This window comes from Pontimicrobium sp. MEBiC06410 (assembly GCF_053601615.1).
Window position 1 is genome coordinate 173,015 of the sequence record NZ_JBSHNT010000155.1, and the last position, 51,284, is coordinate 224,298.

A 51,284-nucleotide genomic window follows, 5' to 3' on the forward strand; every position below is an offset into this window, starting at 1 on the left:
GTTAAACAATATTTAGTAAACCAAAGACAGGGAACTCACAAATCGAAAGAAAGAGCTGAGATTACTGGTAGTACACGTAAGATTAAGAAGCAAAAAGGAACTGGTACAGCCAGAGCAGGTAGTATCAAGTCTGGAGTATTTAGAGGTGGAGGACGTATGTTCGGACCAAGACCAAGAAATTACTCTATAAAACTTAATAAGAACTTAAAGCGTTTAGCGCGTAGATCTGCATTAAGTATAAAAGCAAACGAGAAGTCATTAGTTGTTTTAGAAGACTTTAATTTTGAGTCGCCAAAGACTAAAAATTTCACTAATATTTTGAAAGCTTTAGACTTACAAAACAAAAAATCTCTGTTTGTGTTGGGTGCGTCAAATAATAATGTATATTTGTCGTCACGCAATTTAAAAGGCTCTGAAGTGATAACTGCTTCAGAATTAAGTACTTATAAGATTTTAAATGCAAATCAAGTAGTGCTTTTAGAAGGAGCTTTAGAAGGAATTGTAACGAATTTAAGTAAATAAAGAGACGATGAATATCTTAATTAAACCGATAATCACAGAAAAAGCGACTGCAAATAGTGAGTTAAACAACTGTTTCAGTTTCTTCGTGAATACAAAGGCGAACAAGGTAGAAATTAAAAAAGCAGTTGAAGCTGCTTATGGAGTTTCTGTTGAAAAAGTTCGTACTATAAATGTCCGTCCAGATAGAAAAACTAAGTTTACTAAAACTGGTATTCAACATGGTAAAACAAATGCAATGAAAAAAGCAATTGTACAACTGGCGGAAGGTGAGATAATTGATTTATACACTAACATGTAATTAAAGACAAATGTCAGTAAGAAAATTAAAACCAATCACACCAGGACAGCGATTTAGAGTTGTTAATGGATTTGACGCCATTACAACTGATAAGCCGGAGAAGAGTTTATTAGCTCCGAAAAAACGTTCAGGTGGTAGAAACAGTCAAGGTCGTATGACTATGCGCTACAAAGGTGGTGGTCATAAGAAAAGGTACCGTATTATTGATTTCAAAAGAGCTAAAACAGGAATTCCTGCTGAAGTAGCTTCAATTCAATACGATCCAAACAGAACAGCGTTTATCGCATTATTAAATTACCAAGATGGTGAGAAAGCTTATATCATTGCTCAAAATGGTTTAAAAGTTGGACAAACTATTGTTTCAGGTGAAAAAGTTGCTCCAGAAATTGGAAATGCAATGCCTTTAGCAAACATTCCATTAGGTACAATTATTTCTTGTGTAGAGTTACGTCCAGGGCAAGGAGCAGTTATGGCTCGTAGTGCTGGTGCTTTTGCTCAATTAATGGCAAGAGATGGTAAATTCGCAACTATCAAATTACCTTCAGGAGAAACGAGATTAATCTTAGTAACTTGTATGGCTACAATTGGAGTAGTATCTAACTCAGATCACCAATTATTAGTTTCAGGTAAAGCAGGTAGAAGTAGATGGTTAGGTAGAAGACCAAGAACTAGACCAGTAGTAATGAATCCAGTTGATCACCCAATGGGTGGTGGTGAAGGTAAATCTTCAGGAGGACACCCACGTTCTAGAAACGGTATACCAGCTAAAGGATTTAGAACACGTTCTAAGACTAAAGCAAGTAATAAATATATTGTAGAACGTAGAAAGAAATAAGACATGGCAAGATCATTAAAAAAAGGACCTTACGTTCATTATAAATTAGAAAGAAAAGTGGCTGCTAATGTAGAAGCTAACAAGAAAACTGTAATTAAAACTTGGTCTAGAGCAAGTATGATTACTCCAGATTTTGTTGGTCAGACTATAGCTGTACACAATGGCCGTCAATTTGTACCAGTTTACGTTACTGAAAACATGGTAGGTCATAAATTAGGAGAATTTTCACCAACAAGATCTTTTAGAGGTCATGCAGGTGCTAAAAATAAAGGTAAAAAGTAGTAAGCTATGGGAAGTCGTAAAAAACAAATGGCAGACGCTATTAAGGAAGCAAAAAAACAAGTTGCTTTTGCTAAACTTAATAACTGTCCTACATCACCGAGAAAAATGCGTTTAGTAGCCGATTTAGTAAGAGGTGAAAAAGTAGAAAAAGCACTTAACATTTTAAAGTTTAGTCAAAAAGAAGCTTCAAATCGTTTAGAGAAATTGTTAGTATCAGCTATCGCTAACTGGCAAGCTAAAAACGAAGATGCAAGCATCGAAGAAGCAGAACTTTTTGTTAAAGAAATTAGAGTTGACGGAGGATCTATGTTAAAAAGATTACGTCCAGCACCTCAAGGTCGTGCACACAGAATAAGAAAACGTTCTAACCACGTAACAATAGTAGTTGGAGCTAACAATAATACACAAAGCTAAGATAGATATGGGACAAAAGACAAATCCAATCGGAAATCGCTTAGGAATTATCAGAGGATGGGAATCTAACTGGTACGGAGGAAACGATTATGGTGATAAACTTGCCGAAGACGATAAGATTAGAAAATACGTTCACGCGCGTTTATCTAAAGCTAGTGTAAGTAGAGTAATAATAGAGAGAACTTTAAAACTTGTAACCGTTACTATCACTACGGCTCGTCCAGGTATCATTATTGGTAAAGGAGGTCAAGAGGTAGACAAGTTAAAAGAAGAACTTAAGAAAATTACTGGAAAAGAAGTTCAGATTAACATCTTTGAAATTAAAAGACCTGAACTTGATGCGTTTTTAGTAGCATCTAGTATTGCTCGTCAAATTGAAAATAGAATTTCATACAGACGTGCAATAAAAATGGCTATAGCTGCTACAATGCGTATGAATGCAGAAGGAATTAAAGTTCAAATTAGTGGGCGTTTAAATGGTGCAGAAATGGCACGTTCTGAACACTACAAAGAAGGACGCATTCCTTTATCAACTTTTAGAGCCGATATTGATTACGCACTTGTTGAGTCGCATACTACTTATGGTAGATTAGGTGTGAAAGTGTGGATTATGAAAGGTGAAGTATATGGTAAAAGAGAACTTTCTCCTCTTGTTGGATTATCTAAGAAGCAAGGAAAAGGTGGACGAGGACAAGGTGGAAATAATAAGAACCAATCTCGTCGTAGAAAGTAATTTTTTAAAGAAAAGAAAAAATGTTACAGCCTAAAAGAACAAAATTTCGTAAACAGCAAAAAGGACGTATGAAAGGAAATGCCGGAAGAGGGCACCAACTTTCTAACGGTACTTTTGGAATAAAATCACTAGACTCGAACTTTTTAACTTCGCGTCAAATAGAAGCAGCACGTATTGCCGCTACACGTTACATGAAAAGAGAAGGGCAACTTTGGATTAAAATATTTCCAGATAAGCCTATTACAAAGAAACCTCTAGAAGTACGTATGGGTAAAGGTAAAGGTGCCGTAGAATATTGGGCAGCAGTAGTTAAACCAGGTAGAATGCTTTTTGAAGTAGGAGGTGTACCATTAGACGTAGCTAAAGAAGCTTTACGTTTAGCAGCTCAAAAATTACCTGTAAAAACTAAGTTTGTAATTGCTAGAGATTACGAAGCATAATTTATTGATATTATGAAACAATCAGAAATTAAAGAATTATCTGTAGCTGAGTTACAAGATAAACTTAGTGAAACAAAGAAGAGTTATTCAGACCTAAAAATGGCACATGCAATATCTCCTTTAGAGAACCCAATCCAATTACGTTCAGTAAGACGTGATGTAGCTAGATTGGCAACAGAAATAACTAAAAGAGAATTACAATAATTCTGCTTAATGATGGAAAAAAGAAACTTAAGAAAAGAACGTATAGGAATTGTTACAAGTAACAAAATGCAGAAATCTATTGTGGTTTCTGAGGTGAAAAAAGTAAAACACCCTATGTACGGAAAGTTCGTGTTAAAAACGAAAAAATACGTTGCACACGACGAGACAAACGATTGTAATATTGGAGATACTGTAAAGATCATGGAAACAAGACCTATGAGTAAATCTAAATGTTGGAGATTAGTTGAAATAATTGAAAGAGCGAAGTAATTATGGTACAACAAGAATCAAGACTAAAAGTAGCAGATAACACTGGAGCAAAAGAAGTATTAACAATACGTGTTCTAGGTGGTACTAAGAGAAGATACGCTTCTGTAGGTGACAAAATAGTTGTTACAGTAAAAGATGCAACTCCTAATGGAAACATTAAAAAAGGAGCAGTATCTACAGCAGTAGTTGTACGTACTAAAAAAGAAGTAAGACGTCCAGATGGATCTTATATTAGATTCGATGATAATGCTTGTGTACTTTTAAACCCAACAGGGGAAATGAGAGGAACACGTGTTTTTGGACCTGTTGCTAGAGAACTTCGTGATAAACAATTCATGAAAATTGTATCATTAGCACCAGAGGTGCTTTAATTGATAAAGTAAGATGACAAAGCTTAAAATAAAATCGGGAGATACAGTAAGAGTAATTGCTGGAGATCATAAAGGATCAGAAGGAGTTGTTCAAAAAGTATTTACAGATAAGAACAAAGTGATCGTTGAGGGTGTAAACATGGTTAAGAAACATACTAAACCAAGTGCACAAAACCCACAAGGAGGAATCGTAGAAAAAGAAGCTCCAATTCAAGTATCTAACTTATCTTTGTTAACTTCTAAAGGAGAAGCAACAAGAGTAGGATACAGAATGGAAGGAGACAAGAAAGTAAGATTTTCTAAAAAATCTAATGAAGTAATATAGTTATGGCATATTCACCTAGACTTAAAGAAGAGTATAAAAGCAAAGTAATTGCAGCTCTTACAGAAGAATTTGGTTATAAAAATGTAATGCAAGTACCAAAACTTACTAAGATAGTTTTATCTAAAGGAGTTGGTGCAGCAGTTTCAGACAAAAAGTTAGTAGACCACGCTGTGGAAGAATTAACAACTATAACTGGACAGAGAGCCATATCTACATTATCTAAAAAGGATGTTGCATCTTTCAAATTACGTAAGGGTATGCCAATTGGTGCCAAAGTTACGTTAAGAGGCGAAAGAATGTACGAATTTTTAGATCGTTTAGTAACTTCAGCATTACCACGTGTAAGAGATTTTGGAGGAATTAAAGCAACTGGATTTGATGGTAGAGGTAATTACAATTTAGGAATTACTGAGCAAATTATCTTTCCAGAGATAGATATCGATAAGATAAACAAAATCTCAGGTATGGATATTACATTTGTAACTACTGCTGATACAGATAAAGAAGCAAAATCATTATTAACTGAATTAGGATTACCTTTTCAAAAAAACTAAGTTATGGCTAAAGAATCAATGAAAGCCCGCGAGGTGAAAAGAGCTAAAACAGTAGCTAAATATGCTGAGAAACGTAAAGCTTTAAAAGAAGCTGGAGATTACGAAGCATTACAAAAGTTACCTAAAAATGCTTCTCCAGTTCGTCAACACAATAGATGTAAATTAACAGGAAGACCAAAAGGTTACATGCGTACATTTGGTATCTCTCGTGTTACATTTAGAGAAATGGCTAACCAAGGTTTAATACCAGGTGTTAGAAAAGCAAGTTGGTAAAATTATAAACTGGTCTAAGGTTCATAAAAAATGAAAACCAAGGCCGCAATTAAATACATATGTATACAGATCCAATTGCAGATTACTTAACTAGAATTAGAAACGCAGTGCGTGCTAATCACAGAGTTGTAGAAATTCCTGCATCAAATTTAAAAAAGAACATCACTAAAATATTATTCGATCAAGGATATATTTTAAGTTATAAGTTCGAAGACACTACAGTACAAGGTACTATTAAAATAGCACTTAAGTACAACAAAGAAACTAAAGAACCAGTTATCAGAAAGATAGAAAGAATGAGTAAACCTGGTTTACGTAAATATTCTGGTTCTACTGAGTTACCTAGAATTCTTAATGGTCTTGGTATAGCAATCGTATCTACTTCTCATGGAGTAATGACTGCTAAACAAGCTCAAAGAGAAAATGTAGGTGGTGAAGTTTTATGTTATGTTTACTAATCTATAAAGGGAGAAAGAAATGTCAAGAATAGGAAATAACCCAGTTGCAATTCCAGAAGGAGTTACAGTAGAAGTAAAAGATAACGTAATCACAGTAAAAGGAAAGCTTGGAGAATTAACTCAAGCATACGATACTGTAGAGGTTAAAGTTGAAGATGGTAATGTGTTAGTAACACGTTCATCAGACAATAAAGAACAGAAAGCAAAGCACGGTTTATACAGATCACTTGTTAACAACATGATTGACGGAGTATCTAAAGGATGGACTAAAGAGCTTGAGCTAGTAGGAGTAGGGTATAGAGCAAGTAACCAAGGTAACAAATTAGAGTTAGCTTTAGGTTTCTCTCACAATATTATTATGAGTATTGCACCAGAAATTAAGGTGGAAACAGTATCAGATAAAGGTAAGAACCCTCTTATTAAGTTAACATCACACGATAAACAACTTGTTGGACAAGTAGCTGCGAAAATTCGCGGATTCAGACCACCAGAGCCTTATAAAGGAAAAGGTGTGAAGTTTGTAGGTGAAGAACTAAGAAGAAAAGCAGGTAAATCAGCTTAATAATTAAGTTATGGCGTTAACAAAGAACGAAAGAAGAATAAGAATTAAAAGCAGAATCCGTAAGGTTGTTTCTGGTACAGAAGCAAGACCTAGATTAGCTGTTTTTAGAAGTAATAAAGAAATTTATGCTCAACTTGTTGATGATGTTACAGGTAAAACCTTAGTAGCAGCATCTTCACGAGATAAAGACATTAGTTCAGCAAAAGGTAATAAATCTGAAATTGCTACTTTAGTAGGAAAGTCTGTTGCCGAAAAAGCATTAAAAGCTGGTGTAAGTACTATCACTTTTGATAGAGGTGGATATTTATATCACGGTAGAATCAAATCGTTAGCTGAAGGAGCTAGAGAAGCAGGACTTAAATTCTAAGAAATTATGTATCAAAAATACAAAAGCGCAGAGTTAGTAAAACCAAGTGGATTAGATCTTAAAGATCGTTTAGTTGGTGTACAGAGAGTTACAAAAGTAACTAAAGGTGGTAGAGCATTCGGTTTTTCAGCAATAGTAGTTGTTGGAGATGAAGCAGGAGTAGTAGGACATGGTTTAGGAAAATCTAAAGATGTTGCTAGTGCAATTGCTAAAGCAATTGAAGATGCTAAGAAAAACCTAGTACGTATTCCTATTATTAAAGGAACGTTACCACACGAACAAAAAGGTAAATTTGGAGGAGCAAGAGTAAATATCATTCCTGCAGCTCCTGGTACAGGAGTTATTGCTGGTGGAGCTGTAAGAACAGTTCTTGAAGCAGTTGGAGTACATGATGTATTATCAAAATCTCAAGGTTCATCAAACCCACACAATGTTGTAAAGGCAACTTTTGATGCTTTATTACAATTAAGAAGTGCACATACTATTGCTCGTGAGAGAGGAATTTCATTAGAGAAAGTTTTTAACGGTTAATAATCACAGAAATGGGAAAGATAAAAGTAACGAAAGTTAAAAGCGCAATCAATCGTACAAAAAGACAAAAGCTTACATTATTAGCATTAGGTCTTAAAAAGATTGGGCAAACAGTAGAGCACGAGGCGACTCCTAATATTTTAGGGATGGTTAATAAAGTAAATCACTTAGTTTCTGTAGAAGAAACTAAATAATATAATACTGAAAAATGGATTTAAGTAATTTAAAACCTGCAGAAGGTTCAGTTAAAAACCAAGGAAAAAGAATAGGTAGAGGACAAGGTTCTGGTAAAGGTGGTACTGCTACACGTGGTCACAAAGGAGCTAAATCTCGTTCTGGTTATTCTAAAAAACTAGGTTTTGAAGGAGGTCAAATGCCACTTCAAAGACGTGTTCCTAAGTTTGGTTTTACAAACATCAACCGTAAAGAGTACCAAGGTATCAACCTTGATACATTACAACAATTAGTTGATGATAAGAAAATAACAGACACTATAGATTTTGATACAATCATCACTTTAGGATTAGCTGGTAAAAATGAATCAGTTAAAATTTTAGGAAGAGGAGAATTAAAAGCTAAATTAAGTGTAACAGCTCATAAATTTACTGCTTCAGCTAAAGCTGCTATTGAAGCTGCAGGAGGAGAAGCCGTAACTTTATAAGACCGATATAAGAGTATGAAATTTATAGAGACTTTAAAAAATGTTTGGAAAATAGAGGAGCTAAGAAATAGAATCATAGTAACACTAGGTCTATTATTAGTTTATCGTTTTGGAGCACAGGTTGTATTACCTGGAGTAGATGCCAATCAATTAGCGAGCCTTCAAGGGCAAGCTCAAAATGGTATATTAGGTATAATTAATGCATTTACTGGAGGTGCTTTTGCTAATGCTTCTGTCTTTGCACTAGGTATTATGCCCTACATTTCTGCTTCTATTGTAGTACAGTTAATGGGAATTGCAATTCCTTATTTACAAAAATTACAAAAAGAAGGAGCAAGTGGTCAAAAGAAGATTACTCAAATAACACGTTGGTTAACTATAGGTATTTGTTTAGTGCAAGCACCTGGTTATTTAGCTAGTTTACCAACAATGTTTGGTATCCCTGAATCAGCATTTTTATTGCCTACAGGTCAATTCTATTTCTCATCTGTAATTATTTTAGTAACAGGTTGTATTTTTGCAATGTGGTTAGGAGAAAAGATTACTGATAAAGGAATTGGTAATGGTATTTCATTATTAATTATGGTAGGTATTATTGCTACATTACCTAAAGCATTTTTACAAAACTTTGCTTCTAGATGGGATGCTAGTCAAAACATGATGATTCTTTTCGAAATTGTTATATGGTTTGTTATAATAGCAGCATCAATATTACTTGTAATGGCTGTTAGAAAAATTGCTGTGCAGTATGCTAGACGTTCTGCAACTGGTGGTTATGAAAAAAATGTATTCGGATCAAGACAATATATTCCATTAAAGTTAAATGCTTCTGGAGTTATGCCAATTATATTTGCACAAGCAATTATGTTTGTACCAGGTTTAATTGGTGGAGCAGAGTTTTTAAAAGATACAGACACAGGATTATGGTTACAAAATAATTTTGGTAATGGAGATAGTATCTTTGGATTTTGGTATAACTTAGTATTTGCTTTTTTAATTATAATATTTACATATTTTTATACTGCAATAACAGTACCTACTAATAAAATGGCAGACGACCTAAAACGTAGTGGAGGTTTTATTCCTGGAATTCGCCCAGGTTCTGAAACTTCTGAGTATTTAGACAAAATTATGTCTCAAATAACGTTACCAGGATCTATCTTTTTAGCGCTTATAGCTGTGTTCCCAGCTGTAGTGTTTAAACTAATGGGAGTACAGTCTGGTTGGGCTTTATTCTTTGGAGGTACATCTTTATTAATTATGGTTGGAGTTGCAATAGACACTATGCAACAAGTTAATTCTTACTTGTTAAATAGGCACTATGACGGCTTAATGAAAACTGGTAAAAATAGAAAAGCAGTAGCTTAATTTATTATACTATATGGCAAAACAAGCAGCAATAGAGCAAGACGGTACGATAATAGAAGCATTATCTAATGCTATGTTTCGTGTTGAATTAGAAAATGGTCACATTGTGACTGCACACATATCTGGTAAAATGCGTATGCATTATATTAAGTTATTACCAGGAGATAAAGTAAAATTAGAAATGAGTCCTTACGATTTAACTAAGGCTCGTATAACTTATAGATATTAATTAGGACGAAACCGAAAGGTACTATCTTATATTAATATGTAATTAATAAGACAAGATGAAAGTAAGAGCATCAGTTAAAAAGAGAAGTGCAGATTGCAAAATCGTGCGCAGAAAAGGTAGACTTTACGTCATTAACAAAAAGAATCCTAGATTCAAACAAAGACAAGGGTAATTATGGCAAGAATTGCAGGTGTAGACATACCAAAAAACAAAAGAGGAGTTATTTCATTAACTTATATCTACGGAGTAGGTAGAAGTAGAGCTCAAGAAATTTTATCTACTGCAAAAGTAGACGAAAGCATCAAAGTACAAGATTGGACAGATGACCAAATTGGAGCAATCCGTGAAGCTGTTGGAACTTATACTATTGAAGGAGAATTACGTTCTGAAACACAATTAAACATTAAGCGATTAATGGATATTGGGTGCTACAGAGGTATTCGTCATAGAGCAAGTCTTCCTTTAAGAGGGCAACGTACTAAAAACAACTCTAGAACCAGAAAAGGTAGAAGAAAAACTGTTGCTAACAAGAAAAAAGCAACTAAATAATAATTAGAAATTTAGTCTTTAGTGTTTAGACGTTGGAAAGAATCTGTTTGAAATTATTTAGGTTTAGGATTCTAGCGACTATCAACTAATAAACTAAGAACTAGAAAGACATGGCAAAGACAAGTACTAAAAAACGTAAAGTTATAGTAGATTCTGTTGGAGAAGCTCATATCACTGCTTCATTTAACAACATTATCATCTCTCTTACCAACAAAAAAGGTGACGTAATTTCATGGTCATCAGCTGGTAAAATGGGATTTAGAGGTTCTAAAAAGAATACTCCTTACGCAGCACAATTAGCAGCAGAAGATGCATCGGAAGTAGCTAAAGAAGCTGGATTAAAAAAAGTAAAAGTATATGTTAAAGGACCAGGAAATGGTAGAGAATCTGCTATCCGTTCTATCCATAATGCAGGTATAGAAGTAACAGAAATTATTGATGTTACTCCATTACCACACAATGGATGTCGTCCTCCAAAGCGTAGAAGAGTATAATTTATACAACATCTAAAATTAATATCAGCTATATAACATAGCTGATATTAATTTTTTTGTGTAAATTTGCAAACTGAAAAAATAATTAACACAAGTATCAACTGAGAGGTTAACGATTATCGAAGGATAAGATTAAGACCTTAATTCATAATCACTCTCAAAACAAATTTAAAATGGCAAGATATACTGGTCCTAAAACTAAAATAGCTCGTAAATTTGGCGAAGCTATTTTCGGAGATGACAAAGCCTTCGAAAAAAGAAATTACCCTCCAGGTCAACACGGAAATAACAGAAGACGTGGAAAAAAATCTGAATATGCAATCCAATTAATGGAAAAGCAAAAAGCTAAATACACTTATGGTGTATTAGAAAAGCAATTCAGAAACATGTTTAAAAGAGCAACTGCTGCTCCTGGAATTACAGGTGAAGTTTTATTACAATTATGTGAGTCTCGTTTAGACAACGTTGTATTTAGAATGGGAATTGCTCCAACAAGAAGTGCAGCAAGACAATTAGTATCTCACAGACACATTACTGTTAATGGAGAGTTGGTAAATGTACCATCTTACCAGTTAAAAGCAGGAGATGTTGTTGCTGTAAGAGAGAAGTCTAAATCACTTGAAGCTATTGAGAGATCTTTATCAAATTCAAGTACAGTATTCGAATGGATTACTTGGAACAATGACAAAAAGGAAGGAACTTATGTTTCTATTCCAGCAAGAATACAAATTCCTGAAAACATCAATGAGCAATTCATAGTCGAATTATACTCTAAATAATAAATTAACTACATTGGTATTTAGCCAAAGGGTTTATTTGTACTTCTTCAAACTTATAAACCGCGCAACTAAATAACAATTAAAACGAAGAAACAACAATATGGCAGTATTTAATTTTCAGAAGCCCGACAAAGTAATCATGATCGATTCAACCGATTTTGAAGGTAAATTTGAATTTAGACCTTTAGAACCTGGTTACGGATTAACAGTAGGAAACGCACTTAGAAGAGTTTTATTATCTTCTTTAGAAGGCTTTGCTATTACATCTGTTAGAATTGAAGGTGTAGATCATGAATTCTCAACAATTGCTGGTGTCGTAGAAGATGTAACTGAAATTATTCTGAATTTAAAACAAATGTGTTTTAAAAGACAAATAGAAGACGTAGACAATGAGTCAGTTTCTATTTCTATTTCAGGACAAGATCAAATTACAGCAGGAGATTTCCAAAAGTTTATTTCAGGATTTCAAGTATTAAATTCGGATTTAGTTATCTGTAATTTAGATCCTAAAGTAAATATTAACATGGAAATTACAATTGAAAAAGGAAGAGGTTATGTTCCTGCAGAAGAAAATAAAAAAGCTTCAGCACCAATAGGAACAATCTTTACAGATTCAATTTACACACCTATAAAAAATGTTAAGTATAGCATTGAGAATTATCGTGTAGAACAAAAGACAGATTACGAAAAATTAGTTTTCGAAATCATTTCAGATGGTTCAATAACACCTCAAGATGCTTTAACAGAGGCTGCAAAAACATTAATTCACCACTTCATGTTATTCTCAGATGAGCGTATAACATTAGAAGCTGATGAAATTGCACAAACTGAAACTTATGATGAAGAATCACTTCACATGAGACAGTTACTTAAAACTAAGTTAGTAGATATGGATTTATCTGTACGTGCACTTAATTGTTTAAAAGCTGCTGAAGTAGATACTTTAGGAGACCTAGTATCATTCAACAAAAATGATTTAATGAAGTTCCGTAACTTCGGTAAAAAATCTTTAACAGAGCTAGAAGAACTAGTAAACGTGAAAGGATTAAATTTCGGAATGGATTTATCAAAATATAAACTAGATAAAGACTAATACATCATATTTTGCTCCTCATTAAGAGTAGAAGCAAGATGGTGATTAAAACAAAATGTCATGAGACACGGAAAAAAAGTAAACCACTTAGGTAGACAAACTGCTCACAGAAAAGCAATGTTAGCAAATATGGCTTGTTCTTTAATTCAGCACAAGCGTATTAACACTACAGTAGCAAAAGCAAAAGCTTTAAAGCAATTTGTAGAGCCAATGATTACTAAATCTAAATCAGATACAACTCACAACAGACGTATCGTATTTAGTCGTTTAAGACAAAAAGAAGCTGTTACAGAATTATTTAGAGATGTAGCTGCTAAAATTGGTGATAGACCAGGAGGTTATACAAGAATAATTAAGCTTGGTAATCGTTTAGGAGATAACGCTGATATGGCAATGATTGAGTTAGTAGATTACAACGAAATCTATAATGCTGATAAAGCTGCTAAGAAAACAACAAGAAGAAGTAGAAGAGGAGGAAGTAAGCCTGCTGCTGCTCCAGTTGAAACAAAAGCAACTAACGAAGAAGAATAAATGTTAATAAGCATTTTAAATATAAAGGATAAACTATTTTAGTTTATCCTTTTTTTTATGCAATTTTGCGAAACTTTTGTTATCGCGAAAACGAAAACATAACACAACTACTACAATGAAATATCAAAAACTAAAAAAAGCACTCATTCTACTTGCAGACGGAACAATTTTTCACGGTAAAGCAGTAGGTAGAGAAGGAAGCGCCTTTGGAGAAGTCTGTTTTAATACAGGTATGACTGGTTATCAAGAGATTTTTACAGACCCATCTTATTATGGGCAATTAATGGTCACAACAAATGCACACATTGGAAATTACGGTGTTAATGACAATGAAATGGAATCTGATTCTGTTAAAATAGCTGGGTTAATTTGTAAAAACTTTAGTTATGAATATTCTCGTGATGATTCTAATGGCTCTTTAGAAGATTTTTTAAATGACAATAATCTCTTAGCAATCTCTGATGTAGATACTAGAGCATTGGTAAGATATATTAGAGATAATGGTGCTATGAATGCTGTTATATCTACAGAAGTAGATAACATAGAAGGTTTAAAGAAGCAACTAGCAGAAACACCAGATATGAATGGTTTAGAGTTAGCTTCTAAAGTCTCTACAAAAGAACCTTACTATGTTGGGGATGAAAATGCAGCTATTAAAATAGCAGCTTTAGACATAGGAATTAAAAAGAATATTCTTAGAAACCTTGTAAAGAGAGATGCTTATGTAAAAGTATTTCCATATAATTCTACTTTCGAAGAATTAAGTGCATGGAATCCTGATGGTTACTTTTTGTCTAATGGGCCAGGAGATCCAGAACCTTTAGTAGAAGCACAAAATTTAGCTAAAGAGATTATAAAAAGAGATTTACCATTATTTGGTATTTGTTTAGGGCATCAGGTGATCGCTTTGGCTAATGGCATTTCTACCTATAAAATGCATAATGGACATAGAGGAATAAACCACCCTGTAAAAAACATGTTAACAGGTAAAGGAGAAATAACCTCTCAAAACCATGGCTTTGCTATAAATAGAGAAGAAACAGAAGCTCATAACGATTTAGAAATAACCCACGTACACTTAAATGATAATACAGTTGCTGGAATAAAAATGAAATCTAAAAACTGTTTTTCTGTACAATATCACCCAGAAGCAAGTCCTGGACCACACGATTCATCGTACTTATTTGATGAATTTATAAACAATATTAAATCTAACTAATACATAAAAGGCAATAAAACAGACAATTTATTGCCTTTTCAATTTTACTAAAACGTTTTAGCAATTATTTTATTTAATTCTGAAACAAATACTATTTACAACCCAGAATTTAACTGTAAATTTGAAGGGTATTAAAAATTTAAATTACTATTTATGAGTATTATTATCAATGTTCACGCAAGACAAATTTTCGATTCAAGAGGAAATCCAACAGTAGAAGTAGATGTAGAAACAGAAAACGGATACTTAGGTAGAGCAGCTGTACCATCTGGTGCATCTACAGGAGAACATGAAGCGGTAGAGTTACGAGATGGAGGAGACAAATTCATGGGAAAAGGCGTAACTAAAGCTGTAGATAATGTAAATTCTATTTTAGCAGAAGAACTTTTAGGCATTAATGTATTCGAGCAAAACTACATAGATACTTTAATGTGTAAAATAGATGGAACACCAAACAAATCTAAATTAGGAGCTAATGCTATTTTAGGAGTGTCTTTAGCTGTTGCAAAAGCAGCAGCAGCAGAATTAGGTATGCCATTATATCGTTATGTAGGTGGGGTAAGTGCAAATACACTACCTGTACCAATGATGAATATTATAAATGGAGGATCTCATAGCGATGCACCAATTGCATTTCAAGAGTTTATGGTAATGCCTGTAAAGGCAGAAAATTTTTCTCATGCTTTACAAATGGGAACAGAAATATTTCACAACCTAAAAAAGGTATTACACGATAGAAACTTAAGTACAGCTGTTGGAGACGAAGGTGGATTTGCACCAACATTAGATGGAACAGAAGATGCTTTAGATACTATAGCTACTGCTGTGAAAAATGCAGGGTATACATTAGGAGATGATGTTATGATTGCTTTAGATTGTGCCGCAGCAGAATTTTATGTAGATGGTAAGTATGACTATTCTAAATTTGAAGGAGAAACAGGAAAAGTAAGAACGAGTATAGAACAAGCAGACTATTTAGCAGAATTATCCGAAAAGTATCCTATTATTTCTATTGAAGATGGTATGGATGAAAACGACTGGGAAGGTTGGAAATATTTAACAGAGAAAATTGGAGATAAAGTACAATTAGTAGGAGACGATTTATATGTAACCAACGTAGAACGTTTATCTAAAGGTATTCAGCAAAACATAGCTAACTCTATTTTAATAAAAGTTAACCAAATAGGAACGTTAACAGAAACAATAGCAGCTGTAAATATGGCTCATAATTCAGGATATACTTCTGTGATGTCTCATCGTTCTGGAGAAACAGAAGATAACACTATTGCAGATTTAGCCGTAGCTTTAAATTGTGGGCAAATTAAAACGGGTTCAGCATCACGTAGCGATCGTATGGCTAAGTATAACCAGTTACTTAGAATTGAAGAAGAATTAGGAGATGTAGCTTATTATCCAAAAGAAAAAGCATTTAAAATTAATTAATAATAAGTTTAAAGTTGAACGAACTTAAAGCCATTAACTACTAGTTAATGGCTTTTTTTGTAAAGAGAACTCTCATACTGTTTACTTTTTGTAGCGCTTAAAAATTTAATAACAATATCTTAACTAAAAAACTTGTAATTAAAGAGTAATTTTGTCGACAATTATTAGGTAAATAACCACTTTTTTTTGTGATAAGTTTTAACAATATTTTAATTGTTAAAACCTTTGCTAATGAGTTTCATAAATCGCTACATATTTTGTAAATTAGCAATCCGCAAAAACAAGTAAAAATTCAATAGAACATATGTCAAAAACTGCTACGTTAGAAATTAATGGACAAAAGCATGAGTTCCCTTTAATAACAGGGACAGAAAATGAAGTTGCAATAGATATAAAAACACTTAGAGGTGCAACAGGAGGAGTTACTACAATAGATCCAGGATATAAAAATACAGGATCTTGTGAGAGTGCAATAACCTTTTTAAATGGAGAGGAAGGAATTTTAAGATATAGAGGTTACGCTATAGAAGATTTAGCAGAAAAAGCAGATTTTTTAGAAGTAGCTTACCTTTTAATTTTTGGAGAGTTACCAACTAAGGAGCAGTTAGATAAATTTCATACAGATGTTAAAAACGAATCTGTAGTAGATGACGATATTAAAAAAATATTAGACGCTTTTCCAAAGTCTGCCCATCCAATGGGAGTGTTATCGTCTTTAACAAGTGCTTTAACAGCATTTAATCCATCTTCAGTTAATGTAGATTCTGAAGAAGATATGTACAAGACGGTAGTTAAAATAATGGGTAAATTCCCAGTATTAGTAGCTTGGACTATGCGTAAAAAGAGTGGCTTACCATTAAACTACGGAGATGATTCATTAGGTTATGTAGAAAATATCTTAAAAATGATGTTTGGAAAGCCTAATGGGGAATACACTCAAAATAAAATTTTAGTTAATGCATTAGATAAATTATTAATATTACATGCAGATCATGAGCAAAACTGCTCTACATCTACAGTAAGAATGGTTGGGTCTTCCCACGCTGGTTTATTTGCTTCACTGTCATCAGGAATTTCTGCACTATGGGGGCCACTTCACGGAGGGGCTAATCAAGCTGTTTTAGAAATGTTAGAAGCTATTAAAGAAGATGGAGGCGATACTAAAAAATTCATGGCTAAAGCTAAGGATAAAGCAGATCCTTTCCGTTTAATGGGATTTGGTCATAGAGTATATAAAAACTTTGACCCAAGAGCTAAAATAATTAAAGTAGCTGCAGATGAAGTATTAGCAGATTTAGGAATTGAAGATCCAGTATTAGATATCGCTAAAGGACTAGCTTCTGAAGCATTAAATGATGAATATTTTGTAAAACGTAAATTGTATCCAAATGTAGATTTCTATTCAGGAATTATATATAGAGCAATGGGAATACCAGTAGAGATGTTTACAGTAATGTTTGCATTAGGGCGTCTACCAGGTTGGATTGCACAATGGAAAGAAATGAGAACTCGTAAAGAACCTATAGGCCGTCCAAGACAAGTTTACATAGGTGAAAACCACAGAGAATTCAAAACAATAGATAATAGATAATATTTCGAATATTTATATACAAAGCTTCATAAAATTTTATGAAGCTTTTTTTATATTTACCTTATGTTAAAACTAAATGTAAAAAACGAAACAGCAAGATTACGAGCTGTTGTTTTAGGAACTGCAAAAAGTAATGGTCCAACTCCTAAAGCAGAGGATTGTTACGACCCAAAAAGTAAATTACATGTCTTAGCAGGTACGTACCCTGTAGAGGAAGATATGGTTAAAGAAATGGAAGCTGTAGCTGATGTTTTTAAAAAATATGATGTAAAAGTATTTAGACCAGAGGTTATAAAAGACTATAATCAAATTTTTTCAAGAGATATAGCTTTTGTTATAGACGATAAACTAGTAAAAGCAAACATATTACCCGATCGTGACAGAGAATATGAAGCTATACAACATGTAATAAAAGAAATTGCTCCTGAAAATATTATAGAATTATCTGAGGAATGCCATATAGAAGGAGGAGACGTTATGCCATGGAATGATTACATTTTTGTAGGAACCTACACAGGCGAAGATTATTCTAATTATATTACAGCACGTACTAATGCAGATGCAGTGATTGCACTACAAGAGCATTTTCCTAATAAAACAGTTAAGGCTTTCGAATTAAGAAAACATAATACAGATCCCAAAGAAAATGCACTACATTTAGATTGTTGTTTTCAACCTATAGGGACAAATAAAGCCATACTACATAAAAATGGCTTTTTGGTAGAACGCGAGTATGAATGGTTAGTAGAATATTTTGGAAAAGAGAATATCTTCGAAATTACAAAAGATGAAATGTATAACATGAACAGTAATATTTTCTCTATTTCTGAAAATGTTGTTATTTCCGAACAAAACTTTACACGACTAAACACTTGGTTGCGAGAAAAGGGCTTTATTGTAGAAGAAGTACCTTATGCAGAAATTGCGAAGCAAGAAGGGCTACTACGCTGTAGTACTATGCCTTTAATAAGAGACTAGTTAACCCTACTAACAGAGTTAAGTTTATAGTAATTATTTTAATTAAAGCAGTACATAATTCATAGGTAAATAGTATAATCCATGGATTGAAGAAAGAGTATGTAGAACTCGATAGATTTTTATTTATCGAGTTTTTACATTTTAATAGGAGCTTTTTAAAAATTAACCCTAAAACTAAGATTAGGAGTTATACCTAGAGATTTAGTTTCAACTTCGGTAACACTATCATCATCTTCTAAAATGTAATATGTATTTAAACTATTATTTCTGTTAAGTACATTCCAAATAGATAACCCAAGTTTTGCTTTTGTTTTTCTAGATAAATCAAAGTCATAAGTAGTAGAAAAATCAGTTCTAAAATAATCACTTAAATTACTACTATTAGGAGAATCGTAATTAATAGAACCATCAAAAACCTCATTACCTTTTACAGGTTTTGTTATAGCTTTACCAGAACGCCAATTAACACCTAATGCGAATTTTAAATCATTAATAGAGTAGGTACTAGCAAAAGTAACAGTATGCCTAATATCTAAATTATTAGGAAAAGAGATGCCATTATTTAAAGTGCTAAAAGTATAGTCGTTTTTACTTAAAGAATAACTTAACCAAGCACTAGTGTTAGTATAGCGTTTATTAATTAAAAAATCAATACCCTTTACACGGTAACTACCAATAGCATTAACAAATTGATATTGGTTTTGAAACCCTTGACTTCTGGTTTTAATGCCATCTACATTTTTATAAAAAGCCTCTGCACTTATAAATAATTTATTTTTATCATAGTGAAAACCAATAGATGCTTGTTTACTTTGTATAATAGGTATTGTTGTGTTATTTGCTAAAACCCATCGGCGTTCATCTATTCCTAAAAAATCGTTTTGTCTATTTACACGTTGAGAAGTTGCTTGGTTTTTATACTCGCCTAAAACTTCAATTTTTAGATGTTTAAATAGCTGTTGTGTAAAACTTAACCTAGGCTCTAATATCAATTTATTAAATTTATCAAAATAATTACTCCTAATACCAGCTCTGAGTACAGTTTTTTTATTGTTAGACAGAAATGAAATCTCACTATATTCAGAATGTGTTCTTAATACCTCTTTTATATTACTAGTAAAAGCGGGTGTATTAACATCTAGAAAATTTGTTATACCAACCTCTGTAAATTGGTATCCATTAGTCCATTTTAAATTATCACTTAAAATATAATCAGCCTGAACTTTTATGCCAGTATCTAAAACTTCATTCTGTTGAATTAAGCGTTGGTTGTTGGTTACATCAAAATCTGTTGCATTTAATTTATAATTAGAAGAGTAAAAATGAATATTAGTAGATAAACGTTCACTCCACTGTCTGTTATAAGATAAACCTGCTGCCAAATTAGATTGAGAGATGCCACTATTTGAAATATTTTCGGTAACCGTAGTGTTATCTTTTTCAAGATAGTCTAGCGTGTTAAACATAGTAATAAAATTAAAACGTAGCTTATCTTTTTTAGAAATATCATGTAAAATTTTAATACCAAAGTCGTAGAAATAGAAAGTGTTATTTATAGAAATCGTTTTATTAGGATTGGTCTGGCCATCCGAAATATCAGAATTTTGCAGAATACGATCAAAAAATTGATCATAAGTGGGTGTTTTAAGCCCAGTAACAGAATGGCGTAGAGATGCTTGTATTTCTAAATTATTATTTAATGGAATTTTTGCAAAACCATCAGCGTAGAGAAGATTAACTCCAAGACCACTACTAAAGTTGGAATTAATAACATCATCTAATTGAATATTTATAGTACTAGAAATACCATCTCCATAAGCAGCGCTTGTACCATTTTTAGCTACTAATACATTTTTAGTAAGGTAAGGGCTAAAACCAGAGATTAAGCCAAAAAAATGACCAGATTGATACATTTTTATACCATCCCATAAAATTAGGTTTTGGTTATGGGTACCACCTCTAACATTTAAAGAGGAAACTGTTTCGTTATTACTTAGTATTCCTGGTAATGCCTGAATGGTTTGAAGTATATCTGGTTCTATTAATCCAGGTAATATACCAAATCCTTTAGGCTTTATGTTAATAGTTCCTGTTCCAGATTTAGAAATGCCAGAGGTTAAGAAATTGGAGATACTAATTTCATCTAATTCATGAACATTTAAAACATTTACTTTAGGAGAAGTAATGGCTATAAAACGATCATTTAATACTTTAAACTTAAGGCCAGTTTCTTTTTCTATAAGTAATAAGGCTTCTTCAAGACTTACAGCTTTACCAATAATAGCACTTGTTGTTTTATCTCTTACAGTAGCGTCTGCATAAGAAAAACTAATGTTATAATTATGTTCTAGGATTTTTAAAATAGGAATAAGCGGTCGCTTTTCGGTTTTAGTTTCTTGCGAAAACACATTCGAAAAACTAAAAACAAACGCTAAAATTAAAAGTAAAAGCGTACTTTTTTTATTCACTCTTTAGTATTATCGTACTATCTTTTTTAACGTACGTTATATTAAGAGGAAGTGTTATTGCTTTTAAAGCTAAGTCAATATCATTATGCGTAAAACTTCCAGTAAATAACTGTTCCTCATTAATAGTATTAACATTAAAAGTAACATTATATTGTCTTTCAAATTCAGAAATAACAGTTTTAAAAGGCATACTAGTAAAACGACTTTCGTTATTTATCCATGATGGCGTAGTACGCGTAATAGGTGTTCTATTTATATAGTTATTACCAATAACTAAAAAGCTATCACCAGGTTTTAGTATAACAGATTTTAAGTTGTGTTCTACTTTTACAGAACCTTCATAACAAATAACTTCAAAATAATTAGCACGTTGTTTTATATTAAATTGAGTTCCAAGAACGGTTACTATACCAGCAGAAGTATTTACTTTAAATTTAGAGCCTTTGGCAACTTTAAAGTAGCCTTCACCTTTAAGAGAAACAGCTCTGTTATCTTCCCAATTATGCTTGTTAAAAACAATAGAAGAGGCAGCATTGATCGTTACAGATGATGCATCTGGTAATGTAACAGTATCTTTTTGGGCAGTTAAGGTTTCTACAGTAGTATCTAAAGTAGTTGTATAATAATATGAGCCAAAGCAAATAGCTAATATTGCCGCAACACGAAGTAGAGGCTTTAACCAATTTGTCTGTTTTTTAGACTTGCTTTTTAATGTATTAGTTAAGCGTTCTAGTTCTATATCAGTATTAAAGCTATCTGCTTTAAACTGTTTTATGCCATTATCTAATGCCATTAACTCCTTATAATCGTCAAGCTTTTTAAAAGCTTGAAATTCTTCAGGACTTAACTCATTGTCTAGCCATTTTCGTATTAAATCTTTTGTATTCATAATCTGTATTCAACATTATAACAACTCAACATAAAAAACTCCTACTAAAAAGGTTTTATAATTTATTTTAAAGCTCTTTTATATCTTCTCGTAACTTTTTTAAAGCGCCATAAATACGCTTTTCAACGGCTTTTGTGCTAATATCTAAAAGCAAAGCAATCTCTTTATGTTTTTTACCTTCAACTCTATTGAGTAAAAAAGCAGTACGTTGTGCCTCTGTTAAATTAGAAATAGCAGTTTGTAATTTATTTAAATACTCGTTTTCTTCCATTAAAAACTCAGGAGTCTCGTTAGTATGGTGCTTTTGAGGTTTTTCGCTATATTTTAATTTTACTTTTTGGTGTTTAACTTCATTCAGCATTAAATTATTACCAATAGTAAATAAATAACTCTTTGCTTTTTCGGGTTGTACTTTAGCACAGTTTTCCCAAAGCTTAATAAATGCTTCCTGTACTTTATCTTTTGGGTTTAAATGGTTACCAAATTTATAATACAGAAAGTCATGTAAATCTTTAGAATACTTTTTAAAGAAGGCATTAAATCTTACTTCGTCACAAATAGTATTGTGTATTTTTTTTATCATACATACAGCAATAAGGTATTACAAAGAAGGAACAATTTTTTTAAATAGTCAAGGTAGGAGTTTTTTTTATCCAGTTGTTTAATTTACAGAAACAAGAAAAGTTTCTATGAAAAAGAAAAATAATTGTTATTAAACCCTACAGTATGAAGCCAATTTTTAAGATAAAAAAATTAAGGAATCGTCCTTTTTTGCCACTCTCTATTGTACTGGTTTTCTTAATTGTTATTTTATTGTTTACTTCCTGTCAAGATGAAGTAACCGAAATAACTGGGCCAGATCAACAAGAAATAATTGTTCCTAATTCTAATTTAGCAAACTTAATGCAAAAAACAGTATCCATGGATGGCTCTGTGGATAATATTATAGACAACGCTAGTTGTTTAGCTATAGAATTACCAGTAACGGTTTCTGTAAATGGAGTAGAAATAATAATAGACTCTGAAGCAGATTATGATGTTATTGAAGCTATTTTTGATGAGTTTGGAACAGATGAAGACACTTTAGAAATTATATTCCCTATAACTATAATTTTAAGTGATTATTCAGAAATTGAAATTAATAATAATGATGAACTAGTAGAATTTATTGAAGAGTGTGCAGGCGAAAATGAAGAAGATGATGATATAGAATGTATAGATTTTCAATACCCAATAACCCTTTCTTTATATAATACTGGTTTTGAAGTAATAGAAACAGTTACTATAGAAAATGATGAAGCCTTATATAGTTTTATTGAAAACCTAGACGGCTCTGTTTTAGCAAGTTTAAACTTTCCTATTACTTTAATATTAAATGATGGTTCTACAGTTGAAGTTAATAACAATCAAGAATTACAACAAGCAATTGAAGCTGCAGAAAACACCTGTGATGAAGATGACGATAACGATTGGAATGATGACGATGATGATGCTTGTACAGAAGAATTTGTAGAATTAGCTTTAAAAGAATGTATATGGAATATTGTATCCTATAACGGAGATGATGTTTTTGTAAATTATAATATAGATTTTAATGCAAATTATGAATTTACTATTACGTCAAATGGCGTTGTAATTCACGACGGGACATGGTCAGTTTCAGAAAATAATAATACAGTTACAGTAGACTTAGAAACTTCATTTCAAGATATAGCAGGAAGCTGGGTAGTAGAAGAGTGCCAAATAGATAGATTTGAATTAGAAAATGAAACCGCAGCAGGAACCAGAGAAATTATAATGGAGAGAGATTGCGAAACGAATACTAATCCGTTTGAGTGTTTTTCAAGTTTCAATGCAACAATAGCAGAATGCGATGTTGATGGTGATGGCGTTGCAGAATTTAATCTAACAGAAGCATTTAGTAATTGCATAGTACCAGCGATACATAATGTAATGTATTATGAAACACTTGCAGATGCACAAAGCGAAACAAATGCAATACCAAATCCAACAATTTACACTAATACAATTGTATCATATCAAACAATTTATGCAAGAGTAGAGGTAATATCTAATACCAATACTTCTTTTGAAGTGTTTGAAATAGAATTGATTGTAGAAAACTGTATAACTACCTGTGATGAGTTAGCTGTAGACGATTATTTACAAACTTGCATTTGGAACGTTGTAAATTATAATAATAGCGATGATTTAATTATTTTTGCACTTGATTTTAATGATGATGGTACACTGGTTATTAACGGAGATGGGCAAACTATAACAGCAATGTGGTCTACATCAGTGACCTCAGCAGGAGTTTGGGTTGAGTTTACAGGAGTTAATGGAGCCAACATACAAGCCATAACAGGAAATTGGTTAGTAATAGAATGTGCAGAAGATAGGTTAGAAATGACAAAAGACTCTAACACAATGGTTTTAGAGCAGACATGTAATTAAAATATAAATAATGAAATACTTTTAATATAGTGGAAATGCTTATATTAGTATTTTATAGAAATAAAACAATAAATCGTAATAGATTTAGTTTACAATACACTAATAATTCCCAATATTAGTTTTTATAGTAGTTAAGTTAAAAAGAGTTACCCCCAAAGTAACTCTTTTTTTATAGAACAAAGTTGTGTAAAAGCATTTTAAAAAAAGATTAAATTAACAAATTCTAAATAAAGGCTTTAGTTTTTTTACAAAGTCATAATTTATGTGGTATATGTTGTTAAAACGCATGGTTAAGTAAAGAAAAAAACAAAATATTTATTTACTTTTGCAATTCTTAAAAAGTAAAGAAAACTATGTTTAATAATTTAAGTGAAAAGTTAGATAAAGCGTTACACGTATTAAAAGGGCATGGTAGCATTACAGAGGTAAATGTTGCCGAAACTTTAAAAGAAGTACGTCGTGCGTTATTAGATGCCGATGTTAACTTTAAAATTGCTAAAGAGTTTACCAAAAAAGTAAAAGAAAAAGCAATTGGAGAAAACGTACTAACAACTTTACAGCCTGGCCAGTTAATGGTTAAAATCGTTAAAGACGAATTAACCGAATTAATGGGTGGGGATGCAGCAGGCGTTAATTTATCTGCTAAACCAAGTATTATCTTAATGTCTGGTTTACAGGGGTCTGGTAAAACAACATTTTCTGGTAAATTAGCAAACTACTTAAAAAATAAAAAAACAAAGAAACCATTATTAGTTGCGTGTGATGTTTACCGTCCTGCTGCCATAGACCAATTACATGTTGTTGGTGAGCAAATTAAAGTAGATGTATATAGCGATAGAGGAAATAACGATCCTGTGGCTATAGCACAAGCAGGTATAGCACATGCAAAAGAAAATGGACACAATGTGGTTATTATAGATACCGCAGGACGTTTAGCTGTAGATGAGGCGATGATGACCGAAATCTCTAATATCCATAAAGCTATAGAACCACAAGAAACACTTTTTGTTGTGGACTCTATGACAGGACAAGATGCCGTTAATACAGCAAAAGCCTTTAATGATGTATTAAATTTTGATGGAGTTATTTTAACAAAATTAGATGGAGATACAAGAGGTGGAGCCGCAATTTCTATTAAATCTGTAGTAAATAAACCAATTAAGTTTATAGGTACAGGAGAAAAAATGGAAGCGATAGATGTATTTTATCCTTCACGTATGGCAGATCGTATTCTTGGAATGGGAGATGTTGTATCTTTAGTAGAAAGAGCTCAAGAGCAATTTGATGAAGCTGAAGCACGTAAGCTGCAAAAGAAAATAGCAAAAAACCAATTTGGTTTTGATGATTTCTTAAAGCAAATTCAGCAAATAAAGAAAATGGGAAACATGAAAGACCTTGTTGGAATGATTCCCGGAGCTGGTAAAATGATGAAAGATATAGATATAGACGATGATGCTTTTAAACATATAGAAGCCATTATACATTCTATGACTATTAAAGAACGAACAAACCCAGCAATAATTAATGCAAGCCGTAAAAAGAGAATAGGAAAAGGCTCAGGGACATCTGTAACTCAAGTAAATCAATTACTTAAACAGTTTAACCAAATGAGTAAGATGATGAAGATGATGCAAGGCGGTGGCGGAAAACGTATGATGCAAGCAATGAAAAACATGAGGTAATCCCTCGTGTTTTTTTATTTATAAAATAAATTAGCCATGTCGCGTGCAGGTGGCAAAAATAAATAGATACTAATAAGAACGCTCTGCACAACAATTTTATATCTATTACAATTACAACATTACTAAACATGACACTACTAGACGGAAAGAAAGTAAGCAACGACATTAAAGACGAAATAGCCAATGAGGTGAAAAAAATGAAAGCTAATGGGGAAAAAGTACCACATTTAGCGGCAGTTATTGTTGGAAATGATGGAGCGAGTCTAACCTACGTAGGAAGTAAAGTAAGAGCTTGTGAACGTGTTGGTTTTGAGTCTACCATGGTGAGACTGTCCAATACAACAAGTGAAATAGAATTATTAGATAAAATTGAAGAATTAAATAATAATGACGATATCGATGGCTTTATTATTCAATTACCTTTACCTCCACAAATTAATACGCAAAAAGTATTAATGGCAGTACATCCAGATAAAGATGTAGATGGGTTTCACCCAATGAATTTTGGTAAAATGGCATTAGACATGTCTACGTTTATTCCAGCAACACCATTTGGAATATTAGAACTATTAGACCGTTATAATGTAGATACCAAAGGAAAGCATACAGTGGTTATTGGAAGGTCTCATATTGTAGGAAGGCCTATGAGTATTTTAATGGGAAGAAAAGGGTTTCCAGGAAACTCTACGGTAACATTAACCCATAGTCATACTAAAAATATTACTCAAATTATTTCTCAGGCCGATATCGTTATTTCTGCATTAGGAGTACCTAATTTCTTAAAAGCAGAAATGGTTAAAGACGATGTGGTAGTTATTGATGTAGGAATTACTCGTGTACCAGATGATACAAAAGTAAAAGGCTATAGAATTACTGGAGACGTAGACTACGAAAACGTAAGTAAAAAAGCAAGTTATATAACACCAGTACCAGGAGGAGTGGGACCTATGACTATTGCTATGTTATTAAAAAACACGTTGTTAGCTAGAGAGCGCCACAGAGAAACTAAGTAAGCTTATACGTATATTTATGTATATTGCATTATATGAAATATGCACTTGTTCTATTGGAGAGAGTACAAATAGGGTCGTTACAGCACTTACTACCTATATTTATAGGAATAGTATTTGGAATTAGTTTAATATATTTTGCTAAAAATAAGTGTAATAGCAAACAACAAAAAATTATTTTTAATGTACTAGGTTCCTTTATTTCTTTAACTATAATAATATTCAATATTCAAAACTATAGTTTAGGTAACTATAGTTTAAGTAGAGATTTGCCATTGTTTCTATGTAGTTTTATGGCATTAATTATACCCGTTTATACCTACTATAGAAAGTACTGGATGTATGAAATCCTGTTTTTTTGGGTAATAGCAGGTACTACTCAAGGTATAATTACTCCAGATATTGCTAATGGCTTTCCTGTATTTGATTATTTTAGATATTGGATTGTACATGTGGGGTTAGTAGTAGTAATGCTCTATGCCACATTTGTGTTTAATTATAGGCCAAGATTTAAAAGTGTTTTTAAATCTATAATTGCCTTACAGTTTTATATTTTAATAATGTATGTAATTAACTTAGCTTTAAATGCTAATTATTCATATTTAAATGCTAAGCCAGAAGGCGCTTCTGTATTAGATTATTTTGGAGATTGGCCTTATTATATAGTTAATGCACAATTAGTTATTATACCGTATTGCTTATTAATTTATTTACCTTTCTATATAGAGCGAAAAATTAAAAACAAATAAAAAATATATTATAAGCTATTTACTTGGCGAACAGTTGGTCTATATCTTTAAAAGCTTTAAACTCTAAAGCATTTCCTGAAGGATCTTTAAAGAACATAGTGGCTTGCTCACCAATTAAACCTTTAAACCTTATATAAGGCTTTATAATAAATGTAATGTCTTTTTGTTGTAAACTCTCAGCAAAAGAGTGAAACGTATCCCATGGCAAGACTACACCATAATGAGGTACAGGAACAGCCTTTTCATCTACAATATTTGTAACAACATCATTATTAGTTTGTGCCTTATAATGGATAACAAGTTGGTGTCCAAAAAAATTAAAATCTACCCAATGCTCACTGCTTCTTCCCTCTTCACAATTTAAAACATCCCTATAAAAAGTACGACAAGCTTCTAAATTGTGAACAGGAATAGCAATATGAAAAGGAGATAGTTGAGACATAATGTAAGATTTAAGTACCCTATAAAAATACTATTTAATTCTTACTTCTTTTTCTTTTTAATGGTATAATATGCAGCCACAACCAAAGCTGTTAGAGTGCCTGCTATTATAGCAATAATACTTCCAATTGACATTTTATATTTTTTTAGATCTAGTACATTCTATTTTCCAAGTAGGGTAAGTTATAGTTTCTGCTTTGTCAACCCATTCACCTACCCATTTATACCCTTTTTTGCTTATATCGTAAAAAGATAATCTATAATACCCCTCTGTTCCATTAGGAGCTTTATGTTCTTTATATAATACTATTTTACCATCCTTTTTGTTACCAGTCCATGTCGATAACGTTGTCGATGGCTTTTTAGAAGCATAATAATGTACGTACCACTTGCTACTATCTGCAATAAACTGTCTAATGCTTCCAGAATTTGCACCATCGGCTTTTAATGTTTCATCTTGTACAGCTTTACCATTCATAATATATTTCCACCTCCAAACCATGTCTACTGGGGCATTCCATGTACCATCTTGTTTTCTAGAAGTCGATTTACAGTTGCATTCTCCCATTAAAGGCTCATAATCCTTAATTTGCTCAGGAGCATCAGGATGAGGCTGTCCATAAGGAAAAGCTTTAGAAGGCTCGTTTTCTGTTTGTGCAGAGACCGAAGTAATTAATATTAAACATAAAAGTAGTAATGTGTTTTTCATAATAGTCGTTTTTTGTTTATACTTCAAATCAAAGCAAAAGAAAGTTGTGTATTACATAAAATGCAGTAAAAAGCATGCTATTTGCAGTAAAAAGCGTTAATAAAAAGCTAATGTTTAATGGTAACAAATTGTTACAGGAGAATATTCTCTATAATTATATTTTCTAATTATCCGTTTTGTATCATAATGCTACTTATGGCATCATGCTTAACTTGTTTCAACATCACATAATCTCTTAAAAATATAAATGCTTCATGGTGAGAACCTGAAATTGGTATAGGTTGACAGTATACTTTATGATAGATTACGAGTATTTAATTATATTATAAATTAAAACAATATTGCTTTCTATGTTTGTAGAATATAAAATAACCTCTACATTTATAGAATAAAGCTGTTAGCCAATGAAAAATCATTTTTATTTAATATTACTCTTATTTATTACCTTTTCTTCTTGTAAAGAAAAAATACCTACAACAAATAATAAAACTGAAAACATAGATATTGGAGCCCCTTTTGTAAATTATAACGATTTGGTAAATGATTATATGACATGGTGGAGCTATCATTACAATAAAATTAATTTATCGTTAGACTTTATTGCTATTAACGAAGATTTTGAAGTCATATCTAAAAATGAGTTTCTAGAAGCTTTAACTACTGGGAATTATATAACAATACAATTAAAACCAGATACTAAAACTGTAAAGTATAAACTTTATAAGCTAGGCGAAGACGTTAACCAAGCAATTGCATCTACAATTAAAAGTGTTTCTGTAACAGCTTTAAAACATTATAAAATGGAAGGAACAACTTTTCCTGAGTTTAATGTTACAGACATAAAAGGAAAACAGCACTCGAATAAAACAATAAAAGGTAAAACAGCAATATTAAAAACGTGGTTTATAGCCTGTAAACCTTGTGTGGCTGAATTTCCTGAACTTAATAGATTAGTAGAAGCATATAAAGAAAAAGACGATATTGTATTTACAAGCTTTGCTATAGATACTAAGCCTAAACTAGATGTATTTTTAAAAGAAAAACCCTTTTATTATAATGTAGTAGCCGAGCAGAACGATTTTATAGAAAAGAAGCTTAATTTACAAATATACCCAACGCATATAGTAGTAAATAATAAAGGTATTATAGTTAAGGTGGTTAACAAGGTGTCCGAGCTTATTACTTTTTTAAATAATAAAGAGGAGATAAACGCTAATAACTTGTAATACACATACAGAAACAAAAGTTATTTATAATAAATTGAAAAAAAGAATTTTATTCATACTAGGTATACTTATAGTCATTATAAGTGTTCTTATTATATCAAAAAAGATTAATTTAAACCCCATTTATAAAGTGGGGCAAAAAATAGACTCTTTTAATGGTGTAGAAGTTTATTTTAATGGAGCTGTTGAAAACGTTGAGGGACGAGAGTATACTAAAGATGGTTATAATCTAGGATTAAAGTACCAATGTGTTGAATTCGTAAAACGATATTATTATAAAGAATTAAATCATAAAATGCCCAATAGTTATGGACATGCTAAAGACTTCTTTATTACTAGTTTAAAAGATGGGAGATTAAATAAACAGCGTAATTTAAATCAGTTTACAAACCCAAGTATGTCTATTCCTAAGGTAAATGATTTAGTAGTTTATTCGGGGACAGTTTTAAATAAATATGGGCATGTTTCTATAATATCTGCTGTAACAGAAAGCGAAATAGAAATTATACAACAGAACTCTGGAACTTATGGTAAAACAAGAGAAAAATATGATTTAATTAAGGAAGAAGGAAAGTGGTTAATTAAGAATAATCGAATTCTAGGTTGGTTGAGGAAATAATTCACCTTAGAAGTTATAATTAACTCTAAATAAAAGCTAATAAAATCGTTTACTCCTCAAAAACCAACGCTTAATAATTAATTATAAACACATGCTTGTTTTAAAGATGTAAGTAACTGAACATATAATAGATTTGAAAATAAATCTAAAATAACGTAACAGTGAAAACAGAAAAAACACTTAAAGGTATATTAATATGGTTACCATCATTAATTATATTATTATTTTACATCCCAAATGCTTTAAATAAATTACTAGAACCAAGCCAAACGGGTAAAATTGTAGAAAACAGTGCAGCAATACTAATTGCAGGCATTTTTATACTAGTAGGAGTTATTCTATTTTTATATAATAAAACAATGCTTTATGGCGCCCTAATGTTAGTATTATATATGGTTTTTATAGTGTTGGTACATATGTATAAAGGCAAACCTGCCGAGCTTGCTATGTTAATACCAATAGCTACTATATTGGCAGCATATATTAGAAAACCATTATTGTTTAACAAATGCGATTAAATTATTTGCTATTAGGTCTTATACGAAAATAGAATAAATAAAAAGAAAATTATTTTTTAATTACATTTAGGTTTCAATTGAAAATAAATAAAGATTATAAGGTGTAAAACAATGAAACTTATAAGAACCAATTCTGAAAACAAAGATTTTATTGCATTAGTAAAACAGTTAGATGCCTATTTGGCTGTAACAGATGGAGACGATCATGCATTTTACGATCAGTTTAATAAATTAGATAGTATAAAACACGTGGTAGTTGCTTACAATAAAGACATACCGTTAGGTTGTGGCGCAATAAAAGAATTTAATACCCATACAGTAGAAATTAAACGTATGTATACGTCTCCAGAAAGTAGAGGTAAAGGCATCGCGTCGATACTACTTTTAGAATTAGAGGCATGGACTAGAGAGCTGTCTTATAATACATGTATTTTAGAAACAGGAGTAAGGCAAGTAGAAGCCATCGGGCTGTATAAAAAAAACGGATATACCTTAATCCCTAATTATGGTCAATATACAGATGTAAAAGATAGTAGGTGTTTTGAAAAGAATTTAGGTTAAAACCTTAACCAACAAAATCCCTAACCAACTTTAATTTACTCTTAGAAATTGCAACTTCTACGTTGTTATCTAAAATTAAAACAGGAGATTGCGATAAATTAATTTCTTTAGCAAATACCATGTTTACAATAGCTTTGCGGTGTACGCGTAAAAAGTTATCGCCTAATTTTTGTTCTAAAGCTTTTAAAGAACTTCGCATAGTATAAGTTTGTGCAGAAGTTGTGTGTACTTTTACACAATAATCATCGGCTTCAATCCAACAAATATCTTTTACAGGAATAATTTTTCGTTTGTTTCCAATTTTAATATTTAAAATAGAAGCTTTATCATCAATTTTAGTACTTAATTGTTGGTAAAGCGTTTTGTTTTCTTGTTTTAAATCTGCTACCGTTTGTATTTCTATCTGTAGCTGTTCGTTAACAAAATAGAAATGTAAAATTATAGAAATAGCAATGTAGCCCAAAGTATACATTGGACCTTTTTGAAAAGCAAAAAAGGTAACATATTCTGTTATAAAAGGAGATAAACTAATCTTGGTTTGGGTAAGTAACATTTGGATAAACGCGATACTTATTACATTAATTAAAACCAAACCGAGTATAACCAAGCTAAAGTTAATAAAACGAGTTAAAGTAAGGGTGTGTTTAGTAGCACTACGCTTTACAAACCATACTAAAATAGCAGACAAACCTAGCCAAATTACCCAACGATAAGTTTGTGTTTTTAGTAAGCCAAAAAAAGTAGCGTCATTACCTAAATTAAAACGTTTTATATAAAACAGTTGTTGTGCGGTCTCGAAAGTAATAGTAACTACTAATACTAAAAAAATAATAGTATATATGCGTTTAGTATTAGATATGTTTCTAAAAACGTTACGCATTATCGTTTGCGCCTATTTACAGACTGTATGTTCTTGATAGAAGGCTTTGAGTTAAATGTTTTGTCGGAGTCTTTTAAAAGTCCTTTAAGCGTTTTTAGTTCTTCTGCTGTAAACGCTCTGTATTCACCAATGGGTACATCTAGAGGGATATTCATAATACGTGTACGTTTTAAAGAGGTTACCTCATAAGTTAAATATTCGCACATTCTACGAATTTGTCGATTTAATCCTTGTGTTAAAATAATTTTAAAGGTTAAAGAGTCTATTTTTTCTACTGTACAAGGTTTAGTCGTTTTATCTAAATCTGACAAATAAATACCGCCAGCCATTCGTTTTATAAACGTTTGCGAAATAGGCTTGTCTACAGTAACTACATATTCTTTTTCGTGGTTGTTACTAGCTCTTAAAATCTTATTTACAATGTCTCCATCATCAGTTAAAAAAATTAAACCTTCACTTGGTTTATCTAATCGTCCAATAGGAAAGATGCGCTTAGGGTAATTTATAAAATCTATAATATTATCCTTTTCAACACGCGTGTCTGTAGTACAAACAATACCAACAGGTTTATTAAAGGCGAGATAAACAAAATCAGACTTTCGTTCGGTAATAGACTTACCATCAACTTCAACAATATCACTCTCTTTTACTTTGGTTCCCATTTCTGGTATAGAGCCATTAATAGTTACACGCCCAGCATCAATAAGTCTATCGGCTTCACGACGCGAGCAATAACCAGCTTCGCTTAGGTATTTATTAAGTCTAGTTAATTTTTCTTCCATACTGCAAAGTTACGCTTTTAACTGTTTATGAAGTCAAGAATATGTTTGTAAACGACTTCATTACGTAAACCATGCCCATAACCAGTAGTAGTAACAAATTCTGCATTGGTATGATGTTCTACAATAAGTTCAGCATCGTTATACGGAATAATTTTATCTTCGGTATCGTGTACTACCAAGGTTTTTGTAGTTATAGTTTTAGCAAAATTGGCTAAAGAAAAATGAGAAGGCTCTTTCTTAAAGCGTTTAACGATGAGGTTGTTTAAACCATTTTCGATACGTTTATTAAAAGACATCATATCTACATAACGTTTAAAAACATCTACAAATTTTGCAGGAGCACCTAAAAGAACCAGTTTTTTTACATGTTTATTTTGGTAATTATACTGAAAAAAACCTGTAGCCATTCCTCCAACAGAATGACCTATAATAATCTCAGGGTTAAAATGGTTAACAACTACATTTATACATTCTGAATATAAAACAGCATTAAACTGTTTTCCACTAGAAGCACCATGAGCAGGAGCATCTAAAGACACAATATTATAATTTAATTGTTGAAGCTGTTTTATTAATTTTTCCCAACGTTGTGTATTACTTTCCCAGCCATGCACTAATAAAATAGTAGGGCCGTTACCTTGCCAATGGTAAGTAGCAATAGTAGTCCCTTCATATTGTAAGTTTAATTGTTCTGCTGTATTTAAAAAGGGACGTTGTTCTGGTTTTATACGTCCTTTTCTAGGGGTGGCAAATAAATTTAAAGCCTTAATAGAAGTGTATTTAGGCATTACATAGCTTAATACATTAAATGATGAACCAATAAGTTTTATAATAGTGTTCCCCATTTAGTTTTCTCTATTTACCAAATCCATAGAAAATGCGGGAGTACAAATAGCAATATATTCGCAAGCCTCTGTAAATGGATTTGAGTATTGTACACGGGTCCCGCTCATTATTTTAATAGATTGTCCAGCCTCTAATACCAGTTGTTCATCTTCAATAATAAATTGCTTTTTGCCTTTTATAATATAAGTATACTCATCAAACTCTGGAGTTTGAAATGGTTCGCTCCATCCAGCAGGAGCTACCATGTGTGCAATGCTTATTTGCGAATTACCATCGGTAGCATTTCCAAAATGTTCCTCAATGAGTTTTCCATCTGTTGTTGGTACAACAAAAGGCGCACTCTGTATAGTATATTTTTTAGACATGATAGTATTGTTTAATTCGTATAACTTTTTTTATTAAAAATTACCAATCTAGCATAAAGAACTTAATTTTTGCTGTATCAGGAATTTGTATAGCTTCAATTTTTTTAGAAACATCAAAACGTAATTCGGCTGGTAACTCTTTTTTATCTATAGTATAGTATGTGTTGTTTTCATTAATAAAAACAACAATATTTCTTAAGGTATTTTGTATACTAGAAATAGTGTAATTTGCTTTTAGATCTCCAAAAGTACTGTTTAAATTAATCCCTTTATCTGTTTTAAAACGCGAATCGAATATTCTTACAGTACTAATTGTTGCCGTAGAATCTAAAGCTTCACTTGGTGACAACTCTAACAGTTTTTTTCCTCCTTTTTCATAGATTTCTATACCATTAACACGACCAGTAAATTCATCTCCTGCAATTTTTTTAACAACAGAATCATTAGCATATACAATTTCTAATGCGCTTACTTTAGTAGAATCTGTTAGCAATCCTATATTTTGTTTAGAGATTAAAAAAGGATTAACTTCTGTTTTCTGGCAAGACGTAGCTATTGTTGCTGTTGCGATTAAGGTGAAAAATAATTTCTTCATTTAGTTTATATAAAATAGTTATTGTTATATCTAGTTTTAGTTGGGGTGTATAAAATAGTTATTTAATTACTTTTTTTAGAATTCCGAAAACGGCTCTTATAAAAGTAGCACTAGTTAATACTTTTACAATAGGGTTTTGGGCTGTGCTTCTTCGTCTAGTAGTCGCTCGTTTACTTTCTTTTTTTGCTTTAGCGGCTTCCTTTTCTTTGGCTAATCTAGCATCTTCTTTTGCCTTTAAAGCTTCTGCTTTTTTAATTTTTTCGTTTAATATTTCGTAAGCACTTTTTCTGTCTATAGTTTCATTATATTTCATGACCAATTTAGAATCATGGAATAAATCCTGAAGCTCACTATCTGTTAATACATCCATTCTACTCATTGGAGCACGTAACATAGTTGCGGCAAGTGGAGTTGGTCTTCCTTTTTCATCTAATGCAGAAACTAATGCTTCTCCTATACCTAAAGAGGTTAATACTTCTGCAGTATCATAATAGTCTGTGTCTGGATAATTCTGTGCTGTTAACTTAATGGCTTTTCTATCTTTTGCTGTAAAAGCGCGTAAAGCATGTTGAATTTTTAAACCTAATTGACTTAAAATGGCTTCAGGAACATCTGTTGGATTCTGTGTTACAAAATATAAGCCTATACCTTTACTTCTAATCAGTTTTACAATACTTTCAATTTGGTTTAATAATGCTTTAGAGGCTTCATTAAATATTAAATGCGCTTCGTCTATAAACATTACTAATTCAGGTTTTCCAGAATCTCCTTGCTCTGGGAAAGTTTCATAGATTTCGGCTAATAGACTCAACATAAATGTTGAAAATAACTTGGGTTTATCTTGAATATCTGTAAGTCTAATAATATTTATATAACCACGGCTATCTCTGGTAGTGCGTACTAAATCTTCTACATCAAAACTCTTTTCTCCAAAAAATAAATCGCCACCTTGCTGCTCTATTTCTACTATTTTACGCAAAATAGCTCCGGTTGAGGCCGATGAAACTCTTCCGTATTCTTGTTCAAATTCAGCTTTACCTTCTTTAGTAGCATACTGTAATATTTTTTTGAAATCTTTTAAATCTAAAAGCGGTAATTTGTTATCATCACAATATTTAAAAACAACAGCAACAATACCAGATTGTGTTTCTGTTAAATCTAAAATTCTAGAAAGTAATACAGGACCAAATTCGCTAACTGTAGCACGAAGTCTAACACCATCTTGTTCAGATAAAGACAAGATTTCTACAGGAAACCCTTTAGCTTCAAAATCTAAACCTATTTTAGCGTGACGTTCGTCTATTTTTGGATGCCCAGGACTTGGTTGTGCTAAACCACTTAAATCACCTTTAATATCCATAAGTAAAACAGGAATTCCCTTATCGCTTAAATTTTCGGCTAATACTTGTAATGTTTTTGTTTTTCCGGTACCAGTTGCTCCTGCAATTAAACCATGACGATTCATTGTCTTTAATGGAATTTTTACAAAAGCATCCGTTATTGTTTCTTCATCAAGTATTGCAGAACCCAAAGTAATAAAGTCTCCTTTAGTAGTATTACCTTCGGTGATGTGCTTAAAGAATGCGTCGCGTTTACTCATAATGTTTTAGTATTTGCCGTAAAAATAATAATCTTTAAGAGAATGTATTACTATTTAACGGACTTTTCACGGACTAAAAATTGAGGGTTATAATTCATTCACTTCAAACTTTATAGCTATATTTGCAGGCTTATGACGCAGGAAATACAAGATTTAGTAAAGAAAGGAAAAATGTTACCCTTAATGGAAGAGTTTTATACTATTCAAGGAGAAGGGTTTCATAAAGGAACAGCAGCTTATTTTGTTAGAATAGGAGGTTGCGATGTAGGATGCCATTGGTGTGATGTTAAAGAAAGCTGGATCGCGGCATTACATCCACCAACAGAAACAGAAAAAATTGTAGCTAATGCTGCAAAGTATAGTGATACTATTGTTGTAACTGGAGGAGAACCACTAATGTGGGATATGACAGAATTAACAACACAATTAAAAGCTAAAGGTATGCAAGTGCATATTGAAACCTCTGGAGCTTACGAGTTATCTGGTACTTGGGATTGGATTTGTTTATCTCCAAAAAAAGTAAAATTACCAACACAAGGTGTTTACGAAAAAGCAAACGAGTTAAAAACTATTATTTATAATAAAGACGATTTTCGTTTTGCAGAAGAGCAAGCTGCAAAGGTAAGTAAAGATTGTATTTTATATATGCAACCAGAATGGGGGAAGCGTGATAAAATGATTCCAGAAATAGTAGAGTATGTTATGGCTAACCCAAAATGGAAAGTCTCACTACAAACACATAAGTATTTAAACATACCATAGAATAATAGACTTAAAAATAAAAAAGCCTGTGTTTTACTAAAATACAGGCTTTTTTTGGTATAAGGATTACTTTGTGAATGGCACAGTAACTCTTAAAGTTCCCCACCCCATGTGTAAGTCTAGACCATTTTTAGATTTTTCGAAAGCCATAGAAAATGCTTCTAAAGATTCTTTTCCTGTAGTTGCTGGTACATTAATTCTAGCAACATCATTTGCTTCATTGTAGAAATAACTTCCCCATACATTAATATCTGTACTTAAAATAATAGTCCATTCTTTATCTCCAGGAATTGTAAATAAAGAGTAAGTTCCAGCCTTAACTGTTGTTCCTCCTAATTTCATATCTGTGTATAATGTAATCTCAGCGGCTTCATTAGCTCCAGTTCTCCATACTTTACCATTAGGAGCTAGCTTACTTAAAGCTCTTCCTTTTAGTTGAGGTCTACTATAAGTAACCTTAACTAATTTGTTAGACTCTTTATAACTTGTAGGAAAAGAAGCTACATCCATTGGGCTTTTATCTAACCCACTAAAGTTTTGAGCATTTACGCTAAAACTTAATAAGGTCATAAAAACAAAAGTAATTGCTGTAAAAAAACTTGATTTTTTCATAATAATATCGTGTTATAGTTTGATTAAATATAAAGGTCGGAATAGTAATCAGCTATTTACAGTATATTACAGAAATTAACTAAAGCTTAACAAATTTTTTAGATGTTTTCCCTGTGTTGTTATGGAAATCTAAAATGTAAGTACCACTAGACAAGTCTTCTACAGGAAATGTGTAAGTTTTTGTTTTGGTATTTCTAATTAAATCTCGGCTTAACTGTTTTATAAATTTTCCATTAACATCATGTAAACTAATAAGAAGATTATCATCTGCTTTAAAATTTACTGTAAACTCTAATTGATTAGTTACAGGATTTTTAGTGAGTTGTATATTTAAATCTGCCTTATATTCAATGTCAGAATTGTTATTACTAAGCACTTCTGTAGTGTACTTATAAACTGTTGTACCAGCAGCATATGCCAACGAATTGTTAATAATAAAAATACGATTTAAATTACCTCCAACACCTAAATCGGTCCAAGTAGCCCCTCCATCTACGGTTTCAAAAAAACCTGTGGTATGGCCTCCCATCCAACCTTTAGTTTCAGAAATAAAACCAACAGCTTCAATTCCTGACTCTGGAGCATCAAAAGTAGACCATGTGTTTCCTCCATTGGTAGATGTAATTAACTTACCAGGGTTTGGGTCTGAAGCAAATAAGGCTCCAAACATAACATCTGTATTACTTTCTAAAACTTGAAGCTTCCAAATGTATTCACCAGGAATAGTCGCGTTATAAATTGTAGACCAAGTGCTACCTCCATCTGTCGTTTTTAAAACAACTGCACCTGTAGCATTCCTACCAGCTGCAAAACCATTTAATTCGTCTAAAAACTTAATTTCTACTAACGCAGTGGCATAAGCAGACATGTCTATATAACTCCAAGTGTTACCACTATCTGTAGATTTTATAATATGTGCAGGTTCAAAAAAAGCACCACAACCATAAATAGTTGAAGTTCCAACAGTATCTAAACCGCAAATTGCAGGTGGATTTGGTGTTATAATAACTTCGCTCCAATTATCACCTCCATCTGTAGTTTTGTAAAACCTACCATTTAAAGTCCCTAAAAAACCTATGTTTTCATTTAAAAACTCAATATTTCTAAAGTAATGATTGCTGCCTAATATGGTATTATTTAGTTGTTCTGTCCATGTTAAACCGCCATCAGTAGTTTTATAAACAGCAGCAGAAGAACCGTTTGCAGCCCATCCTAAATTATTGTTTAAAAAGAAAACATCGTCAAAACGCGTACCGTTAGTATTAGAAACAATATTAGGAGCATGTTGCCAAGTTTGCGCAAAAGAACTAAGGCTTATTAAAAGCGTTATTAATTTTATAAATTTCATTTGTTTTTCTTTTTCAGATTATAGATATCTGTTGTCAACTTTCAGTTTACAAAGTTACTATACTATTTTTTATACTTTTTAGTTTCGTATTATTTCAAATATTTAATATTATGTTTTAAAATGTAACCATTATTGTGTTTTATATTTTTAAAATGAAACTTTAAAATGATATTTGCTTAATAAATAACAATAAAAGAAATAAAATATATAAATTATGTGTGGAATAGTATGTGCTTTCGATCTTAAAGAAAAATCTGAAGATTTAAGACCTCAAATTTTAGAGATGTCTAAAAAAATACGCCACCGTGGCCCAGATTGGTCAGGAATATATAGTAATGATAAAGCTATTTTGGCTCACGAACGTTTAGCAATTGTAGACCCTGCATCTGGTAAACAACCATTATTTAGCCCAGACAACAAATTAATTTTAGCTGCTAATGGTGAAATCTATAACCATAGAGCATTACGTAAACAATTTGAAGGTAAATACAAGTTTCAAACTGAAAGTGACTGCGAAGTTATTCTAGCATTATACCAAGAAAAAGGCGTTGATTTTGTTGATGAAATGAATGGTATTTTTGGCTTTGCTATTTATGATGCGGAAAAGGATGAGTATTTTATAGCAAGAGACCACATGGGTATTATTCCTTTATATATAGGTTGGGATCAAAACGGAACATTTTATGTTGCTTCCGAATTAAAGGCTTTAGAGGGAATATGTACTAAAATTGAATTATTTCCTCCAGGTCATTATATGTCTAGCAGAGATGGCCAATTTGTAAAATGGTGGAAAAGAGATTGGACAGAGTACAACGCTGTAAAAGATAATGAAACAAGCATAGCAAAAGTAAAGGAGGCACTTGAGGCCGCAGTGAAAAGACAATTAATGAGCGATGTACCTTATGGAGTGTTGTTATCGGGAGGTTTAGATTCTTCTGTAACCTCTGCTATTGCAAAAAAATATGCGCAAAAGCGTGTGGAAAGTGATGGAGCAACAGAGGCATGGTACCCGCAATTACATTCTTTTTCTGTAGGTTTAGAAGGCTCTCCAGATTTAGCAGCAGCACAAAAAGTAGCAGATTATATTGGTACGGTTCATCACGAAATTAAATTTACAATTCAAGAAGGGCTAGATGCAATAAAAGATGTGATTTATAACATAGAAACATATGATATTACAACCATTCGTTCATCTACCCCCATGTATTTAATGGCGCGTGTTATTAAATCTATGGGTATTAAAATGGTGTTGTCTGGAGAAGGAGCCGATGAGATTTTTGGAGGTTATTTGTATTTTCATAAAGCACCAGATGCAAAAGAATTTCATGACGAGACTGTGCGAAAATTAGATAAATTACACATGTACGATTGTTTACGAGCAAACAAAAGTTTAGCCGCATGGGGAATAGAAGGGCGTGTACCTTTTTTAGATAAAGAATTTATAGATGTAGCAATGAGTATAAACCCACAGGATAAAATGATTAATGGGGAGCGTATGGAAAAATGGGTAATACGAAAAGCTTTTGAAGATATGTTACCAGAAAGTGTAGCATGGAGACAAAAAGAACAGTTTAGCGATGGGGTAGGTTACAGTTGGATTGATACACTTAAAGATCTGGTAGAGAAAGAAGTAACAGATGAGCAGATGGGAAATGCTAAATGCAGATTTCCAATACAAACACCACAAAACAAAGAGGAGTTCTATTATCGCTCTATTTTTGAAGAACATTTTCCTAGTGATACAGCAGCCTATAGTGTACCACAAGAACCAAGTGTAGCTTGTAGTACTAAAATAGCATTAGAGTGGGACGAAGCGTTTAAAAACATGAATGAACCTTCTGGGAGAGCAATTGCAAATGTGCATGATTCTGCTTACTAAAATAATAAGGCATATAAACAGAAGTTGCGATAGCATTGTTTCAATGTTTTAAAATTGGATAATTAATTAAAAAGAGGCTGTCTTAAAAGTATTCAAAACGTCATTCTGAATTTATTTCAGAATCTCATTAAACTAATTTTTAAATTGTTATGAGAAACCGAATCAAGTTCGGTTTGACGAAAGTTTTACTTTTAAGACAGCCTCTTTTAATTTACTGAATAAGCGAAATTATTTTTTTATAAATTTCTTAGTTGTAGTCTTACCAGATTTCGTCTCTATACTTATAAAATAAAGTCCAGCAGGTAAATCTGTAACAGAAAGAGAGGTTATATCTTTGTTTGTTTTTAAAACGACTTGCCCAGTAGTATTTACAATATTTATCTGTTTTACAACCTCTGTAGTATTTGTTAGAATTGTAATATAATCTTCAACTGGATTTGGATACAATTGAAATATTTTACGTTCAGTAATTGGTGTTGATAGTGTATTTAATGCATTACGTTCCAAAACTTCTATGGTTTCGTTTACTCCAAGGAATGCGGAAACTATAGTAGCATTATTATACCTAAATATTAAATCATTAGTAGTATTGTCGTAATAATAATAAGAGGTTTGTGTTAATGTTCCAACATTATTAAAAATAGGAGGTACACTAAACGAGAGTGATTGATCTAGTCTTAATCTTGTAACATTACCATTATATGAGCCAGTACCTGTGTCATTTAAATTTAATGTTCCATAGGCCTCAACAGTAATTGTTAAAGTACCAGTAAAAGTACCATTAGTACCTTGGTATTCAAATGTTCCAGCTACTGGTGCTCCTGTATTATTATAACCAAAATTTAAAGGGAATAAGCCAATAAATGCATTGGTTGTTGAATAGTTTAAAGTAAAGTCACCTTGTGTAGCACCAGTTAACGAAGTCCCTGCCATATCCTCTTTAATAAATACGTTACTTACAGTTGGTGTACTACCCTGTGTAGTTGTAGATTGTACTTCGGTAGTTCCTGGGTAAGTAGTAATTTGAGCTGCAGTAGGTGCTGCATATGTATCAATATTTGTACCTGCTGCTGTTAAGTTATTAAAAGACCAAGTAACATTTGCACCAGTTGGGGACTGATCTATAGCAGGGCTAGAATTAACAATTGTAAAGTTAGACATTGGTGCACTATTAAAAGTTGCAATAGGTGTTTGAGCTGAACTTATACCATAGCACAATGATAAAAGTAAAAGTAGTTTTGTTTTCATATGATGTTAAGATTAATTAATTACTTCGAAAGTACTAAAAAGAAATTATTATACGTTCACTACATGTTAGTTAGATTTATTTAGTAATCTAAAGTATAATATATCTCTGTTTTTTAGGAGTCTTATAAAACTAAACCTGTAAATAATAGATAGGTAATATTTAAAACTTGTTTTTTGTTTAAGAAAAATCACCTTTAGTCCATTTTTCTTGTAGTTTAATATACTTTTCTTTAGGCTCGCATGTCTGCCAATTAATATTATGTTTTTTACAAACTTTTATATGGAAAATAAGTCCAATTAATGGGTGGCCAATAATAAATAACAGACTATAGTGGTTTAACCAATAAGTTAATAAAGTGGATACTGCTACATAAAAAATGAATTTACCAGCAATTTTCCATTTTGGCCTTACAAACTTTCCATTATGAAAATAACCTATAACCCAAATAATAATTGAGAGTAGTATATATCCAAATTGTATATTACTCATAAAATAGTGAGGATTAATTTATTTATAAAAATACATTTTTTTATTTTCGGAAAAAGCCTAAAAAGCAATCTGTTATTGCTATGATGGAAAAAAGAGCATTGAATACTCTTTTTTTGTTTAATTTATTGTGCAGGGCTACCTTATTTCAAAGTAATCCATTTTATCACCTACTTCTAATAACCATTTTTCTGCAAAACCAGCATTAACTTCAAGAACAAATTGGGCTGGAGCATTAGAAGGAAGAGAGTTTTCATTAAACGGTACTGCATTTTCCTGAAAACTAACAATAGTTTTATTGTTATCTATAAAGATTAAATCTAAAGGAATCCGGGTATTTCTCATATAAAAAGAACGTTCTCTTAAACCAGGAAAGACAAAAAGCATTCCTTGATTTGGTTTCATAGATTCTCTATACATTAACCCTGTTTGGATCTCTGAGTCTGTGTTTGCAATTTCTATATCTAACTTAGTTATTATACTATCGTTAGTGCCTTTAAATAATGTTAGCTCGCCCTCTTTAGTAAAAGTAACTTCTACTGGCTTAATTACTTTTTTTTCCTCTTTGCAAGCACAAAATAATATTGTAATGCAGAGTAGGAGTATGCCTATATAGTTTATTTTTTTCATCAGTTTAATTTAAAAAAGTTTGAATGCATTTTAATGACTTTATACAACTGGCGTTTTTGGTTTATATATAAACATAAAATAAAGCCCAATTAAAATAAAAGGAATACTTAATATTTGTCCTGTATTCATCCCCATAATCCAATCTTCTCTCCCTTCAACTTGTGCTTCTTTAACAAATTCTACAAAAAAGCGAACTGTCCAGAGTAAAACTAAAAATAGACCAAATAAAAACCCCGTTTGTTTATCCTTATCTGTTTTTAAATAAAAGAATAATAAAATTAAGAATACAAAAATATAACAAAATGATTCATATAATTGAGCTGGGTGTCTAAAAGGAACTGCTTCTAGTAAGGTTTGAAATTTTGGATTATCTGTTACAGCTTGATAAGCTTTTTTATAATCGCTAATACCAGTAAGTTTAGTGATTTCTCTTTTACTGTAGTGCTCTTGAACAAAGCGAACAGCTAATGACGAATCTGTAATCTTTCCTACAATTTCAGAATTAATAAAGTTTCCAATCCTTATAAATACAGCTCCAGAAGCAACAGGGATAACAACACGATCTAAAATCCACATTAAAGATTTGTATTTATATTTTTTGCGGTATAAGTACATTGCAACAATAATTCCTATAGCCGCACCATGACTTGCTAAACCAGAAAAACCTGTAAATTCAAATTCTGGCTTAAACCTGAAAGGTAAGAATACGCTAAAAAAATCTTGAGAAAACAATTCAGACTGATAGAAAATAACATGCCCTAAACGAGCCCCTAACATTGTTGCTAAAACGGTATAAATAAAAAGAGGGTCTAGGTTCTCTAGGCTTATTTTATCTCTTATAAAAATACGTTTCATTATATTCCATCCCAAAATAAAGGCAATAACCCACATTAAGCTGTAAAAATGGATTTTGAAATTTCCAACGATATCAATTCCTGTAATAGGATTCCAATCGAATTGTAGTAAGTACATAAATTTGTTTTTTATAATGTAAATATATGATTTTGGATAGTATTCTAACTTCTATTTAATAGCTTTTTAACCAAAGTTATGTTTTTGAGTCCTTTAAAATTGAATGAGCATTGCCACTGGTAAAGTAGTTTTAATGATCTTCTTTTTCTGGTACAGGGTCATAGCCTTTGCCGCCCCATGGGTGACAGCTAAATATACGTTTAAGAGCAAGACCGCCTCCTTTTATTAGCCCATGCCTCAATAAGGCTTCCTTAGTATAATGTGAACAAGTTGGTTGATACCTACATGTTGCAGGAGTAAATGGAGAAATAAAGGTTTGGTAAAGCTTTATTATAAATAAAAAAGGCTTAATTAAAATCTGTTTCATCATATTTTTAATTTAAGCCTATTATATAATTATAAGTTATAAGTTAATGATTAGTTTGTTGTAAATGTTGTGCCTTCTTTTCCATCATTTAACTGTATACCAATCTCTGCTAACTCATCTCTAATTTTGTCAGAAAGTGCAAAATCTTTATTAATTCTAGCTTCTTGTCTTAATTTAATAAGTAAATCTACTGTACCAGATAATTTGTCTGCACCAACTCCTTCTTTTGCTGTGTTTTTTAACCCTAATACATCGAAAGTAAAGGCTTGTAATGTTGCTTTTAATTGCGCTAAATCTTCTGTGTTAAGTGTAGCATTACCATCCTTTATTTGATTAATCCATTTTACTGCTTCAAATAATTGAGCGATAAGTATTGGAGAATTAAAATCATCGTTCATGGCATCGTAACATTTCTGTTTCCATTCAGAAACATTAAATGAAGAGGTCGATTCAGCTTTTATATTTTCTAAATCATTAATACCATCCATTAAACGGTTAAATCCTTTTTCACTAGCAGATAAACCATCATCTGTTAAATCTAAAATACTTCGGTAAGAAGATTGTGCCACAAAAAAGCGAATAACACTAGGGGAGTAAGCTTTACTAAAGAATTTGTTATTTCCAGAAAGTAACTCATCTGGATTTACAGTATTTCCTGTAGATTTAGCCATACGTTGCCCATTTAAGTTCAGCATGTTGGCGTGCATCCAATAATTAACGGGCGATTTACCTATAGCGGCTTCGTTTTGTGCAATCTCACACTCATGGTGAGGGAATTTTAAATCCATTCCACCACCATGAATATCAAACTGTTCACCAAGGTATTTTGTACTCATAGCAGTACACTCTAAATGCCAGCCAGGAAAGCCATCACTCCATGGAGAAGGCCAACGCATAATATGTTGAGGTTCGGCTTTTTTCCATAGTGCAAAATCCTGAGGGTTCTTCTTATCACTTTGCCCATCTAATTCACGAGTGTTGTGTACTAAATCTTCAAGTTTTCGTTTACTTAATTTACCATATTCGTTAGTTTCATCGAACTTGTGGACATCAAAATACACAGAGCCATTAACCTCGTATGCAAAACCATTATCAATAATCGTTTTTATTAATTCTATTTGTTCTATAATATGCCCTGTAGCTGTAGGTTCTATACTAGGTGGTAAAAAATTAAACGTTTTTAAAACATTATGGAAATCTACAGTATAGCGTTGTACTACTTCCATTGGTTCAATTGCTTCTAAACGTGCTTTTTTAGAAATTTTATCTTCCCCAATATCTGCATCACTTTCTAAATGCCCAGCGTCAGTTATATTTCTTACATAACGTACTTTGTATCCTAAGTGTTTTAGATAACGAAAAACCATGTCAAAAGACATAAATGTTCTTACATTTCCTAAATGTACATTACTATATACAGTAGGGCCACAAACATACATGCCTACGTAACCTTCAGTAATAGGTGTGAAAACTTCTTTATTCCCGCTTAAAGAATTATATATTTTTATTTGCTGATTTTGAAAAAGCTGCATGTAATACTGTTTTTTTAGATTAAAACTTTGTATCTAATTTAATATAATCTAAGAATTCTCTTTTAGTCTCTTTGTTTTTAAACTGTCCGCCAAACTCTGATGTTACCGTGCTACTTTCAATATCACGAATACCACGAGAGTTAACACATAAATGTTTAGCATCTATAACACAGGCTACGTCCTCAGTTCCTAAAACCTCCTGTAACTCTTTAACAACTTGTATGGTTAAACGTTCTTGAACTTGAGGACGTTTTGCGAAATAATCTACAATACGATTCATTTTAGATAAACCTACCACTGTACCATTAGAAATGTAAGCAATATGGGCTCTACCTACTATAGGTAATAAGTGATGTTCACAAGTTGAATATACAGTAATGTTTTTTTCAACTAGCATTTCGCCGTACTTATACTTATTCTCAAAAGTAGAAGCGCTAGGTTTTGCATCAGGATTTAAACCACCAAAAATTTCATTAACAAACATTTTTGCAACTCTATTTGGTGTCCCTTTTAAACTATCGTCTGTTAGGTCTAATCCTAACGTTTCCATAATATGCTTTACGTCTATTTTTATACTTTCAATTTTTTCTTTATTAGAGAGATTGAAAGCGTCTTTTCTTATAGGCGTTTCTGCAGATGTACCTACGTGATTTTCGCCAATATCGTCGTAGTGTTCTTTTGTATTATCAATTTTCATTTCTTCAAAAAAGAATTAAGGGCACAAAGATAAGTAATAAAAAAATCATAGCTATGAGGTAGGAGTTTTTAAATTAGAATTGTCGTATAGTTACAGGAATAATATATTAACAAAAAGTTAATTTTTTTTTACTACTTTTAAAAGCTAAAAATCATACCAAAATGAGATTAAAATTACTGTATATTTTACTGTTACTTTTTGCAGTAAATGTGTTTACTTCTGAAGCGCAAAACAAAAAAGAAAAAGCATTAACTCAAGTTAAGTTTAATGAAAATACAAACGCTCCATTAACAACAATGGAAATGAGTATTTTAACAGAGGCTTATGGAGAAAGTCTTGAAGCGTTAGTGCTTAGTAAACCACAACGATTAAAAGACTTAAAACATTTACTACGTAACAGAATTCAAATAGTGGATGCAAAGAACAAAGAGGTGTCACATTTTCCTTTAATGTCACGTCAACCAACCTTTAAATACTATAAAAAGAGCTTCTCTAAAAATATACTTTATCAAGGATTAAATTTTAACCCATTACAATTCAATCTAAATTTTTATTCAAAAGAAGCTACAACCTATAGAATAGATAACACCAACTACATACTAATTATTAAGCCCCAACATTAATAAAGACAGAGATGAAGAAAATTACATTATTACTTTTATTATTTACAAGTTTTGCATTTTCTCAAGATATTTTAATGCAAAATGGATCTTTTAATCAATGTTCGGGAACATTCTATGATTCGGGAGGTATGTCTGCTAATTATGGAAATGGAGAAAGTTTTGTGTTAACAATATGTCCAGATGCAACAGATAATATTGTTCAGTTAAATTTTACTGCTTTTAATACACAAGCTAATTTAGATACAATGACTATCTATGATGGAGATAGTACCGCAGCACCATCATTAGGGACTTTTTCTGGAGGAGGAGCTGCAAATAGCCCAGGTTTAGTAGAAGCGACAACAACTAATGCTACTGGATGCTTAACTATAGAGTTTATTAGTGACGGAACAGCAAATACCACAGGTTGGGCAGCAACAATAACTTGTTTTTTACCATGTCAAGATATTACTGCTGTTTTAGATAGCACAGTACCAGCCCAAAATGGAGCAGGAAATGTTGAAGCAGCAGTTAATGAAACTATTACGTTTAACGGTAATGGAGTATTTTCAAACTCAGGAGCAGGAGCAACATATTCATGGGATTTTGGAGATGGAAATATGGGGACAGGACAAAGTACAACACATACTTATACAGCAGCAGGTATTTATGATGTTACATTAACAATAACAGATACTAACCCTAATGGATGCCAAAGTACAAATAATATAAATCTACAAGCTATTATTGGAGCTTCCAGTCCTGGAAATCCTAATGTAGATGCCGGACCAGATTTAACAGTAGATTGTAATACGGGATGTGTGGATATCACTGCATCTTTTTTAGATATAGGAGAAACGAATACATACAACACAAGTCAAATTGTATTTGTGCCACCATTTCCTTTCAATGGCTTAACAAATTCAATCAATACTAATATTGACGATAATTGGTCTGGAGTTGAAAACTTACCTTTTGATTTTTGCTTTTTTACAAATACTGAAACTCAGTTTCAAGTAGGATCTAACGGAGTTATTCGATTTGATGTTGATCCAACAGATACAGGAAACGGTTATGCATTAGCACAGACCGATGACTTACCTAATAATGCTAACCCAACGTTAGGAGAAGCTAATATATTTACACCTTGTCATGATATTGATCCATCTGTAAATAATACTAACGAGATTAGATGGGAAATTATTGGAACAGCACCAAATAGAGTATTAGCAGTTTCATATTTTGAAGTACCTCTATTTTCATGTACTACATTAGAAGCGACGCATATGGCTGTTATGTATGAAACAACTAATGTAATAGACATATATATAAGAAATAGTCCGTCTTGTACAACATTTAACGGAGGTAGAGCTGTTGTTGGGATACAAAATAATGCAGGAGATGATGCTTTTGTACCACCAGGTAGAAATGTATCAGATTCTCCATGGACAGCAACGGAAGAAGCATGGCGATTTACTCCAGCAGGAGATAGTGTTGTAACTTTTGAATGGTTAGATGATACTGGAGCAGTAATATCTACAGATCCAACATTTAATGTATGTCCATCTACAACGACGACTTACACAGCAAGAGTTACATACAATAATTGTAATGGAGATGTTACTGTTGTTACAGACGATGTTACCGTTTCTGTACCAATTAGTGTAGATTTAGGACCAGATCAAAACTTATGTATTGGAGATCCTGATGTTGTGTTAGACGCAACGATAGCATCTGGAACAGCAACATATCAGTGGGCATTAAATGGAGCAAATATAGCAGGAGAAACAAATCCAACATACACAGTATCTTCACCAGATTCGGGAACATATACTGTTACAGTTGTAGATCAAGGTTGTACAGTTACAGAAGATATAGTTATCACGTTTTCTGATGCTAATGCAACATTTACAACAGTAGCTACTTGTGATGGAGCTACGGTAGATACAGTGGTAGTTCCAGGAGGCACATTCTCTTTTAACCCAGCGCCAACAGATGGAGCAGTAATAGACCCAGCAACTGGTACAGTAACAGGGGGAACACCGGGGGCAACATATACAATACAGTACACAACTGATAATACGTCATGTCCAGATACTTCTACAGTAACAATTAATGTTTTAGATGCCGATGACGCTACATTTACAATGACACCAACTTGCGATGGAGGTACAGCTACTATCACAGGAACTACAGGAGGTGATTTTGCTTTTAATCCAGTACCAACAGATGGAGCAGTAATAGATGCAACAACTGGTACAGTAACAGGAGGAACATCTGGAACGACATATACCGTTGAATATACAACAACAGGAGTTTGCCCAGCAACATCTACCCAAAACGTAACTGTACACCCGTTAGAAAATGCTGATTTTACAACAACAGCAACTTGTGATGGGGGAACTGTTACAATAACTGGCAATACAGGAGGAACATTTACCTTAAATCCAGCTCCAACAGATGGAACTGTAATAGACGCAACAACAGGTACAGTAACAGGAGGAACATCTTTAACAACATACACAATACAGTACACAACAGGAGGACCATGTCCAGAAACGACAACAGCAGATGTAACTGTACTTCTTAATGATGATGCATCATTTAGTGTAGATACAGAGACATGCGATGGAGGAACTGTAGTTATTAATGGGACTACAGGGGGAACTTTTACCTTCAATCCAGTACCAGGAGATGGAGCTACAATAGACCCTAATACAGGAGAAGTAACTAATGGAACATCAGGAGCAACATATACAATACAGTACAATACTAATGGATCTTGCCCAGCTTTTAGCCAGCAGGACTTAAATGTATTGCCAGGAGATGATGCTAGTTTTACTATGACACCAGGGTGTGATGGAGCAACAGCTACCGTTACAGGGCTTACTGGAGGAACATTTGCTTTTAACCCAGTACCTACAGATGGAGCAGTTATAGATACAGCATCAGGAGAAATAACTATGGGAGTTCCAGGTACGACATATACTGTAGAATATACAACCAACGGACCATGTGTGGCAACAGAAAGTCAAGACGTTACAATATTTACTCAACCCTTAATCCCAGTATTACCAGCCTACGAGATATGTGATAATGACGATGATGGCGATGCAACCAATGGAATAGCAGAGTTCGATTTATCAACCATAGATGCCTCCGCAATAAATGGACAAGCCGACGTAGTCGTATCCTATTACGCAACAATGGCCGATGCACAAGCAACCCCGCCAACCAACGCAATAGGACCAGCTTACACAAATACAACACCAGTAAATCAAACAATATACATACGCTTAGATAACACAGTAACAGGCTGCGTATCTGTGATTGGGACATTAGAATTAATGGTAAACCCATTACCAGTAGCAACAGCC

64 protein-coding genes (1 of these 64 cut by a window edge) are annotated in these 51,284 nt (G+C 32.3%); 43 read left to right on the top strand and 21 right to left on the bottom strand.

Features of this window, described 5'->3' with window-relative positions; all coding sequences use genetic code 11:
- The 31 genes from rplD to ACVC08_RS11960 form a co-directional block, all read left to right on the top strand.
- Positions 1 to 522, top strand: the 3' portion of a protein-coding gene (rplD, locus tag ACVC08_RS11810; RefSeq protein ID WP_452597376.1) for a 50S ribosomal protein L4. Its footprint begins 108 nt before the window's first position; the window shows 522 of its 630 coding nt (coding positions 109-630); its start codon lies off the left edge, out of view; it ends in the stop codon at positions 520 to 522.
- Between the two features lie 7 nt (positions 523 to 529).
- The gene (rplW, locus tag ACVC08_RS11815) at positions 530 to 820 is read left to right on the top strand and encodes a 50S ribosomal protein L23 (RefSeq protein ID WP_452597377.1); all 291 of its coding nucleotides are present in this window, start codon (positions 530 to 532) and stop codon (positions 818 to 820) included.
- A gap of 10 nt (positions 821 to 830) precedes the next feature.
- Entirely contained in the window at positions 831 to 1,655 is an 825-nt protein-coding gene (gene rplB / locus ACVC08_RS11820; RefSeq protein ID WP_452597378.1) for a 50S ribosomal protein L2, read from the top strand.
- Between the two features lie 3 nt (positions 1,656 to 1,658).
- Positions 1,659 to 1,937, top strand: coding sequence for a 30S ribosomal protein S19 (gene rpsS / locus ACVC08_RS11825; protein ID WP_013869040.1), 279 nt, complete (start codon positions 1,659 to 1,661; stop codon positions 1,935 to 1,937).
- Positions 1,938 to 1,943: 6 nt separating this feature from the next.
- Positions 1,944 to 2,351: a 50S ribosomal protein L22 gene (rplV, locus tag ACVC08_RS11830; RefSeq protein WP_452597379.1), complete on the top strand. Its 408-nt coding sequence runs from the start codon at positions 1,944 to 1,946 to the stop codon at positions 2,349 to 2,351.
- 7 nt (positions 2,352 to 2,358) lie between these two features.
- On the top strand, positions 2,359 to 3,084 hold the full coding sequence (rpsC, locus tag ACVC08_RS11835; protein ID WP_452597397.1) for a 30S ribosomal protein S3: 726 nt from the start codon (positions 2,359 to 2,361) through the stop codon (positions 3,082 to 3,084).
- A gap of 20 nt (positions 3,085 to 3,104) precedes the next feature.
- Positions 3,105 to 3,524 carry a 50S ribosomal protein L16 gene (rplP, locus tag ACVC08_RS11840; protein WP_452597380.1) on the top strand — a complete coding sequence of 140 codons (420 nt, stop codon included), beginning with the start codon at positions 3,105 to 3,107 and terminating at the stop codon, positions 3,522 to 3,524.
- Positions 3,525 to 3,536: 12 nt separating this feature from the next.
- Positions 3,537 to 3,728 (top strand): 50S ribosomal protein L29, encoded by a 192-nt coding sequence (rpmC, locus tag ACVC08_RS11845; RefSeq protein ID WP_452597381.1) that lies wholly within the window; start codon positions 3,537 to 3,539, stop codon positions 3,726 to 3,728.
- A 12-nt stretch (positions 3,729 to 3,740) separates the two neighbouring features.
- Complete coding sequence (gene rpsQ / locus ACVC08_RS11850) at positions 3,741 to 3,998, top strand: 30S ribosomal protein S17 (RefSeq protein WP_452597398.1); 258 nt, start codon at positions 3,741 to 3,743, stop codon at positions 3,996 to 3,998.
- Positions 3,999 to 4,000: 2 nt separating this feature from the next.
- Positions 4,001 to 4,369 carry a 50S ribosomal protein L14 gene (gene rplN, locus ACVC08_RS11855; protein ID WP_111659928.1) on the top strand — a complete coding sequence of 123 codons (369 nt, stop codon included), beginning with the start codon at positions 4,001 to 4,003 and terminating at the stop codon, positions 4,367 to 4,369.
- Positions 4,370 to 4,382: 13 nt separating this feature from the next.
- On the top strand, positions 4,383 to 4,694 hold the full coding sequence (gene rplX / locus ACVC08_RS11860; RefSeq protein ID WP_452597382.1) for a 50S ribosomal protein L24: 312 nt from the start codon (positions 4,383 to 4,385) through the stop codon (positions 4,692 to 4,694).
- A gap of 2 nt (positions 4,695 to 4,696) precedes the next feature.
- Complete coding sequence (gene rplE / locus ACVC08_RS11865) at positions 4,697 to 5,248, top strand: 50S ribosomal protein L5 (RefSeq protein WP_452597383.1); 552 nt, start codon at positions 4,697 to 4,699, stop codon at positions 5,246 to 5,248.
- Positions 5,249 to 5,251: 3 nt separating this feature from the next.
- Positions 5,252 to 5,521 carry a 30S ribosomal protein S14 gene (gene rpsN / locus ACVC08_RS11870; RefSeq protein WP_144115517.1) on the top strand — a complete coding sequence of 90 codons (270 nt, stop codon included), beginning with the start codon at positions 5,252 to 5,254 and terminating at the stop codon, positions 5,519 to 5,521.
- A 59-nt stretch (positions 5,522 to 5,580) separates the two neighbouring features.
- On the top strand, positions 5,581 to 5,979 hold the full coding sequence (gene rpsH / locus ACVC08_RS11875; RefSeq protein ID WP_452597384.1) for a 30S ribosomal protein S8: 399 nt from the start codon (positions 5,581 to 5,583) through the stop codon (positions 5,977 to 5,979).
- A 19-nt stretch (positions 5,980 to 5,998) separates the two neighbouring features.
- On the top strand, positions 5,999 to 6,541 hold the full coding sequence (rplF, locus tag ACVC08_RS11880) for a 50S ribosomal protein L6 (RefSeq protein WP_452602174.1): 543 nt from the start codon (positions 5,999 to 6,001) through the stop codon (positions 6,539 to 6,541).
- A 10-nt stretch (positions 6,542 to 6,551) separates the two neighbouring features.
- Positions 6,552 to 6,908 carry a 50S ribosomal protein L18 gene (gene rplR, locus ACVC08_RS11885; RefSeq protein ID WP_452597386.1) on the top strand — a complete coding sequence of 119 codons (357 nt, stop codon included), beginning with the start codon at positions 6,552 to 6,554 and terminating at the stop codon, positions 6,906 to 6,908.
- 6 nt (positions 6,909 to 6,914) lie between these two features.
- Positions 6,915 to 7,439: a 30S ribosomal protein S5 gene (gene rpsE / locus ACVC08_RS11890; protein WP_452597387.1), complete on the top strand. Its 525-nt coding sequence runs from the start codon at positions 6,915 to 6,917 to the stop codon at positions 7,437 to 7,439.
- An 11-nt stretch (positions 7,440 to 7,450) separates the two neighbouring features.
- Entirely contained in the window at positions 7,451 to 7,633 is a 183-nt protein-coding gene (rpmD, locus tag ACVC08_RS11895; RefSeq protein WP_452597388.1) for a 50S ribosomal protein L30, read from the top strand.
- A 14-nt stretch (positions 7,634 to 7,647) separates the two neighbouring features.
- A complete protein-coding gene (gene rplO / locus ACVC08_RS11900; RefSeq protein ID WP_452597389.1) occupies positions 7,648 to 8,100 on the top strand; it encodes a 50S ribosomal protein L15 in 453 nt (150 codons plus the stop codon).
- Between the two features lie 15 nt (positions 8,101 to 8,115).
- Complete coding sequence (gene secY / locus ACVC08_RS11905) at positions 8,116 to 9,468, top strand: preprotein translocase subunit SecY (protein ID WP_452597390.1); 1,353 nt, start codon at positions 8,116 to 8,118, stop codon at positions 9,466 to 9,468.
- A 13-nt stretch (positions 9,469 to 9,481) separates the two neighbouring features.
- The gene (gene infA, locus ACVC08_RS11910; protein ID WP_007094967.1) at positions 9,482 to 9,697 is read left to right on the top strand and encodes a translation initiation factor IF-1; all 216 of its coding nucleotides are present in this window, start codon (positions 9,482 to 9,484) and stop codon (positions 9,695 to 9,697) included.
- A gap of 55 nt (positions 9,698 to 9,752) precedes the next feature.
- Positions 9,753 to 9,869: a type B 50S ribosomal protein L36 gene (gene ykgO / locus ACVC08_RS11915; RefSeq protein WP_013305171.1), complete on the top strand. Its 117-nt coding sequence runs from the start codon at positions 9,753 to 9,755 to the stop codon at positions 9,867 to 9,869.
- Positions 9,870 to 9,871: 2 nt separating this feature from the next.
- Positions 9,872 to 10,246, top strand: coding sequence for a 30S ribosomal protein S13 (gene rpsM / locus ACVC08_RS11920; protein WP_452597391.1), 375 nt, complete (start codon positions 9,872 to 9,874; stop codon positions 10,244 to 10,246).
- Between the two features lie 110 nt (positions 10,247 to 10,356).
- Entirely contained in the window at positions 10,357 to 10,740 is a 384-nt protein-coding gene (gene rpsK / locus ACVC08_RS11925; protein WP_452597392.1) for a 30S ribosomal protein S11, read from the top strand.
- A 173-nt stretch (positions 10,741 to 10,913) separates the two neighbouring features.
- Positions 10,914 to 11,519 (top strand): 30S ribosomal protein S4, encoded by a 606-nt coding sequence (rpsD, locus tag ACVC08_RS11930; protein ID WP_452597393.1) that lies wholly within the window; start codon positions 10,914 to 10,916, stop codon positions 11,517 to 11,519.
- A 100-nt stretch (positions 11,520 to 11,619) separates the two neighbouring features.
- Complete coding sequence (locus tag ACVC08_RS11935; protein ID WP_452597394.1) at positions 11,620 to 12,612, top strand: DNA-directed RNA polymerase subunit alpha; 993 nt, start codon at positions 11,620 to 11,622, stop codon at positions 12,610 to 12,612.
- Between the two features lie 60 nt (positions 12,613 to 12,672).
- A complete protein-coding gene (gene rplQ / locus ACVC08_RS11940; protein WP_452602175.1) occupies positions 12,673 to 13,143 on the top strand; it encodes a 50S ribosomal protein L17 in 471 nt (156 codons plus the stop codon).
- 115 nt (positions 13,144 to 13,258) lie between these two features.
- Positions 13,259 to 14,362 (top strand): glutamine-hydrolyzing carbamoyl-phosphate synthase small subunit, encoded by a 1,104-nt coding sequence (gene carA / locus ACVC08_RS11945; protein ID WP_452602176.1) that lies wholly within the window; start codon positions 13,259 to 13,261, stop codon positions 14,360 to 14,362.
- A gap of 153 nt (positions 14,363 to 14,515) precedes the next feature.
- Positions 14,516 to 15,805: a phosphopyruvate hydratase gene (gene eno / locus ACVC08_RS11950; protein WP_452602177.1), complete on the top strand. Its 1,290-nt coding sequence runs from the start codon at positions 14,516 to 14,518 to the stop codon at positions 15,803 to 15,805.
- Positions 15,806 to 16,109: 304 nt separating this feature from the next.
- Positions 16,110 to 17,396 (top strand): citrate synthase, encoded by a 1,287-nt coding sequence (locus ACVC08_RS11955; protein WP_452602178.1) that lies wholly within the window; start codon positions 16,110 to 16,112, stop codon positions 17,394 to 17,396.
- Positions 17,397 to 17,459: 63 nt separating this feature from the next.
- Positions 17,460 to 18,374: a dimethylarginine dimethylaminohydrolase family protein gene (locus ACVC08_RS11960; RefSeq protein WP_452602179.1), complete on the top strand. Its 915-nt coding sequence runs from the start codon at positions 17,460 to 17,462 to the stop codon at positions 18,372 to 18,374.
- 155 nt (positions 18,375 to 18,529) lie between these two features.
- On the opposite strand, the gene ACVC08_RS11965 is transcribed toward ACVC08_RS11960, so the two are convergent.
- The 3 genes from ACVC08_RS11965 to ACVC08_RS11975 all read right to left on the bottom strand — a co-directional run bounded on the left by ACVC08_RS11965 (position 18,530) and on the right by ACVC08_RS11975 (position 22,314).
- The gene (locus tag ACVC08_RS11965) at positions 18,530 to 20,842 is read right to left on the bottom strand and encodes a TonB-dependent receptor plug domain-containing protein (protein ID WP_452602180.1); all 2,313 of its coding nucleotides are present in this window, start codon (positions 20,840 to 20,842) and stop codon (positions 18,530 to 18,532) included.
- Positions 20,835 to 21,731: a FecR family protein gene (locus tag ACVC08_RS11970; protein WP_452602181.1), complete on the bottom strand. Its 897-nt coding sequence runs from the start codon at positions 21,729 to 21,731 to the stop codon at positions 20,835 to 20,837. Before ACVC08_RS11970 ends, ACVC08_RS11965 begins: the two co-directional genes overlap by 8 nt.
- Before the next feature lie 67 nt (positions 21,732 to 21,798).
- A complete protein-coding gene (locus ACVC08_RS11975; RefSeq protein ID WP_452599645.1) occupies positions 21,799 to 22,314 on the bottom strand; it encodes an RNA polymerase sigma factor in 516 nt (171 codons plus the stop codon).
- 143 nt (positions 22,315 to 22,457) lie between these two features.
- Here ACVC08_RS11975 and ACVC08_RS11980 point away from each other — a divergent pair, with 143 nt between their 5' ends.
- The 4 genes from ACVC08_RS11980 to ACVC08_RS11995 all read left to right on the top strand — a co-directional run bounded on the left by ACVC08_RS11980 (position 22,458) and on the right by ACVC08_RS11995 (position 27,629).
- Positions 22,458 to 24,188, top strand: a complete 1,731-nt coding sequence (locus ACVC08_RS11980; RefSeq protein WP_452602182.1) for a hypothetical protein — start codon at positions 22,458 to 22,460, stop codon at positions 24,186 to 24,188.
- A gap of 353 nt (positions 24,189 to 24,541) precedes the next feature.
- The gene (ffh, locus tag ACVC08_RS11985) at positions 24,542 to 25,870 is read left to right on the top strand and encodes a signal recognition particle protein (protein WP_452599647.1); all 1,329 of its coding nucleotides are present in this window, start codon (positions 24,542 to 24,544) and stop codon (positions 25,868 to 25,870) included.
- A gap of 128 nt (positions 25,871 to 25,998) precedes the next feature.
- A complete protein-coding gene (locus ACVC08_RS11990; protein WP_452602183.1) occupies positions 25,999 to 26,883 on the top strand; it encodes a bifunctional 5,10-methylenetetrahydrofolate dehydrogenase/5,10-methenyltetrahydrofolate cyclohydrolase in 885 nt (294 codons plus the stop codon).
- 32 nt (positions 26,884 to 26,915) lie between these two features.
- Positions 26,916 to 27,629, top strand: a complete 714-nt coding sequence (locus ACVC08_RS11995) for a YwaF family protein (RefSeq protein WP_452602184.1) — start codon at positions 26,916 to 26,918, stop codon at positions 27,627 to 27,629.
- A gap of 19 nt (positions 27,630 to 27,648) precedes the next feature.
- On the opposite strand, the gene ACVC08_RS12000 is transcribed toward ACVC08_RS11995, so the two are convergent.
- Genes ACVC08_RS12000 through ACVC08_RS12010 form a run of 3 tightly spaced genes read right to left on the bottom strand, consistent with a single transcriptional unit; the run spans position 27,649 to position 28,779 of the window.
- The gene (locus tag ACVC08_RS12000) at positions 27,649 to 28,071 is read right to left on the bottom strand and encodes a VOC family protein (RefSeq protein WP_452602185.1); all 423 of its coding nucleotides are present in this window, start codon (positions 28,069 to 28,071) and stop codon (positions 27,649 to 27,651) included.
- A 41-nt stretch (positions 28,072 to 28,112) separates the two neighbouring features.
- Positions 28,113 to 28,205, bottom strand: coding sequence for an LPXTG cell wall anchor domain-containing protein (locus ACVC08_RS12005; RefSeq protein WP_452602186.1), 93 nt, complete (start codon positions 28,203 to 28,205; stop codon positions 28,113 to 28,115).
- Between the two features lies 1 nt (position 28,206).
- Positions 28,207 to 28,779, bottom strand: coding sequence for a hypothetical protein (locus ACVC08_RS12010; RefSeq protein WP_452596961.1), 573 nt, complete (start codon positions 28,777 to 28,779; stop codon positions 28,207 to 28,209).
- A 404-nt stretch (positions 28,780 to 29,183) separates the two neighbouring features.
- On the opposite strand from ACVC08_RS12010, the gene ACVC08_RS12015 reads away from it, so the two are divergent.
- The 4 genes from ACVC08_RS12015 to ACVC08_RS12030 all read left to right on the top strand — a co-directional run bounded on the left by ACVC08_RS12015 (position 29,184) and on the right by ACVC08_RS12030 (position 31,703).
- Complete coding sequence (locus ACVC08_RS12015; protein ID WP_452602187.1) at positions 29,184 to 30,005, top strand: TlpA family protein disulfide reductase; 822 nt, start codon at positions 29,184 to 29,186, stop codon at positions 30,003 to 30,005.
- A gap of 130 nt (positions 30,006 to 30,135) precedes the next feature.
- Positions 30,136 to 30,624 (top strand): CHAP domain-containing protein, encoded by a 489-nt coding sequence (locus tag ACVC08_RS12020; RefSeq protein WP_452602188.1) that lies wholly within the window; start codon positions 30,136 to 30,138, stop codon positions 30,622 to 30,624.
- A 161-nt stretch (positions 30,625 to 30,785) separates the two neighbouring features.
- Positions 30,786 to 31,142 carry a hypothetical protein gene (locus ACVC08_RS12025; protein WP_452602189.1) on the top strand — a complete coding sequence of 119 codons (357 nt, stop codon included), beginning with the start codon at positions 30,786 to 30,788 and terminating at the stop codon, positions 31,140 to 31,142.
- Positions 31,143 to 31,253: 111 nt separating this feature from the next.
- Positions 31,254 to 31,703 (top strand): GNAT family N-acetyltransferase, encoded by a 450-nt coding sequence (locus ACVC08_RS12030; RefSeq protein ID WP_452602190.1) that lies wholly within the window; start codon positions 31,254 to 31,256, stop codon positions 31,701 to 31,703.
- Positions 31,704 to 31,707: 4 nt separating this feature from the next.
- On the opposite strand, the gene ACVC08_RS12035 is transcribed toward ACVC08_RS12030, so the two are convergent.
- The 6 genes from ACVC08_RS12035 to ACVC08_RS12060 are packed head-to-tail and all read right to left on the bottom strand — an operon-like array spanning position 31,708 to position 36,771.
- Entirely contained in the window at positions 31,708 to 32,583 is an 876-nt protein-coding gene (locus tag ACVC08_RS12035; RefSeq protein WP_452602191.1) for a LytR/AlgR family response regulator transcription factor, read from the bottom strand.
- Positions 32,583 to 33,365, bottom strand: a complete 783-nt coding sequence (gene rluF, locus ACVC08_RS12040) for a 23S rRNA pseudouridine(2604) synthase RluF (protein WP_452602192.1) — start codon at positions 33,363 to 33,365, stop codon at positions 32,583 to 32,585. The genes ACVC08_RS12035 and rluF overlap by 1 nt, the downstream gene beginning before the upstream one ends.
- 17 nt (positions 33,366 to 33,382) lie before the next feature.
- Positions 33,383 to 34,210 (bottom strand): alpha/beta fold hydrolase, encoded by an 828-nt coding sequence (locus tag ACVC08_RS12045; protein WP_452602193.1) that lies wholly within the window; start codon positions 34,208 to 34,210, stop codon positions 33,383 to 33,385.
- The gene (locus ACVC08_RS12050; RefSeq protein WP_452602194.1) at positions 34,211 to 34,576 is read right to left on the bottom strand and encodes a cupin domain-containing protein; all 366 of its coding nucleotides are present in this window, start codon (positions 34,574 to 34,576) and stop codon (positions 34,211 to 34,213) included.
- A 40-nt stretch (positions 34,577 to 34,616) separates the two neighbouring features.
- On the bottom strand, positions 34,617 to 35,171 hold the full coding sequence (locus ACVC08_RS12055; RefSeq protein WP_452602195.1) for a hypothetical protein: 555 nt from the start codon (positions 35,169 to 35,171) through the stop codon (positions 34,617 to 34,619).
- Between the two features lie 58 nt (positions 35,172 to 35,229).
- The gene (locus ACVC08_RS12060) at positions 35,230 to 36,771 is read right to left on the bottom strand and encodes a helicase HerA-like domain-containing protein (RefSeq protein WP_452602196.1); all 1,542 of its coding nucleotides are present in this window, start codon (positions 36,769 to 36,771) and stop codon (positions 35,230 to 35,232) included.
- Positions 36,772 to 36,903: 132 nt separating this feature from the next.
- Here ACVC08_RS12060 and ACVC08_RS12065 point away from each other — a divergent pair, with 132 nt between their 5' ends.
- A complete protein-coding gene (locus tag ACVC08_RS12065; RefSeq protein ID WP_452597201.1) occupies positions 36,904 to 37,533 on the top strand; it encodes a 7-carboxy-7-deazaguanine synthase QueE in 630 nt (209 codons plus the stop codon).
- 66 nt (positions 37,534 to 37,599) lie between these two features.
- On the opposite strand, the gene ACVC08_RS12070 is transcribed toward ACVC08_RS12065, so the two are convergent.
- Positions 37,600 to 38,145: a DUF2911 domain-containing protein gene (locus ACVC08_RS12070; RefSeq protein ID WP_452602197.1), complete on the bottom strand. Its 546-nt coding sequence runs from the start codon at positions 38,143 to 38,145 to the stop codon at positions 37,600 to 37,602.
- A 79-nt stretch (positions 38,146 to 38,224) separates the two neighbouring features.
- Positions 38,225 to 39,493: a YCF48-related protein gene (locus tag ACVC08_RS12075; RefSeq protein ID WP_452602198.1), complete on the bottom strand. Its 1,269-nt coding sequence runs from the start codon at positions 39,491 to 39,493 to the stop codon at positions 38,225 to 38,227.
- Between the two features lie 214 nt (positions 39,494 to 39,707).
- Between ACVC08_RS12075 and asnB the strand changes: the two genes are divergently transcribed.
- Positions 39,708 to 41,372 carry an asparagine synthase B gene (asnB, locus tag ACVC08_RS12080; protein ID WP_452602199.1) on the top strand — a complete coding sequence of 555 codons (1,665 nt, stop codon included), beginning with the start codon at positions 39,708 to 39,710 and terminating at the stop codon, positions 41,370 to 41,372.
- Positions 41,373 to 41,600: 228 nt separating this feature from the next.
- On the opposite strand, the gene ACVC08_RS12085 is transcribed toward asnB, so the two are convergent.
- The 7 genes from ACVC08_RS12085 to folE form a co-directional block, all read right to left on the bottom strand.
- Entirely contained in the window at positions 41,601 to 42,620 is a 1,020-nt protein-coding gene (locus ACVC08_RS12085; protein ID WP_452602200.1) for a T9SS type A sorting domain-containing protein, read from the bottom strand.
- 178 nt (positions 42,621 to 42,798) lie between these two features.
- Positions 42,799 to 43,110, bottom strand: a complete 312-nt coding sequence (locus ACVC08_RS12090) for a hypothetical protein (RefSeq protein WP_452602201.1) — start codon at positions 43,108 to 43,110, stop codon at positions 42,799 to 42,801.
- Between the two features lie 135 nt (positions 43,111 to 43,245).
- Positions 43,246 to 43,737 (bottom strand): DUF192 domain-containing protein, encoded by a 492-nt coding sequence (locus ACVC08_RS12095; protein ID WP_452602202.1) that lies wholly within the window; start codon positions 43,735 to 43,737, stop codon positions 43,246 to 43,248.
- A 39-nt stretch (positions 43,738 to 43,776) separates the two neighbouring features.
- Positions 43,777 to 44,709 carry a prolipoprotein diacylglyceryl transferase gene (gene lgt, locus ACVC08_RS12100; protein WP_452597210.1) on the bottom strand — a complete coding sequence of 311 codons (933 nt, stop codon included), beginning with the start codon at positions 44,707 to 44,709 and terminating at the stop codon, positions 43,777 to 43,779.
- Positions 44,710 to 44,839: 130 nt separating this feature from the next.
- The gene (yidD, locus tag ACVC08_RS12105; RefSeq protein WP_452602208.1) at positions 44,840 to 45,076 is read right to left on the bottom strand and encodes a membrane protein insertion efficiency factor YidD; all 237 of its coding nucleotides are present in this window, start codon (positions 45,074 to 45,076) and stop codon (positions 44,840 to 44,842) included.
- A 50-nt stretch (positions 45,077 to 45,126) separates the two neighbouring features.
- On the bottom strand, positions 45,127 to 46,608 hold the full coding sequence (cysS, locus tag ACVC08_RS12110) for a cysteine--tRNA ligase (RefSeq protein WP_452602203.1): 1,482 nt from the start codon (positions 46,606 to 46,608) through the stop codon (positions 45,127 to 45,129).
- Between the two features lie 19 nt (positions 46,609 to 46,627).
- Positions 46,628 to 47,305, bottom strand: a complete 678-nt coding sequence (folE, locus tag ACVC08_RS12115; RefSeq protein ID WP_452602204.1) for a GTP cyclohydrolase I FolE — start codon at positions 47,303 to 47,305, stop codon at positions 46,628 to 46,630.
- A 161-nt stretch (positions 47,306 to 47,466) separates the two neighbouring features.
- On the opposite strand from folE, the gene ACVC08_RS12120 reads away from it, so the two are divergent.
- Positions 47,467 to 47,928, top strand: coding sequence for a hypothetical protein (locus ACVC08_RS12120; RefSeq protein WP_452602205.1), 462 nt, complete (start codon positions 47,467 to 47,469; stop codon positions 47,926 to 47,928).
- An 11-nt stretch (positions 47,929 to 47,939) separates the two neighbouring features.
- Positions 47,940 to 51,284 (top strand): PKD domain-containing protein (locus tag ACVC08_RS12125; RefSeq protein ID WP_452602206.1); only part of this gene is annotated, 3,345 nt, incomplete at its 3' end.

Coding starts and splice junctions, on each gene's coding strand:
- ACVC08_RS11960 (WP_452602179.1), top strand. CDS start 17,460: ATGTTAAAACTAAATGTAAAAAACGAAACAGCAAGATTACGAGCTGTT.
- rplB (WP_452597378.1), top strand. CDS start 831: ATGTCAGTAAGAAAATTAAAACCAATCACACCAGGACAGCGATTTAGA.
- rplP (WP_452597380.1), top strand. CDS start 3,105: ATGTTACAGCCTAAAAGAACAAAATTTCGTAAACAGCAAAAAGGACGT.
- rpsC (WP_452597397.1), top strand. CDS start 2,359: ATGGGACAAAAGACAAATCCAATCGGAAATCGCTTAGGAATTATCAGA.
- ACVC08_RS11955 (WP_452602178.1), top strand. CDS start 16,110: ATGTCAAAAACTGCTACGTTAGAAATTAATGGACAAAAGCATGAGTTC.
- rpsK (WP_452597392.1), top strand. CDS start 10,357: ATGGCAAAGACAAGTACTAAAAAACGTAAAGTTATAGTAGATTCTGTT.
- ffh (WP_452599647.1), top strand. CDS start 24,542: ATGTTTAATAATTTAAGTGAAAAGTTAGATAAAGCGTTACACGTATTA.
- ACVC08_RS12055 (WP_452602195.1), bottom strand. CDS start 35,171: ATGAAGAAATTATTTTTCACCTTAATCGCAACAGCAACAATAGCTACG.
- ACVC08_RS12090 (WP_452602201.1), bottom strand. CDS start 43,110: ATGAGTAATATACAATTTGGATATATACTACTCTCAATTATTATTTGG.
- ACVC08_RS12005 (WP_452602186.1), bottom strand. CDS start 28,205: ATGTCAATTGGAAGTATTATTGCTATAATAGCAGGCACTCTAACAGCT.
- cysS (WP_452602203.1), bottom strand. CDS start 46,608: ATGCAGCTTTTTCAAAATCAGCAAATAAAAATATATAATTCTTTAAGC.
- rpsH (WP_452597384.1), top strand. CDS start 5,581: ATGTATACAGATCCAATTGCAGATTACTTAACTAGAATTAGAAACGCA.
- infA (WP_007094967.1), top strand. CDS start 9,482: ATGGCAAAACAAGCAGCAATAGAGCAAGACGGTACGATAATAGAAGCA.
- rpsM (WP_452597391.1), top strand. CDS start 9,872: ATGGCAAGAATTGCAGGTGTAGACATACCAAAAAACAAAAGAGGAGTT.
- rpsS (WP_013869040.1), top strand. CDS start 1,659: ATGGCAAGATCATTAAAAAAAGGACCTTACGTTCATTATAAATTAGAA.
- rplO (WP_452597389.1), top strand. CDS start 7,648: ATGGATTTAAGTAATTTAAAACCTGCAGAAGGTTCAGTTAAAAACCAA.
- rplV (WP_452597379.1), top strand. CDS start 1,944: ATGGGAAGTCGTAAAAAACAAATGGCAGACGCTATTAAGGAAGCAAAA.
- ACVC08_RS12065 (WP_452597201.1), top strand. CDS start 36,904: ATGACGCAGGAAATACAAGATTTAGTAAAGAAAGGAAAAATGTTACCC.
- rplX (WP_452597382.1), top strand. CDS start 4,383: ATGACAAAGCTTAAAATAAAATCGGGAGATACAGTAAGAGTAATTGCT.
- ACVC08_RS12075 (WP_452602198.1), bottom strand. CDS start 39,493: ATGAAATTTATAAAATTAATAACGCTTTTAATAAGCCTTAGTTCTTTT.
- eno (WP_452602177.1), top strand. CDS start 14,516: ATGAGTATTATTATCAATGTTCACGCAAGACAAATTTTCGATTCAAGA.
- ACVC08_RS11995 (WP_452602184.1), top strand. CDS start 26,916: ATGAAATATGCACTTGTTCTATTGGAGAGAGTACAAATAGGGTCGTTA.
- ACVC08_RS12050 (WP_452602194.1), bottom strand. CDS start 34,576: ATGTCTAAAAAATATACTATACAGAGTGCGCCTTTTGTTGTACCAACA.
- rplF (WP_452602174.1), top strand. CDS start 5,999: ATGTCAAGAATAGGAAATAACCCAGTTGCAATTCCAGAAGGAGTTACA.
- ACVC08_RS12045 (WP_452602193.1), bottom strand. CDS start 34,210: ATGGGGAACACTATTATAAAACTTATTGGTTCATCATTTAATGTATTA.
- ACVC08_RS12060 (WP_452602196.1), bottom strand. CDS start 36,771: ATGAGTAAACGCGACGCATTCTTTAAGCACATCACCGAAGGTAATACT.
- ACVC08_RS12010 (WP_452596961.1), bottom strand. CDS start 28,779: ATGAAAAACACATTACTACTTTTATGTTTAATATTAATTACTTCGGTC.
- rplW (WP_452597377.1), top strand. CDS start 530: ATGAATATCTTAATTAAACCGATAATCACAGAAAAAGCGACTGCAAAT.
- rluF (WP_452602192.1), bottom strand. CDS start 33,365: ATGGAAGAAAAATTAACTAGACTTAATAAATACCTAAGCGAAGCTGGT.
- rpsN (WP_144115517.1), top strand. CDS start 5,252: ATGGCTAAAGAATCAATGAAAGCCCGCGAGGTGAAAAGAGCTAAAACA.
- rpmC (WP_452597381.1), top strand. CDS start 3,537: ATGAAACAATCAGAAATTAAAGAATTATCTGTAGCTGAGTTACAAGAT.
- ykgO (WP_013305171.1), top strand. CDS start 9,753: ATGAAAGTAAGAGCATCAGTTAAAAAGAGAAGTGCAGATTGCAAAATC.
- ACVC08_RS11990 (WP_452602183.1), top strand. CDS start 25,999: ATGACACTACTAGACGGAAAGAAAGTAAGCAACGACATTAAAGACGAA.
- ACVC08_RS12070 (WP_452602197.1), bottom strand. CDS start 38,145: ATGAAAAAATCAAGTTTTTTTACAGCAATTACTTTTGTTTTTATGACC.
- folE (WP_452602204.1), bottom strand. CDS start 47,305: ATGAAAATTGATAATACAAAAGAACACTACGACGATATTGGCGAAAAT.
- rplR (WP_452597386.1), top strand. CDS start 6,552: ATGGCGTTAACAAAGAACGAAAGAAGAATAAGAATTAAAAGCAGAATC.
- ACVC08_RS12030 (WP_452602190.1), top strand. CDS start 31,254: ATGAAACTTATAAGAACCAATTCTGAAAACAAAGATTTTATTGCATTA.
- rpsQ (WP_452597398.1), top strand. CDS start 3,741: ATGGAAAAAAGAAACTTAAGAAAAGAACGTATAGGAATTGTTACAAGT.
- ACVC08_RS11975 (WP_452599645.1), bottom strand. CDS start 22,314: ATGATAAAAAAAATACACAATACTATTTGTGACGAAGTAAGATTTAAT.
- ACVC08_RS12000 (WP_452602185.1), bottom strand. CDS start 28,071: ATGTCTCAACTATCTCCTTTTCATATTGCTATTCCTGTTCACAATTTA.
- ACVC08_RS11980 (WP_452602182.1), top strand. CDS start 22,458: ATGAAGCCAATTTTTAAGATAAAAAAATTAAGGAATCGTCCTTTTTTG.
- ACVC08_RS12035 (WP_452602191.1), bottom strand. CDS start 32,583: ATGCGTAACGTTTTTAGAAACATATCTAATACTAAACGCATATATACT.
- ACVC08_RS12120 (WP_452602205.1), top strand. CDS start 47,467: ATGAGATTAAAATTACTGTATATTTTACTGTTACTTTTTGCAGTAAAT.
- yidD (WP_452602208.1), bottom strand. CDS start 45,076: ATGAAACAGATTTTAATTAAGCCTTTTTTATTTATAATAAAGCTTTAC.
- secY (WP_452597390.1), top strand. CDS start 8,116: ATGAAATTTATAGAGACTTTAAAAAATGTTTGGAAAATAGAGGAGCTA.
- rpsD (WP_452597393.1), top strand. CDS start 10,914: ATGGCAAGATATACTGGTCCTAAAACTAAAATAGCTCGTAAATTTGGC.
- ACVC08_RS11935 (WP_452597394.1), top strand. CDS start 11,620: ATGGCAGTATTTAATTTTCAGAAGCCCGACAAAGTAATCATGATCGAT.
- rpsE (WP_452597387.1), top strand. CDS start 6,915: ATGTATCAAAAATACAAAAGCGCAGAGTTAGTAAAACCAAGTGGATTA.
- ACVC08_RS12085 (WP_452602200.1), bottom strand. CDS start 42,620: ATGAAAACAAAACTACTTTTACTTTTATCATTGTGCTATGGTATAAGT.
- ACVC08_RS12095 (WP_452602202.1), bottom strand. CDS start 43,737: ATGAAAAAAATAAACTATATAGGCATACTCCTACTCTGCATTACAATA.
- ACVC08_RS11970 (WP_452602181.1), bottom strand. CDS start 21,731: ATGAATACAAAAGATTTAATACGAAAATGGCTAGACAATGAGTTAAGT.
- ACVC08_RS12015 (WP_452602187.1), top strand. CDS start 29,184: ATGAAAAATCATTTTTATTTAATATTACTCTTATTTATTACCTTTTCT.
- lgt (WP_452597210.1), bottom strand. CDS start 44,709: ATGTACTTACTACAATTCGATTGGAATCCTATTACAGGAATTGATATC.
- asnB (WP_452602199.1), top strand. CDS start 39,708: ATGTGTGGAATAGTATGTGCTTTCGATCTTAAAGAAAAATCTGAAGAT.
- carA (WP_452602176.1), top strand. CDS start 13,259: ATGAAATATCAAAAACTAAAAAAAGCACTCATTCTACTTGCAGACGGA.
- rplQ (WP_452602175.1), top strand. CDS start 12,673: ATGAGACACGGAAAAAAAGTAAACCACTTAGGTAGACAAACTGCTCAC.
- rpmD (WP_452597388.1), top strand. CDS start 7,451: ATGGGAAAGATAAAAGTAACGAAAGTTAAAAGCGCAATCAATCGTACA.
- rplE (WP_452597383.1), top strand. CDS start 4,697: ATGGCATATTCACCTAGACTTAAAGAAGAGTATAAAAGCAAAGTAATT.
- rplN (WP_111659928.1), top strand. CDS start 4,001: ATGGTACAACAAGAATCAAGACTAAAAGTAGCAGATAACACTGGAGCA.